The 56,240-nt window shown below is 72.6% G+C and carries 54 protein-coding genes and 2 tRNA genes (2 of these 56 only partly in view); 28 read left to right on the top strand and 28 right to left on the bottom strand.

What is annotated here, in order from left to right:
• Nucleotides 1-109, bottom strand: the beginning of a protein-coding gene (locus tag FB554_RS08170; protein WP_142005501.1) for a DUF3052 domain-containing protein. 335 nt of this gene lie to the left of the window's left edge; the window shows 109 of its 444 coding nt (coding positions 1-109); the start codon lies at nucleotides 107-109; its stop codon lies off the left edge, out of view.
• 189 nt (nucleotides 110-298) lie between these two features.
• Here FB554_RS08170 and aceE point away from each other — a divergent pair, with 189 nt between their 5' ends.
• Nucleotides 299-3,052 carry a pyruvate dehydrogenase (acetyl-transferring), homodimeric type gene (gene aceE / locus FB554_RS08175; protein ID WP_142005502.1) on the top strand — a complete coding sequence of 918 codons (2,754 nt, stop codon included), beginning with the start codon at nucleotides 299-301 and terminating at the stop codon, nucleotides 3,050-3,052.
• A complete protein-coding gene (locus tag FB554_RS08180; protein ID WP_142005503.1) occupies nucleotides 3,052-4,083 on the top strand; it encodes a methyltransferase domain-containing protein in 1,032 nt (343 codons plus the stop codon). Before aceE ends, FB554_RS08180 begins: the two co-directional genes overlap by 1 nt.
• Nucleotides 4,084-4,146: 63 nt before the next feature.
• Here FB554_RS08180 and FB554_RS08185 read toward each other — a convergent pair whose 3' ends face one another.
• Nucleotides 4,147-4,881, bottom strand: coding sequence for a DUF1345 domain-containing protein (locus FB554_RS08185; RefSeq protein ID WP_211344558.1), 735 nt, complete (start codon nucleotides 4,879-4,881; stop codon nucleotides 4,147-4,149).
• Between the two features lie 6 nt (nucleotides 4,882-4,887).
• Complete coding sequence (locus FB554_RS08190; protein ID WP_142005504.1) at nucleotides 4,888-6,006, bottom strand: glycerophosphodiester phosphodiesterase; 1,119 nt, start codon at nucleotides 6,004-6,006, stop codon at nucleotides 4,888-4,890.
• A 138-nt stretch (nucleotides 6,007-6,144) separates the two neighbouring features.
• Between FB554_RS08190 and FB554_RS08195 the strand changes: the two genes are divergently transcribed.
• From FB554_RS08195 to fabF, 5 genes are all read left to right on the top strand, one after another.
• The gene (locus FB554_RS08195) at nucleotides 6,145-7,329 is read left to right on the top strand and encodes a PucR family transcriptional regulator (protein ID WP_142005505.1); all 1,185 of its coding nucleotides are present in this window, start codon (nucleotides 6,145-6,147) and stop codon (nucleotides 7,327-7,329) included.
• Nucleotides 7,330-7,854: 525 nt separating this feature from the next.
• Entirely contained in the window at nucleotides 7,855-8,784 is a 930-nt protein-coding gene (locus FB554_RS08200; protein ID WP_142005506.1) for an ACP S-malonyltransferase, read from the top strand.
• Between the two features lie 14 nt (nucleotides 8,785-8,798).
• On the top strand, nucleotides 8,799-9,875 hold the full coding sequence (locus FB554_RS08205) for a beta-ketoacyl-ACP synthase III (RefSeq protein ID WP_142005507.1): 1,077 nt from the start codon (nucleotides 8,799-8,801) through the stop codon (nucleotides 9,873-9,875).
• A 70-nt stretch (nucleotides 9,876-9,945) separates the two neighbouring features.
• Entirely contained in the window at nucleotides 9,946-10,194 is a 249-nt protein-coding gene (locus tag FB554_RS08210; RefSeq protein WP_142005508.1) for an acyl carrier protein, read from the top strand.
• 97 nt (nucleotides 10,195-10,291) lie between these two features.
• Nucleotides 10,292-11,536, top strand: coding sequence for a beta-ketoacyl-ACP synthase II (gene fabF / locus FB554_RS08215; protein WP_142005509.1), 1,245 nt, complete (start codon nucleotides 10,292-10,294; stop codon nucleotides 11,534-11,536).
• Between the two features lie 201 nt (nucleotides 11,537-11,737).
• Here fabF and FB554_RS08220 read toward each other — a convergent pair whose 3' ends face one another.
• From FB554_RS08220 to FB554_RS08230, 3 genes are all read right to left on the bottom strand, one after another.
• Nucleotides 11,738-12,253, bottom strand: coding sequence for a DUF3145 domain-containing protein (locus tag FB554_RS08220; protein WP_142005510.1), 516 nt, complete (start codon nucleotides 12,251-12,253; stop codon nucleotides 11,738-11,740).
• A gap of 199 nt (nucleotides 12,254-12,452) precedes the next feature.
• The gene (locus FB554_RS08225) at nucleotides 12,453-13,928 is read right to left on the bottom strand and encodes a protein kinase domain-containing protein (RefSeq protein ID WP_142005511.1); all 1,476 of its coding nucleotides are present in this window, start codon (nucleotides 13,926-13,928) and stop codon (nucleotides 12,453-12,455) included.
• A gap of 75 nt (nucleotides 13,929-14,003) precedes the next feature.
• Nucleotides 14,004-14,567 carry a protein-L-isoaspartate O-methyltransferase family protein gene (locus FB554_RS08230; RefSeq protein WP_142005512.1) on the bottom strand — a complete coding sequence of 188 codons (564 nt, stop codon included), beginning with the start codon at nucleotides 14,565-14,567 and terminating at the stop codon, nucleotides 14,004-14,006.
• Nucleotides 14,568-14,624: 57 nt separating this feature from the next.
• Here FB554_RS08230 and FB554_RS08235 point away from each other — a divergent pair, with 57 nt between their 5' ends.
• Both FB554_RS08235 and FB554_RS08240 read left to right on the top strand, forming a co-directional pair.
• Nucleotides 14,625-15,656 (top strand): GNAT family N-acetyltransferase, encoded by a 1,032-nt coding sequence (locus tag FB554_RS08235; RefSeq protein WP_170206815.1) that lies wholly within the window; start codon nucleotides 14,625-14,627, stop codon nucleotides 15,654-15,656.
• Nucleotides 15,657-15,761: 105 nt separating this feature from the next.
• A tRNA-Ile gene (locus tag FB554_RS08240) sits at nucleotides 15,762-15,838 on the top strand.
• A 116-nt stretch (nucleotides 15,839-15,954) separates the two neighbouring features.
• Here the strand turns inward: FB554_RS08240 and FB554_RS08245 are convergent.
• Nucleotides 15,955-16,563, bottom strand: coding sequence for a cation diffusion facilitator family transporter (locus tag FB554_RS08245; protein ID WP_338070559.1), 609 nt, complete (start codon nucleotides 16,561-16,563; stop codon nucleotides 15,955-15,957).
• Nucleotides 16,564-16,872: 309 nt separating this feature from the next.
• On the opposite strand from FB554_RS08245, the gene FB554_RS08250 reads away from it, so the two are divergent.
• The 5 genes from FB554_RS08250 to FB554_RS08270 all read left to right on the top strand — a co-directional run bounded on the left by FB554_RS08250 (nucleotide 16,873) and on the right by FB554_RS08270 (nucleotide 21,337).
• Nucleotides 16,873-18,000: a glycosyltransferase gene (locus FB554_RS08250; protein ID WP_142005515.1), complete on the top strand. Its 1,128-nt coding sequence runs from the start codon at nucleotides 16,873-16,875 to the stop codon at nucleotides 17,998-18,000.
• 26 nt (nucleotides 18,001-18,026) lie between these two features.
• Nucleotides 18,027-18,824, top strand: coding sequence for an amino acid ABC transporter ATP-binding protein (locus tag FB554_RS08255; protein WP_142005516.1), 798 nt, complete (start codon nucleotides 18,027-18,029; stop codon nucleotides 18,822-18,824).
• Between the two features lie 27 nt (nucleotides 18,825-18,851).
• Nucleotides 18,852-19,685 carry a glutamate ABC transporter substrate-binding protein gene (locus FB554_RS08260; RefSeq protein WP_142005517.1) on the top strand — a complete coding sequence of 278 codons (834 nt, stop codon included), beginning with the start codon at nucleotides 18,852-18,854 and terminating at the stop codon, nucleotides 19,683-19,685.
• Between the two features lie 81 nt (nucleotides 19,686-19,766).
• Nucleotides 19,767-20,432 (top strand): amino acid ABC transporter permease, encoded by a 666-nt coding sequence (locus FB554_RS08265; protein WP_142005518.1) that lies wholly within the window; start codon nucleotides 19,767-19,769, stop codon nucleotides 20,430-20,432.
• A complete protein-coding gene (locus FB554_RS08270) occupies nucleotides 20,429-21,337 on the top strand; it encodes an amino acid ABC transporter permease (protein ID WP_142005519.1) in 909 nt (302 codons plus the stop codon). The genes FB554_RS08265 and FB554_RS08270 overlap by 4 nt, the downstream gene beginning before the upstream one ends.
• A gap of 13 nt (nucleotides 21,338-21,350) precedes the next feature.
• On the opposite strand, the gene phaZ is transcribed toward FB554_RS08270, so the two are convergent.
• The 17 genes from phaZ to FB554_RS08355 form a co-directional block, all read right to left on the bottom strand.
• Nucleotides 21,351-22,163 carry a poly(3-hydroxyalkanoate) depolymerase gene (gene phaZ / locus FB554_RS08275; protein WP_236022341.1) on the bottom strand — a complete coding sequence of 271 codons (813 nt, stop codon included), beginning with the start codon at nucleotides 22,161-22,163 and terminating at the stop codon, nucleotides 21,351-21,353.
• The gene (locus FB554_RS08280; RefSeq protein ID WP_142005520.1) at nucleotides 22,160-23,344 is read right to left on the bottom strand and encodes an acyl-CoA dehydrogenase family protein; all 1,185 of its coding nucleotides are present in this window, start codon (nucleotides 23,342-23,344) and stop codon (nucleotides 22,160-22,162) included. Before FB554_RS08280 ends, phaZ begins: the two co-directional genes overlap by 4 nt.
• 10 nt (nucleotides 23,345-23,354) lie before the next feature.
• Entirely contained in the window at nucleotides 23,355-25,073 is a 1,719-nt protein-coding gene (locus FB554_RS08285) for a PHA/PHB synthase family protein (protein WP_142005521.1), read from the bottom strand.
• On the bottom strand, nucleotides 25,070-26,578 hold the full coding sequence (locus FB554_RS08290) for a long-chain-fatty-acid--CoA ligase (protein ID WP_142005522.1): 1,509 nt from the start codon (nucleotides 26,576-26,578) through the stop codon (nucleotides 25,070-25,072). The genes FB554_RS08285 and FB554_RS08290 overlap by 4 nt, the downstream gene beginning before the upstream one ends.
• Before the next feature lie 178 nt (nucleotides 26,579-26,756).
• Nucleotides 26,757-27,653: a hypothetical protein gene (locus FB554_RS17090; protein WP_170206816.1), complete on the bottom strand. Its 897-nt coding sequence runs from the start codon at nucleotides 27,651-27,653 to the stop codon at nucleotides 26,757-26,759.
• A 209-nt stretch (nucleotides 27,654-27,862) separates the two neighbouring features.
• A tRNA-Asn gene (locus FB554_RS08300) sits at nucleotides 27,863-27,935 on the bottom strand.
• Between the two features lie 118 nt (nucleotides 27,936-28,053).
• Complete coding sequence (locus FB554_RS08305) at nucleotides 28,054-28,569, bottom strand: hypothetical protein (protein WP_142005524.1); 516 nt, start codon at nucleotides 28,567-28,569, stop codon at nucleotides 28,054-28,056.
• Nucleotides 28,570-28,572: 3 nt separating this feature from the next.
• A complete protein-coding gene (locus FB554_RS08310) occupies nucleotides 28,573-29,364 on the bottom strand; it encodes a class I SAM-dependent methyltransferase (protein WP_142005525.1) in 792 nt (263 codons plus the stop codon).
• Nucleotides 29,365-29,382: 18 nt separating this feature from the next.
• Nucleotides 29,383-30,966, bottom strand: coding sequence for a GMC family oxidoreductase (locus tag FB554_RS08315; RefSeq protein WP_142005526.1), 1,584 nt, complete (start codon nucleotides 30,964-30,966; stop codon nucleotides 29,383-29,385).
• Nucleotides 30,967-30,978: 12 nt separating this feature from the next.
• Nucleotides 30,979-32,487: an aldehyde dehydrogenase family protein gene (locus tag FB554_RS08320; RefSeq protein WP_142005527.1), complete on the bottom strand. Its 1,509-nt coding sequence runs from the start codon at nucleotides 32,485-32,487 to the stop codon at nucleotides 30,979-30,981.
• A complete protein-coding gene (gene betT, locus FB554_RS08325) occupies nucleotides 32,484-34,547 on the bottom strand; it encodes a choline BCCT transporter BetT (RefSeq protein WP_142005528.1) in 2,064 nt (687 codons plus the stop codon). Before betT ends, FB554_RS08320 begins: the two co-directional genes overlap by 4 nt.
• Before the next feature lie 22 nt (nucleotides 34,548-34,569).
• Entirely contained in the window at nucleotides 34,570-36,468 is a 1,899-nt protein-coding gene (gene dnaG / locus FB554_RS08330) for a DNA primase (protein WP_142005529.1), read from the bottom strand.
• Between the two features lie 47 nt (nucleotides 36,469-36,515).
• Nucleotides 36,516-37,553, bottom strand: coding sequence for an NAD(P)H-dependent flavin oxidoreductase (locus FB554_RS08335; RefSeq protein ID WP_142005530.1), 1,038 nt, complete (start codon nucleotides 37,551-37,553; stop codon nucleotides 36,516-36,518).
• A gap of 1,140 nt (nucleotides 37,554-38,693) precedes the next feature.
• The gene (locus FB554_RS08340; protein WP_142005531.1) at nucleotides 38,694-39,935 is read right to left on the bottom strand and encodes a deoxyguanosinetriphosphate triphosphohydrolase; all 1,242 of its coding nucleotides are present in this window, start codon (nucleotides 39,933-39,935) and stop codon (nucleotides 38,694-38,696) included.
• Complete coding sequence (locus tag FB554_RS08345; RefSeq protein WP_236022342.1) at nucleotides 39,932-40,405, bottom strand: hypothetical protein; 474 nt, start codon at nucleotides 40,403-40,405, stop codon at nucleotides 39,932-39,934. The genes FB554_RS08340 and FB554_RS08345 overlap by 4 nt, the downstream gene beginning before the upstream one ends.
• Before the next feature lie 5 nt (nucleotides 40,406-40,410).
• Nucleotides 40,411-40,827 carry a DUF3806 domain-containing protein gene (locus FB554_RS08350; RefSeq protein ID WP_142005533.1) on the bottom strand — a complete coding sequence of 139 codons (417 nt, stop codon included), beginning with the start codon at nucleotides 40,825-40,827 and terminating at the stop codon, nucleotides 40,411-40,413.
• A 2-nt stretch (nucleotides 40,828-40,829) separates the two neighbouring features.
• Nucleotides 40,830-41,105, bottom strand: coding sequence for a DUF2277 domain-containing protein (locus FB554_RS08355; RefSeq protein WP_142005534.1), 276 nt, complete (start codon nucleotides 41,103-41,105; stop codon nucleotides 40,830-40,832).
• Nucleotides 41,106-41,188: 83 nt separating this feature from the next.
• Between FB554_RS08355 and FB554_RS08360 the strand changes: the two genes are divergently transcribed.
• Entirely contained in the window at nucleotides 41,189-42,037 is an 849-nt protein-coding gene (locus FB554_RS08360) for a sulfurtransferase (protein WP_142005535.1), read from the top strand.
• A gap of 7 nt (nucleotides 42,038-42,044) precedes the next feature.
• Here the strand turns inward: FB554_RS08360 and dusB are convergent, their stop codons facing one another.
• Nucleotides 42,045-43,250: a tRNA dihydrouridine synthase DusB gene (gene dusB / locus FB554_RS08365; protein WP_142005536.1), complete on the bottom strand. Its 1,206-nt coding sequence runs from the start codon at nucleotides 43,248-43,250 to the stop codon at nucleotides 42,045-42,047.
• 130 nt (nucleotides 43,251-43,380) lie between these two features.
• Here dusB and FB554_RS08370 point away from each other — a divergent pair, with 130 nt between their 5' ends.
• The 7 genes from FB554_RS08370 (at nucleotide 43,381) to FB554_RS08400 (ending at nucleotide 48,387) form a co-directional block, all read left to right on the top strand.
• Complete coding sequence (locus FB554_RS08370; RefSeq protein ID WP_142005537.1) at nucleotides 43,381-44,007, top strand: hypothetical protein; 627 nt, start codon at nucleotides 43,381-43,383, stop codon at nucleotides 44,005-44,007.
• Nucleotides 44,004-44,624 carry an RES domain-containing protein gene (locus FB554_RS08375; protein WP_211344560.1) on the top strand — a complete coding sequence of 207 codons (621 nt, stop codon included), beginning with the start codon at nucleotides 44,004-44,006 and terminating at the stop codon, nucleotides 44,622-44,624. The genes FB554_RS08370 and FB554_RS08375 overlap by 4 nt, the downstream gene beginning before the upstream one ends.
• A gap of 239 nt (nucleotides 44,625-44,863) precedes the next feature.
• Nucleotides 44,864-45,181, top strand: a complete 318-nt coding sequence (locus FB554_RS08380; protein ID WP_289230879.1) for a DUF6703 family protein — start codon at nucleotides 44,864-44,866, stop codon at nucleotides 45,179-45,181.
• Between the two features lie 45 nt (nucleotides 45,182-45,226).
• The gene (locus FB554_RS08385) at nucleotides 45,227-46,204 is read left to right on the top strand and encodes a metal ABC transporter solute-binding protein, Zn/Mn family (RefSeq protein WP_142005540.1); all 978 of its coding nucleotides are present in this window, start codon (nucleotides 45,227-45,229) and stop codon (nucleotides 46,202-46,204) included.
• Nucleotides 46,201-47,007, top strand: coding sequence for a metal ABC transporter ATP-binding protein (locus tag FB554_RS08390; RefSeq protein ID WP_170206818.1), 807 nt, complete (start codon nucleotides 46,201-46,203; stop codon nucleotides 47,005-47,007). The genes FB554_RS08385 and FB554_RS08390 overlap by 4 nt, the downstream gene beginning before the upstream one ends.
• Nucleotides 47,000-47,992: a metal ABC transporter permease gene (locus tag FB554_RS08395; RefSeq protein ID WP_142005542.1), complete on the top strand. Its 993-nt coding sequence runs from the start codon at nucleotides 47,000-47,002 to the stop codon at nucleotides 47,990-47,992. Before FB554_RS08390 ends, FB554_RS08395 begins: the two co-directional genes overlap by 8 nt.
• Entirely contained in the window at nucleotides 47,989-48,387 is a 399-nt protein-coding gene (locus FB554_RS08400) for a Fur family transcriptional regulator (RefSeq protein WP_170206819.1), read from the top strand. Before FB554_RS08395 ends, FB554_RS08400 begins: the two co-directional genes overlap by 4 nt.
• 408 nt (nucleotides 48,388-48,795) lie before the next feature.
• Here FB554_RS08400 and FB554_RS08405 read toward each other — a convergent pair whose 3' ends face one another.
• From FB554_RS08405 to recO, 3 genes are read right to left on the bottom strand one after another with little or no spacing between them, the layout of a single operon-like run.
• Nucleotides 48,796-49,338: an AAA family ATPase gene (locus FB554_RS08405; protein ID WP_142005543.1), complete on the bottom strand. Its 543-nt coding sequence runs from the start codon at nucleotides 49,336-49,338 to the stop codon at nucleotides 48,796-48,798.
• 7 nt (nucleotides 49,339-49,345) lie between these two features.
• The gene (locus FB554_RS08410) at nucleotides 49,346-50,128 is read right to left on the bottom strand and encodes an isoprenyl transferase (RefSeq protein WP_142005544.1); all 783 of its coding nucleotides are present in this window, start codon (nucleotides 50,126-50,128) and stop codon (nucleotides 49,346-49,348) included.
• Nucleotides 50,125-50,898: a DNA repair protein RecO gene (recO, locus tag FB554_RS08415; protein ID WP_142005545.1), complete on the bottom strand. Its 774-nt coding sequence runs from the start codon at nucleotides 50,896-50,898 to the stop codon at nucleotides 50,125-50,127. Before recO ends, FB554_RS08410 begins: the two co-directional genes overlap by 4 nt.
• Nucleotides 50,899-51,021: 123 nt before the next feature.
• On the opposite strand from recO, the gene FB554_RS08420 reads away from it, so the two are divergent.
• The 6 genes from FB554_RS08420 to FB554_RS08445 all read left to right on the top strand — a co-directional run.
• Nucleotides 51,022-52,050 carry a putative sugar O-methyltransferase gene (locus tag FB554_RS08420; RefSeq protein WP_142005546.1) on the top strand — a complete coding sequence of 343 codons (1,029 nt, stop codon included), beginning with the start codon at nucleotides 51,022-51,024 and terminating at the stop codon, nucleotides 52,048-52,050.
• Nucleotides 52,051-52,062: 12 nt separating this feature from the next.
• Nucleotides 52,063-53,631, top strand: coding sequence for a phytoene desaturase family protein (locus FB554_RS08425; protein ID WP_142005547.1), 1,569 nt, complete (start codon nucleotides 52,063-52,065; stop codon nucleotides 53,629-53,631).
• Between the two features lie 48 nt (nucleotides 53,632-53,679).
• Nucleotides 53,680-54,324 (top strand): alpha-ketoglutarate-dependent dioxygenase AlkB, encoded by a 645-nt coding sequence (locus tag FB554_RS08430; protein ID WP_142005548.1) that lies wholly within the window; start codon nucleotides 53,680-53,682, stop codon nucleotides 54,322-54,324.
• Nucleotides 54,325-54,408: 84 nt separating this feature from the next.
• The gene (gene uppS / locus FB554_RS08435) at nucleotides 54,409-55,155 is read left to right on the top strand and encodes a polyprenyl diphosphate synthase (protein ID WP_142005549.1); all 747 of its coding nucleotides are present in this window, start codon (nucleotides 54,409-54,411) and stop codon (nucleotides 55,153-55,155) included.
• Entirely contained in the window at nucleotides 55,152-55,712 is a 561-nt protein-coding gene (locus tag FB554_RS08440; protein WP_170206820.1) for a DUF1697 domain-containing protein, read from the top strand. The genes uppS and FB554_RS08440 overlap by 4 nt, the downstream gene beginning before the upstream one ends.
• A gap of 63 nt (nucleotides 55,713-55,775) precedes the next feature.
• Nucleotides 55,776-56,240, top strand: the 5' portion of a protein-coding gene (locus FB554_RS08445) for a maleylpyruvate isomerase family mycothiol-dependent enzyme (protein ID WP_142005550.1). It continues 342 nt past the right edge of the window; the window shows 465 of its 807 coding nt (coding positions 1-465); it begins with the start codon at nucleotides 55,776-55,778; the stop codon falls past the right edge of the window.

Consider the following 56,240-nt stretch of genomic DNA (forward strand, 5'->3'; position numbering starts at 1 on the left):
CCTCGTCCCAGCCGAGCTCCTGCACCACCTGGCCCTCGGCGAACCCCAGCCGTGCGGCCGTGGCTGTGCGGTTGCCGTCGCCGGCGGATCCGTTCCCTTCCTCGGTCATGGGTCAGTAGTCCACTAGGAACTCCGCGCCATTGCAACTAGCGGACAGCGCGCGAGCGCGCGTCGGATGGTCGGACCATCGTGCGGACCGTCGTTCCGAGTACTGGTTAGTAACGGGACCCGATTTCACCAGCACCAGGCCGGGGAGCAGACTGATCTTTCGTAGGAGCGTCAGAGAGGACGTACGACTGTGTCGAACAACCCCACCGGTGCAGGACCGATCCTGAACGGCATCCCGAGCCAGCTGCCCGACATCGATCCGGACGAGACGCAGGAGTGGGTCGACTCGCTCGACGCGGTCATCGAGCACGGCGGTCAGGCACGCGCGCGCTACGTCATGCTCAAGCTGCTCGAGCGCGCGCGCCAGCGGCAGATCGGCGTGCCGTCGCTCACCGCGACCGACTACATCAACACCATCGCGCCCGAGGCCGAGCCGTGGTTCCCCGGCGACGAGGAGATCGAGCGGCGATACCGCGCCTGGATCCGCTGGAACGCCGCGGTCATGGTGCACCGCGCGCAGCGCCCCGACGTGGGCGTCGGCGGCCACATCTCGACGTACGCCTCCGCGGCCACCCTCTACGAGGTCGGCTTCAACCACTTCTTCCGCGGCAAGGACCACCCCGGCGGCGGCGACCAGATCTACTTCCAGGGGCACGCCTCCCCCGGCATGTACGCCCGCGCCTACCTCGAGGGGCGCCTCACCGAGACCCAGCTCGACGGGTTCCGCCAGGAGAAGTCGCACATCGTCGACGGCGAGCTGCAGGGGCTGCCGTCCTACCCGCACCCGCGGTCGATGCCCAGCTTCTGGGAGTTCCCGACGGTGTCGATGGGCCTCGGCCCGATGAACGCGATCTACCAGGCGCAGTTCAACAAGTACCTGCACAACCGCGGCCTGAAGGACACCAGCGACCAGCACGTCTGGGCCTTCCTCGGCGACGGCGAGATGGACGAGCCGGAGTCGCGCGGCCTGCTGCAGCTGGCGGCCAACGAGGAGCTGGACAACCTCACGTTCGTCATCAACTGCAACCTGCAGCGCCTCGACGGCCCGGTGCGCGGCAACGGCAAGATCATCCAGGAGCTGGAGAGCTTCTTCCGCGGCGCGGGCTGGAACGTCATCAAGGTCGTCTGGGGCCGCGGCTGGGACCCGCTGCTGGCCGCCGACCGCGACGGCGCGCTCGTGCACCTGATGAACTCCACCTCCGACGGTGACTACCAGACCTTCCGCGCCAACGACGGGGCGTACGTCCGCGAGCACTTCTTCGGCCGCGACCCGCGCACCGCGAAGATGGTCCAGGACTGGTCCGACGAGGACGTCTGGTGGAAGCTCAAGCGCGGCGGGCACGACTACCGCAAGGTCTACGCGGCGTACAAGGCAGCGACCGAGCACCACGGCCAGCCGACGGTGATCCTGGTCAAGACGATCAAGGGCTACAGCCTCGGCACGCACTTCGCCGGCCGCAACGCGACGCACCAGATGAAGAAGCTGGCGCTGGACGACCTCAAGCAGTTCCGCGACTCGCTGCAGATCCCGATCAGCGACGAGCAGCTCGAGGCCGACCCCTACCTGCCGCCGTACTACCACCCCGGCGACGACGACCCGGCGATCAAGTACATGCTCGACCGGCGCAAGCAGCTGGGCGGCGGGCTCCCCGACCGCCGGGTGTCCTCGGGCCCGCTGAAGCTGCCCGACGACAACGCCTACGCCGTCGCCAAGAAGGGGTCGGGCAAGCAAGAGGTCGCCACCACGATGGCCCTCGTGCGGGTCTTCAAGGAGCTCATGCGCGACAAGGACCTCGGTCCGCACATCGTGCCGGTCATCCCTGACGAGGCCCGCACGTTCGGCATGGACTCCTTCTTCCCGACGGCCAAGATCTACAACCCGCACGGGCAGAACTACACCTCCGTCGACGCCGAGCTGATGCTGGCGTACAAGGAGTCGACGCAGGGGCAGATCCTGCACCTGGGCATCAACGAGGCCGGCTCGATCGGCGCGTTCACCGCGGCGGGCACGTCCTACGCCACGCACGGGGTGCCGATGGTGCCGTTCTACATCTTCTACTCGATGTTCGGCTTCCAGCGCACCGGCGACTCGATCTGGGCCGCGGCAGACCAGATGGCCCGCGGCTTCCTGATCGGCGCCACCGCCGGACGCACCACGCTGACCGGTGAGGGGCTGCAGCACGCCGACGGTCACGGGCTGCTGCTCGCGTCGTCGAATCCCGCTGTGGTTGCTTACGATCCGGCGTACGGCTACGAGATCGCGCACATCATGAAGGACGGCCTGCGCCGGATGTTCGGCGACAAGCCGGAGAACGTGATCTTCTACCTCACCGTCTACAACGAGCCGTACGTCCAGCCCCCGGAGCCGGAGAACGTCGACGTCGAGGGGATCCTGCGCGGGATCTACCGCCTGTCGGTCGGCGAGGGCGACGGGCCGAAGGCGCAGCTGCTCGCGTCGGGCGTCGGGGTGCCGTGGGCGCTGGAGGCCCAGCAGCTGCTCAAGGACGACTGGGGCGTCGTCGCCGACGTGTGGTCGGTGACCTCCTGGAACGAGCTGCGCCGCGACGGCCTGGCCGCCGACGAGCACAACTTCCTGCACCCCGACGAGGAGCCCCAGGTCCCCTACGTCACCGAGGTGCTGCGCGACGCGCAGGGTCCGGTCATCGCGACCTCCGACTCGATGCGCGCCGTGCAGGACCAGATCCGGCAGTGGGTGCCGCAGGACTTCGTCTCGCTCGGCGCCGACGGGTTCGGCTTCTCCGACACCCGCGCCGCGGCCCGCCGCTACTTCCACATCGACGGGCCGTCGATGGTCGTGCGCACCCTGCAGCTGCTCGCCGAGCGCGGCGAGATCGACGACGACATCCCGGCCAAGGCGGCCGAGAAGTACCAGCTGCTCGACGTCACCGCCGGCACGTCCGGCAACGTCGGCGGCGACGCGTGATGCGGGGCCGGCGTGAGGCCGGGGAGGACCTCACGCCGGAGGACCTGATCACGGTCGAGCTCGGGCGTGCCCGCAGAAGCGACCCCGGGTACGACGAGGGCGCGGTCGACGACCTGCTCGACGACGTCGTGGCCGCGATGCGCGAGGGCAGCCTCACCCCCGGGCAGCTCGCCCGGTGGCGGCAACGGCTGGAGCCGGTGACCCGGCGGCTTCGTCCCGGCTACGACCGGGGTCAGGTCGACGCGCTGCTCGACCGGCTGCACACGCAGCTCGCCGCGCCGACCCCGCCCGCCGGCGCGCCGACGGCCCCGGGGCCGAGCGGTGCCGGCATCGGCAACGATCAGGAGGCGGTGGCGCAGCAGTACGCCCGCGAGGACCGCCTCGAGACGCGCCGCAGCGTCTGGCGCGGCACGGCCGACGGCACCGACCCGGTGGCGGTGGCGGTCGAGGCGCTCGCCGCGGCGGCGCCGCGCGACCTGCTCGAGATCGGTTGCGGCACCGGCGAGTTCGCTTCGCGCGTGGCCGCGCGCCTGCCTGGCGCACGGCTCGTCGCGACCGACCAGTCACCCCGCATGGTCGAGCTCGCCGCCCAGCGCGGGCTCGACGCGCGCCCGGTCGACGCGAGCGAGCTGCCGTTCGGCGACGACGCCTTCGACGCGGTCGCCGCGATGTGGATGCTCTACCACGTGCCCGACCTGGACCGGACGCTCGCGCAGGTGCGGCGGGTGCTGCGCCCGGACGGGGTGCTGATCGCCATGACGAACGGCGACGGGCACCTCGCCGACCTGCTGACCGCCGCCGGCGGCGAGCCGATCCGCACCCAGTTCAGCCGCGAGAACGGCGCCACCACGCTGCGGCGCCACTTCGCGCACGTCGAGCAGATCGACTTCGACACCCGCGCGGTCTTCCCCGACCACGGCGCCGCCCAGGCCTACCTCGCAACGTTCGACCCCGCCCTCGCCGAGCAGCTCCCGCCGTTCGCCGGCGAGGCCGAGTTCGCCGGCGCCGCAACGCTGTTCATCGCCACCTGACCCACGCTGGTCGAGTGCCGGCGAGGCGCTGGCCGAGCCGGTGTATCGAGACCCCTCGGCGCCCTACGGAAGCAGCGCGCTGACCACCGCGGCGAGGATCACCGTGTTGAACACGAACGCGATGAGCCCGTGCACGGTGATGGTGCGGCGCATCTGCGTCGAGGTGACGTCGACGTCCGTGGTGCCGAACGTCGTACTCACCGCCACCGAGAAATAGATGTAGTCGCTCCAGTCGGTCGCCTGCGCGCTCGGCTTGTCGCCGGGGAAGTTCAGCCCCTGGCCGTCGGTGAGCGCGTCGTCGGCGTGGTAGGCGACGGCGAACGCGATGAGGATCGCGACCCACGACACGACGATCATGCCGACGCCGATGGCGACCCGCGCCCAGGTGGGCAGCTCGGAGTGCCCGGCGCCCCGCGGCAGCCACAGCACCGCGACGAACAGCGCCGCCGCGCTGATGAAGATCGAGAACCCCGGGCCCGGCGCCGTGCCGAGCAGGTATCGCTGCACCCGGGTGCCCCGCCCGCTGCGCGTCGCCCAGTGGCGGACGGCAGCGGGCGTGGCCCGGGAGAACACGACCACGGAGACCGCGACGTAGACGAGCAGGTAGGCCAGCAGGATCAGGACCACCCGGTCCAGCACGGCCGCGAGGCGGGTGTCACCGGAGTCGATGAGGGCGACCGCGAGCACACCCACGACGAGCGCGACCGCGCCGGCCACCCCCGCCCGCCACGTCTCCTGGAGCCACTTCTCCCCGCCGAGGGTCTCCCGGTCGTCGGTCTTCCGGTCGTCGTCTGCCAACGCGGGTCAGCCGCGCCAGGTGTCGCGCGCGACGACGGCCACGTCGGGGTTGTCGCTGAAGATGCCGTCGATGCCGGCGTCGTAGAGGCGGTGCAGCAGGTCCATGACACGACCGTAGTCGTTCGGGTCGGCGCCGATGCGGTAGTCGGTCGGCAGGAACTGGTTCTCGGCGCGGACGGTGTAGGGGCACACCTCCAGCCCGACGGCGTGGGCGTTCTTCACCAGGGCGGTCTCGGCGCCCAGCGTGCCGTCGCTGTTGCGGGCGATGACCTGCGACCAGTCGGGTCCGAGCCCGTCGATCTGGTCGGCGTACGTCCGCAGCCCGGCCGGCGACAGCAGCTCGGCGTAGGTGCGGTCGTCGGCGTACGGCGTGCCGCTGGCCGAGGTCAGGAACACCAGCGGCGCCTTCACCTTCATCTTCGAACGCATCATCAGCAGGTTCGTCAGCTCGAACGACTGGATGCGGATGGCGGCGTTCTTGTTGTTCAGGCCGTAGCGCTGCACCAGCGGGACCAGGCGCTCCTCGAGCGGCAGCCCGATCTCGCGGAAGTACGTCGGGTGCTTGGTCTCGGGGTAGACACCGATCTCGCGGCCGAGGTCGAGGCTGAGCTGCTTGCGCAGCTTCAGCACCTCCTCGAACGTCGGCACCTGCCAGAGGCCGTCGTAGATGGTGTTCTCCTGGCGCACCTGCGGCAGCCGCTCGACCGCGCGCAGGGTGCGCAGCTCGGCGAGGGTGAAGTCCTCGACGAACCAGCCGGTGGTCGCGACCCCGTCGAGGGTCTTGGTCGTGCGGCGCGCGGCGAAGTCGGGACGCTCGGACACGTCGGTCGTGCCGCTGATCTCCGGCTCGTGCCGGCACACGAGCACCCCGTCCTTGGTGATGACCAGGTCGGGCTCGATGAAGTCGGCACCCATGTGCGCGGCGAGGGTGTAGGAGGCGAGCGTGTGCTCCGGGCGATAGCCGGAGGCACCGCGGTGACCCACGACGTACGGCGTGGGGAGGCTGCGGCGCCCGCGCCCGCGCGACCGCGAGGCGGCGGGGGCGGCGCTGCTGGCGCTGACGGGAAGGACGGTGGCGGCGGCTGCGGTGGCACCCACCAGTGCGGTGAAGGAACGACGATCCATGACGGTCATCACACCGCACCCGCGACCTCGCGCGGTGGACAGCGGGTGGACTTCCCGGGACGAGCGGATGGCCGCTCGGCGGCGCCCGCACTCCCGGGACTGTGCAGGTCCTACAAACGACGGACGTACGCTGGCGGCATGCCCGGCACCCGCCGCCCGCGCGGCACGACCGCGACCCGTCGTCGCCTCGAGCGCAACGCGGGGCAGCTGGCCACCTCGGCCGTGCAACGGATGGACGCGCAGCACGAGTGGTACCGCGAGCTCAGCGCCGAGGACCGCAGCTGGGTCGGGCTGGTCGCCCAGGCGGGCATCGCGTCGTTCATCGCGTGGTACCGCGACCCGACGTCGACCCCGGCCGACATCGTCGACGTGTTCGGCACCGCGCCGCGCGAGCTGACCCGCTCGATCAGCCTGCGCCGCACGCTGGACTTGGTGCGCACGGTGATCGAGGAGATGGAGTCCCAGGTCGAGCGCATCGCCGCGCCCGGCGAGGGCGAGGAGCTGCGCACGGCGGTGCTGCACTACTCCCGCGAGATCGCGTTCGGGGCCGCCCAGGTCTATGCCCAGGCGGCCGAGACGCGCGGCGCCTGGGACGCGCGGCTGGAGTCGCTCGTGGTCGACGCGGTGCTGCGCGGAGAGGCCGACGACTCGCTGCAGTCACGGGTCGCGGCGCTCGGCTGGGACCGGGTGACCGCGGTGTCGGTGGCGGCCGGCGAGGCGCCGCAGGGCGGCAGCGCGGCGGTCGTCGACGCGCTGCGCTCGGCCGCCGCCGACCGGGGCATCGAGTGCCTCGCGGCCGTGCAGGGCCACCGCCTCGTCGCCGTGCTCGGGCAGGTCGAGGACCCGGTGCGCACCGTCACCGACCTCGCCGACCACTGGGGGCAGGGGCCGATCGTCGTCGGCCCCCGCGTCCCGCACGTCTTCGCGGCCGGACGCTCGGCCCGTTCGGCCCTGTCCGGTCTTGATGCGGCCCGCGCCTGGCCCGAGGCGCCACGGCCGTGCAGCGGGGCCGAGCTGCTCGGCGAACGGGCGCTGGCCGGTGACGAGCGCGCCCGTCGCGCCCTCGCCGAGCGCGTCCACCGTCCGCTCGCGAGCAGCGCGCAGCTGCTCGAGACGGCCAGGGCCTACCTCGCCTCCGGCAGCCTCGAGGCCACCGCCCGCACGCTGTACGTCCACCCCAACACCGTCCGCTACCGGCTCGGCCGGATCACCGACGAGACCGGGTACGACCTCACCGACGGCCACGACGCCTTCACCGTGCGCATCGCCCTGGCCGTGGCGCTGCTGGACGCCCCGCGGCAGTGGCGCCGCCGTACGACCTGACGCGGCACGCTCGTGCGCGCCGCCGCCGCACCCCCCGCCGGTCCTCCGCCGAAACGTGCGCTCCACCGCACCCGCCAGCGGTCCTCCGCCACCCCGTGCGCGCCGCCACCGCACGCCTCAGCGGTCCTCTGCCGAAACGTGCGCCCCACCGCACCCGCCAGCGGTCCTCCGCCACCCCGTGCGGCCCCGTCCCTCACGCCCTCGCGGTCCTCCGCCGAACCGTGCGCCCCCGGTCCCTCACGCCCTCGCGGTCCTCCGCCGCCCCGTGCGCCCCACCGCACCCGCCAGCGGTCCTCCGCCACCCCGTGCGCACCGCCACCTCACGCCCTCGCGGTCCTCTGCTGAACCGTGCGCTCCACCGCGCCCCTCAGCGGTCCTCCGCCACACCGTGCACGCCGCGCGGTCGACCTACGCCGGCGTACGCTCTCGCCGGCTTCGCATTTTGGAGGAAACCTCCAAATCTGGCGGGCGAGCGTCGTGGGAGAAGACCGCGCGCGGCGGGGCCCGCTGGGGCAGGCTGGAGGTGTGCTCGCGATCGTCAGCCCTGGACAGGGCTCCCAGTCCCCCGGCTTCCTCGCCCCCTGGCTCGAGCTGCCCGGGGTGGCCGACCGCCTGGCCGCGCTGAGCGACGCGGCGGGACTGGACCTGCAGGCGCACGGCACCACCTCCGACGCCGAGACCATCAAGGACACCGCGGTCGCCCAGCCGCTCATCGTCGCGGCCGGCCTGCTGGCGCTCCCCGAGCTCGACGCGATCGGCTCGTCCGGGGCCCTCGCCGGGCACTCGGTCGGCGAGGTCACCGCCGCCGCCGCGGCGGGCGTGCTCGACGACGCGCAGGCGATGCGGTTCGTGAGCGTGCGCGGGCGCGCCATGGCCGAGGCCGCTGCGGCCACCCCCACGGGGATGGCGGCCGTCCTCGGCGGTGACCCCGACGACGTCGCGGCCACGCTCGAGCGGCACGGCCTCACCCCGGCCAACATGAACGGCGCCGGCCAGGTCGTCGCCGCCGGCACGCTCGACCAGCTGCAGGCCCTGCAGGGCGACCCTCCGGCGAAGGCTCGGGTCATCCCGCTGCAGGTGGCGGGCGCGTTCCACACCGAGCACATGGCGCCGGCCGTGCAGACCCTGCGCGCCGAGGCCGACGCCATCCAGCCCGGCAGCCCCACGGTGACCCTGATCAGCAACGCCGACGGCGCGGTCGTGGCCGACGGGGCCGAGGTGCTGCGCCGCCTGGTCTCCCAGGTCAGCAACCCGGTGCGCTGGGACCTGTGCATGGAGCAACTGCAGCAGCTCGGCGTCACGGGCCTCATCGAGCTGCCGCCGGCGGGCACCCTCGTCGGCCTGGCCAAGCGCGGCCTGCGCGGCGTCGAGACGCTCGCGCTCAAGACTCCCGACGACCTCGAGACCGCGCGGCGGATGGTCGCCGAGCACGGCTCGACCACCGAAGACCACTGAGGAGCGGACCCCGAATGAGCCTCTCTCCCAAGGGAACCGGCACGATCACCTCCCCCGCCGGCGCGCGTCACGCGCGCATCAGCGGCGTCGGCGGATACCGCCCCGAACGGGTGATCACCAACGAGGAGGTCTGCACCTGGATCGACTCCTCCGACCAGTGGATCCGCGAGCGCTCGGGCATCGTGACCCGCCGCTGGGCGCGCGAGGACGAGTCGGTCGTCGACATGGCCGAGGCGGCCGCCGGGCCGGCCCTGCAGATGGCCGGGATCTCCCCCGAGCAGATCGGCGCGGTCATCTGCGCGACGGTCACCCACCCGTTCGCCACGCCGGCCGCCGCCCCGCTGCTCGCGACGCGCCTGGGTGCCAACGGCGTACCCGCCTTCGACATCTCGGCCGCGTGCGCGGGCTACTGCTACGCGATCTCGCTCGCGAGCGACATGGTGCGCGGCGGGTCGGCCGAGCACGTCCTGGTCGTCGGCGTCGAGAAGCTGTCCAGCGTCACCGACACCTCCGACCGCGGCACCGCGTTCATCTTCGGCGACGGCGCCGGCGCCACCGTGGTGAGCCCCTCCGACGAGCCGGGCATCGGCCCGACCGTGTGGGGCTCCGACGGCGAGAAGTGGTCGACGATCCAGCAGCGGCTCGGCTGGGACGAGATCCTGCGCCGCTGGGAGGCCGAGGACGCCGGCCAGACCGTCGACTGGTCCGACGCCCAGGCCCACGACGCCCGCTCGGCGAGCACCCTGGCGATGGCCGGGCAGTCGGTCTTCCGCTGGGCCGTGTGGGGCATGGCGCCGGTCGCGCAGCAGGCCATCGACAAGGCCGGCATCACCGCCGCCGACCTCGACGCGTTCATCCCGCACCAGGCGAACATGCGTATCGTCGACGCGATGGTGAAGCAGCTCGGCCTCCCCGAGGACATCCCGGTCGCGCGCGACATCGCCGAGACCGGCAACACCTCGGCCGCGTCCGTGCCGCTCGCGACCGAGCGGATGCTGCGCGAGGGCGAGGCGCCGCGCGGCGGGCTCGCCCTGCAGATCGGCTTCGGTGCCGGGCTGGTCTACGCAGCCCAGGTCGTACGCCTGCCCTAGCTCTCCCGTCGGCCCGGCGGGTTGAAAACCGGGTCAGCCCAAGGAAGTTCGAATCCAGGAGGTAACCCCCATGGCCATGAGCGACCAGGAGATCCAGGCCGGTCTCGCCGAGATCATCAACGAGGAGACCGGGCTCGACGCCGAGGCCGTCCAGCCGGACAAGTCGTTCACCGAGGACCTCGACATCGACTCGCTGTCGATGATGACGATCGTCGTGAACGCCGAGGAGAAGTTCGACGTGCGCATCCCCGACGACGAGGTCAAGAACCTCAGCACCGTCGGTGACGCCGTCGCCTTCATCAAGAACGCCCAGGGCTGACCGACGTCGGGCGGGCACCCAGGAGCCTCGGGTGCCCGCCCGCGCACGGCCCTCCCCAGCACCGCCTGCCCGCACCACCTCACAGGAGCCCGCACCCATGACCGCTGAGAAGCGCATCGTCGTCACCGGCCTCGGCGCGACCACCCCGATCGGGGGCACCGCCACGGAGACCTGGGACGCGCTGCTCGCCGGCACCTCCGGCGCCCGCACGCTCGAACAGGACTGGGTGCAGCAGTACGACCTGCCCGTGCACTTCGCCGCGAGCATCAAGCAGGACCCGGCCGAGGTGCTCAAGCGCGTCGAGACCCGTCGGATGGACCCGTCGGCGCAGTACGCCATGATCGCCTCGCGCGAGGCGTGGGCCGACGCGGGCGCGCCCGAGGTCGAGCCGGAGCGCCTCGGCGTCGCCATCGGCACCGGCATCGGCGGGGTGCACACCCTGCTCGACCAGTACGACGTGCTCAAGGAGAAGGGCCCGCGCCGGGTCTATCCGCTGACCGTGCCGATGCTGATGCCCAACACCGCCTCCGGCAACGTCTCGCTGGAGCTCGGCGCCCGTGCGGGTGCGCACACCACCGTGTCGGCGTGCTCGTCCGGCGCCGAGGCCATGGGCTACGCCGCCGAGATGATCCGCCAGGGCCGCGCCGACGTCATGGTCACCGGCGGCACCGAGGCCGCGATCCACCCGCTGACCGTCGCGGGCTTCGCCGCGATGCAGGCGCTGTCGACCCGCAACGACGACCCGGCCGGGGCCTCGCGCCCCTACGCCGCCGACCGTGACGGGTTCGTCATGGGCGAGGGCGCGGGCGTGATCGTGCTGGAGAGCTACGAGCACGCCACGGCCCGCGGCGCCACGATCTATGCCGAGCTGGCGAGCATCGGGATGTCCTCGGACGCGTACCACATCACCGCGGGAGAGCCCGAGGGCGCGGGTGCCTCGCGCGCCATGCTCGAGGCGATCGAGCGCGCCGGTCTCCAGCCCGCCGACATCGCGCACATCAACGCCCACGCGACCTCCACCCCGGTCGGCGACATCGCCGAGACCAACGCGATCCGGCGCGCGTTCGGCGGCACCGCCGACGACATCGCGGTGACCGCCACCAAGTCGATGACCGGCCACCTGCTCGGTGCGGCCGGCGCGCTCGAGACGGTGCTGACGATCCAGACGGTGCAGCAGCGGCTCATCCCGGCGACGATCAACCTCGAGCAGCAGGACCCCGAGATCCCGCTCGACGTCGTCACCGGCGAGCACCGCCCGCTCCCCGACGGCGACGTGGCGGCGCTGAACAACTCCTTCGGCTTCGGCGGCCACAACGTCGCCCTGGTGATCAAGAGCGTCTGACCTTCTCGGTCCAGGCTCCTCCTCCAGTCGCCCGGCATCGTCGCCGAGACGCGGGGCTGCTCTTCCGCATTTCGTTCACCGGGGAACGATCTGTACGCCCGCGCCCCGGAATCCCGCGGGTCACCTCCGCATTTCGTTCACTCGGGAACGAAGTGCGGAGTCCTGGGGCGCCTGGCCCGAGCCCGCGGCCCGGACGGGCGGTCAGCTCACGCGGTGCAGCCAGCGCACGGTGGCGCCGTCGCCGGCGCACCGGAACGGCTCGAGCTCCTGGTCCCACGCGGTACCGAGCAGGTCGGCCATCTCGACGCGGAACGCCTCGGGGTCTCCCGCGCTCGCGGCCAGCGCCGACCGCAGGCGGTCCTCGTTGACGACGGCGTCGCCGCTCGCCGAGGTCCACGTGTGGTGGATGCCGAGGTCAGGGGTGTGCGCCCACCGGCTGCCGTCACAGCCCGGGCTCGGTTCCTCGGTCACCTCGTAGCGCAGGTGCTCCCAGCCGCGCAGCGCACTCGCCAGCCGCGCGCCGGTGCCCGGCTCGGCGGTCCACGCCAGCTCCCCGCGCACCATCCCCGGTGCGATGGGTTGCTTGGTCCACTCCAGACGTACGGGCGTCTCGAGGATCGACTCCAGCGCCCACGTCAGGTGTGGGCACAGCGCGGTGGGGGTGGAGTGGATGTAGACCACCCCGCGCGTGACGGCACGCGGCATCGCGACAGACATCCTGACCTCCTTGGCTGCGAGGGACGTCTTCCCCAACGACCTCGCGTGGAGCCGGGATGCTGCTCGTGGCTGCTCATGCCTGTTGTGCCGCCCATTGTGCCCCATCCGTCACAGGCGTACCACCCCACGGTGTGCCCAGAGCCGCCCGCCGGGGAAGCGGCGCGCGAGCGTACGCCCGCGGCAGCTGCCGCCGCAGCGCCTAGCGACGCTTGATCGCGGCCGCGATCACCAGGCCGAGCGTGAGCGTGCCGAACAGCGGCACGAGGTAGAGGCCGATCGACCCGACGGCCGGGTTGGACACCTCGGAGTCGCCGGTGACCGTGCCGACCCCGGCGAGGTAGATCAGCGCCGACCACAGGCAGCCGGGGATGGCCACCAGTGGCCATGCCACGTGCGGGCGGCGCAGCGCGGCAGGCAGCCCCATCGCCGCCACGATCAGCATCGGGACGGCGAGGAGCCAGCCCACGAAGTCGCCCGAGGCGTCGGCACCCTCGGTCAGCTCGTCGACCGAGGACAGCTGGAACAGGTTCCAGCTGTCGCCCTGGTAACTCGCGAACGGCAACAAGCACGCGAGCGCGGTGAGCACCGCCGCGACCACCCAGCCCTGGGCGATGTTCCGCGCGGTCGAGCCCTGCGGGGGCCTCGGCTGCGGGAATCCCGGGTAGCCGTGGAAGCCGGAGGGGGCGTACGGATTCGGTTGCGGCGCAGGCGAGCTCGGCCCGGGCATGCTCCACGGCTGCGGCTGCGGCCGGGGCGTCGGTGCCGGCGTCGTCGGAGCCGGAGCGGCCGGGTGGGGCGTCTGGTGCGCCGAGGGGCCAGGCGGCGGGGTGCCGGCGCCCCGGGGTCCCGAGGTCGCGGGCTGTCCGTCGGCAGCGGCGCGCAGCTCGCGGGCGAAGGCGACCGTGCCGCGGGGGCGGCGGTCGGGGTCCTTGGCCAGGCCGTGCAGCACCGCGGCCGCGACGCGGGGCGGGACCGAGGGCGGCAGCGGCGGTGGGGGTTCGTTGACGTGCAGGAGCGCGAGCGACACGGCGGAGTCGGCGTGGAACGGGCGGCGCCCGGCGAGCAGCTCGTAGGCCACCACCGCCAGCGAGTAGACGTCGCTCTGCGGGTCGGCCTCCAGCCCCACGGCCGCCTCCGGCGACAGGTAGTGCACGGTGCCGAGCACCTCGCCGGTGCGGGTCACCTTGGCCTCGCCGAGCGCCCGCGCGATGCCGAAGTCAGTGAGCTTCACGACGCCCTTGCGGGTCAGCAGCATGTTGGCGGGCTTCACGTCGCGGTGGACCATGCCCTCGTCGTGGGCGGCCTCGAGCCCGGCCGCCGCCTGCTCCACGAGGTCGGCGACCTGCCGCGGCGGCAGCGCTCCCCGGGAGGTGAGGTCGGCGACCGAGCTGCCCTGCACCAGCTCCATGACGATGTACGCCGTCTCGTCGCTCTCCCCGAAGTCGTAGACCTGCGCGATGTTCCCGTGGGTCAGCCGCGCTGCGAGCCGGGCCTCGTTGCGGAACCGCGCGATGAAGCTCGCGTCGTCGGCCAGCGAGGGGCGGATGACCTTGACCGCGACGGCCCGGCCGAGCACGCCGTCCTGGGCGCGCCACACCTCCCCCATGCCGCCACCGGCGATGCGCTCGGTCAGCTCGTAGCGTCCGCCGAGCACGGTCCCCACCGATGTGGCCATGAAGCCCCCACTCCCTCGTCCGTCGAGCCAGGCTCACCGTAGTGGTTCGGCCGAGCCCGCGCCCTGGCGTCGGTGCTAGCGCAGCGGCACGAACAGATAGGGGCCGTGCCCCTCGGCGCCCGCGTCGGTGACCCGCAGCAGCTCACCACCGACCGGGATCACCAGCACCCCGTCGGAAGCGAGCTGGGCCACCAGGCTCGCGGGCAGCTCGCCCGCCATCGCGCTGACCAGGATCCGGTCCCACGGCCCTTCGGCCGGGGCGCCCAGCACGCCGGGCTCGGCCTGGCGGATGCTCGCCTGCGGCTGCTCCGTGGCCGCCAGGTTGCGCGACCCGAACTCGACCAGGTCCGGCTCCAGCTCCAGCCCCAGCACCTGACCCTCGTCACCGACCAGACTCGCGAGAAGCGCTGTGGTCCAACCGGATCCGCTGCCGACGTCGAGGACTTGCTGCCCCGGACGTACGTCCAGCAGGCGGAGCAGGTTGCGCACCGTCGTCGGCTGGGAGCAGGTCTGCCCGCGCATCAGCGGCAGGGCGCGGTCGAGGTCGGCGTTGGCCTGCTGGTCCGGCGTGAGGAACCGGGCTCGCGGGCTGCGCTGCATGGCCGCCTCGATGGCGGCGTCGGGTGTGCGCTGTGCCATCCCCTCAGTATGCGAGGCCGCCCCTCCCGCGTCGGTGCACCGTGCCACGATCGCCGGGTGACTGCCGTACGCACGACGCACCTGCTCCTGCGCCCGCTCTCCGACGCCGACGTATCCGACCCGCGAATCCTGTTGTGGCACACCGCCCCTGAGGGTTACGCACTCATGGCGGAGGAGCCGAGCAGTGACGCCGAGGCGGCAGACCGGTTGAGCGCGTGGCGGCAGCAGTGGGCCGAGGAGGGCCTGGGCTACTGGATCGCCGAGCGCGACGGGCATCCGGTCGGGATCGGCGGGGTGCGGCCCATGGAGCACCAGGGGACGCGATATCTCAACCTGTACTACCGTCTCGCACCCGAGGGGCGCGGCCGAGGCCTGGCGGCCGAGATCGCCCAGGCCGCAGTCGCATTCGCGCTCGAGCACTATCCGCAGCTGCCGGTGGTCGCGAGGATCGCGGCCGGCAACGAGCCGTCGCTGCGCACCGTCCGCCGCTCGGGCATGCTCGACCTCGGTCTGATCCGGATGCCGCACGACCCGCCCGGGATGCCCGACAACCTGCTCTTCCAGAGCCCCGCGGTGCGCCTCGGCCTCGACGACACCTACGAGGAGGTGCTCGACCTGTGGCAGCGGGTCAACGCCGCGGGTGGCGCCGTGGGGTTCGAGGGCGACGCCCCGCGCGCCGACGTCGCCCGCGCGCTCGACCGGCACCTGGGCGCCGAGGGCTGCACGCTCCTGCGGCTGCACGCCCCGACCCTCGACACGTTCGACGACCCGGCCCGCGTCGGACCGCTGCTGGGGTTCGGCTTCGTCCAGCAGGGCATCTCCCCCGTCGTCGCGCACCGCGGCACCCTCTATCGCGTGATGACCGACCCCGACCGGCGCGGACAGCGCCTCGGCACGCTGCTCGTCGCGGCGCTGCACGGCACCGCCCGCCGGCAGGGCGTCGAGATCTGCGAGATCTCCTATCGCGGCGGCACCGGGCTCGACCGGTTCTACGCACCGCTCGGCTACGCCGAGACCGGTCGCGTCGCCGGCGGGCTGCGGTTCAGCTGGGGCGACGTCGACGACGTGACGATGGCGCGGCGGCTGTGATCCGAGGTCGTCGACGCCGTGCAGCGGCTCGGGCAGGGCGGGTAGCCGGTCTGCGACGACCACTCGATGTCCGAGCGGCGCACGCCGACTATCGTGCTCGCGCACGGGGCGGTAGCTCAGCCGGTCAGAGCAGCGGACTCATAATCCGTCGGTCCTGGGTTCAAGCCCCAGTCGCCCCACCAGCCCCGGCACGGCCTGGCGCCCGCACGTGACTGTGCAGGACACGCGGTACGTCCTCGCGCGCCAACCGCGTGTCCTGCACAGTCACGGCGCGCTGGCTGCTGGCACCGGCTGGTGCTCACCCGACCTCCTCGCCGGCCAGCGCCTTGGCGGCCAGCCGCTCCTCGCCCGCGACCTCCCACACCTCACCGGCGGCGTGCACGGCGAGCGCGATGATCACCAACCCGAGCACGAGGTCGGGCCAGCCGGATCCGGTCCAGGCGGTCACCGCCGCCATCGCGATGATCGCGAGGTTGACCAGCACGTCGTTGCGCGCGGACAGGAACGCCGCGCGCCCGAGGCTCGACCCCGCCGTACGCACTCGCACCAGCAACCAGGCGCACAGCCCGTTGACGATCGCGGCCCCGGCCGCGGTCACCCACAGCGCGGTCGTCGCCGGCGCCACGGGGTCGCCCCACTTCGACCACGCCTGCCAGCCGGCGGCCGCGGCCGGCACCAGCAGGATGCCGGCCATCACGCGGCCGACCAGCGCCTGCCGGGCGACCGACCAGCCGAGCGCGATCGCGATCAGCAGGTTGATGGCGGTGTCCTCGAGGAAGTCGGCGCTGTCGGCGAACAGCGAGACCGACCCGATGGCCAGCGCCACGCTCGCCTCGACGAAGAAGTAGCCGAGGTTCAGCGCGGCGACGAGCAGGACGGTCCGCCGCAGCACCACCGATGAGGTCACGGCGACATTCTTTCGGATCGGGGACGCATTCATACGCTCTGGGGAAAGCGGTCAGACGCTCGTTCACCGGCATGTACGGTGTTCTCGTGTCTTGCGGCGGGGCGCCGCGGGGCACGACCCGGCTCTGAGGGGGGCCGGACCGACAGCGCCTCCGCCGGCGACCCTGGCCTCACCACCTGTGGTCGCGGCGGAGGCGCTGTTCTGGCTCTCCCGCCCTCCCTGCCGACCCTCCCCCGCTCCCCTGTTGTTCGCCGCGCCCGACGGGTGTCGTTGGCGCGTCGTTCACCTGCCCCTGGGACATTCGCGCTCGTGCGCATCGTTCGGCTGGCCAACTTCGTCGGGCCGCGCACCGGCGGCATCCGCACCGCGCTGGAGCGCTGGGGACTGGCGTACGCCCGGCTCGGCCACGACCCCGTGCTCATCCATCCCGGTGACGAGTTCGCGCACCGACGGGCGGAGTTCGGCGACGTCATCACCCTCGGCGGCACCGACCTGCCCGGCCGCACCGGATACCAGCTCGTGCTCAACCGGCGCCGCGTGACCAGCCTGCTCGAGCGGCTGCACCCCGACGCCGTCGAGGTGTCCGACCGCTCCAGCCTGCGCTGGGTCGCGAGCTGGGCGCGGCGGGCCGGCGTCCCGAGCGTGATGGTGTCGCACGAGTGCCTGACCGGGGTGCTGCAGGAGTTCGGCGCGCCGCCCGCCGTCGCCACCCGCGTCGCCGACCGACTCAACACCGGCACCGCGCGGTCGTACGACGCCATCGCCTGCCCGAGCAGCTATGCGGCACAAGAGTTCTCGCGCATCGGCGCCGAGGCCCACGTGGTGCCGCTCGGCGTCGACCACGACGTCTTCACCCCTGCGCCCACCGCCGGCAGCCCGGCCCCCGCCGCGGCGCTGCGACTGCTGCACTGCGGCCGCCTCTCCCCCGAGAAGGACCCGACCCTGCCCATCCGCACCCTCGCCGAGCTGCACCGGCGCGGGGTGCCGGCCCGGCTGGACGTGCTCGGCCACGGACCGATGGCGAGCCACCTGCGCGAGCTGGCCCGGCCGTACGACGTCGCGTTCCTGCCCTACACCCGCTCGCGGGCGCAGGTGGCCGGCCGGCTACGCGCCGCCGACGTGGTCATCGCGCCCGGGCCGATCGAGACGTTCGGGCTCGCCGCGCTGGAGGCGCTGGCCTGCGGCACCCCCGTGGTGTGCCCGACCACCGGCGCCCTGCCGGAGGTGGTCGGCGCGGGCGGGCTCGCAGCGCCCTCGCACGCGGCGGACTTCGCCGACGCGGTGCTGCGCCTCGCGGCCGATCCGCTGGCGCCGGCCCGCGCACGACGCCGCGCCCGCGAGCTGACCTGGGACACCTCGGCGCGCGGCATGCTCCAGGTGCACCACGCGGCGGCGGCATCGATTGGGTCACGTACCCGCGATTCCGCGGGTGGCTGATCCGCCGGATCGCTACTGTCCCCCGCATGACAGAGCCGTCCGATGCTGCCTCCGCGCCGCGCGAGCAGTCGATCAACGTCGCCCGCGGTGAGCCCCTGGTCGTCCTGCAGGACGTGCAGAAGCACTTCGGGCCGCTGCACGTGCTCAAGGACATCGACCTGACCGTGCACCACGGTGAGGTCGTGGTCGTGATCGGCCCGTCCGGCTCCGGCAAGTCGACCCTGTGCCGCGCGATCAACCGGCTCGAGACCATCGAGTCCGGCAGCATCACCATCGACGGCAAGCCGCTGCCCGAGGAGGGCCAGGAGCTGGCCCGGCTGCGGGCCGACGTCGGCATGGTCTTCCAGTCGTTCAACCTGTTCGCGCACAAGACGATCCTCGAGAACGTCACCCTCGGCCCGATCAAGGTGCGCAAGCAGGGCAAGGCCGCCGCAGAGAAGCGGGCGATGGAGCTGCTCGAGCGCGTCGGCGTCGCCCACCAGGCGAGCAAGTACCCCGCCCAGCTGTCCGGCGGCCAGCAGCAGCGCGTCGCGATCGCCCGCTCGCTCGCGATGGAGCCCAAGGTGATGCTCTTCGACGAGCCGACCTCGGCGCTCGACCCCGAGATGATCAACGAGGTCCTCGACGTGATGACGGCCCTCGCCAAGGAGGGCATGACGATGATCGTCGTCACCCACGAGATGGGCTTCGCGCGCCGCGCGGCCGACCGCGTGGTGTTCATGTCCGACGGTCAGATCCTCGAGGAGAACGTCCCCGAGGAGTTCTTCACCAACCCGCAGACCGATCGCGCCAAGGATTTCCTCGGCAAGATCCTCACCCACTGAGCAGGACACACCACAGAGGAGATCCACATGCAGCACACCCGACGCATGGCTGGGGTGGCGGTCGCCGCGGCGGCCGCCCTGACGCTCGCCGCGTGCGGCGACAGCGAGACCCCGGCGGCCGGCAGCGGATCCGGTAGCGGCGACGGCGTCACCGTCGGCATCAAGTTCGACCAGCCCGGTCTCGGCCTCAAGAGCGGCAACAGCTACAGCGGCCTCGACGTCGACGTGGCCAACTACGTCGCGAAGGACCTCGGGCTCGGCACGGTGACCTTCCGCGAGGCCCCGTCCAAGCAGCGCGAGCAGCTGATCAAGTCCGGCCAGGTCAACATGGTCATCGCGACCTACTCGATCACCGACGCCCGCAAGAACGAGGTCTCCTTCGCCGGGCCGTACTTCATCGCCCAGCAGGCGCTGCTGGTGCGCAAGGGCTCGGGCATCACCGGCACCGAGGGCCTCTCGGGCAAGAAGCTGTGCTCGGTCTCCGGCTCCACGTCGGCGACCAAGATCAAGGAGAAGGTGCCCGGGGTGAACCTCCAGGAGTTCGACACCTACTCCAAGTGCGCCGAGGCGCTCGGCGCCGGTCGCATCGACGCGATGACCACCGACGACACGATCCTGTCCGGCTACGCCAACCAGAACCAGTACAAGGGCAAGTTCGAGGTCGTCCAGGGCGTCGGCGGCGACGAGATCTACGGCATCGGCATCAAGAAGGGCGACACCGGTCTGTGCAACCGGATCAACGGGGCCCTGAAGAAGATGGTCGACTCCGGCGAGTGGAAGAAGGCCGTCACCAAGAACCTCGGTGACGACTACAAGCTCGACTCCGCGAAGAACCCGCCCCAGGCAGCAGCCTGCTCCTGATCTGAGCACCGCAGCCCCGGTGGCTCGCCGCGCGCGAGCCGCCGGGGCCGCGCTCCGCCTCCCCACCCCGCAAGGACTCGCATGGCCTCGCTGTTCGACCAGTTCGACGTGCTCGGCGCGATGTGGATGACGATCAAGCTCACCGCGATCTCCGCGGTGCTGGCCCTGGTCCTCGGCACGATCGTCGCGATCATGCGCCTGTCGCCCGTCCCGGCGCTGCGCCTGCTCGGCACGTCGTACGTCAACCTCCTGCGCAACACGCCGCTCACCCTGATCGTGTTCTTCTGCCTGCTCGGCATGTGGCAGACGATGGGCATCGAGCTGTCGCCCGAGCTGAGCGTCAACGCGTTCCGCTACGCCATCATCGGGCTGACCGTCTATCACGCGGCGTTCGTGTGCGAGGCGCTGCGCTCCGGCGTCAACACCATCCCGCTGGGCCAGGCCGAGGCGGCCCGCTCGATCGGTCTCACCTTCGGGCAGAGCCTGCGCGAGGTCGTGCTCCCGCAGGCGTTCCGCGGCGCGATCACCCCGCTCGGCAACACCCTGATCGCGCTCGCCAAGAACACCACCGTGGTGGTCACCATCGGCGTCGCCGAGCTGGCCTACTTCATGGCCGACGTCAACGAGCAGGCCTCTGACCAGCTGACCAACGCGTTCATCATCGCGGCGGCCTTCTTCGTCCTGTTCACCATCCCGATGGGCCTCGGCACCGGCTGGCTCTCCAAGCGACTGGCGGTCAAGCGATGAGTCAGAACGCCTCCGTCCTCTTCGACGCGGCCGGCCCCAAGGCCCGCACGCGCTACCGCCTGTTCGGCGTGCTCGGCGCGCTGCTGATCGCCGCGATCCTGGCCGCGGTCGTCTGGAAGTTCAACGAGCAGGGGCAGTTCGAGGCCGCGAAGTGGAAGCCGATCGTCGGCGGCGAGCTGTGGACGGCGTACCTGCTTCCGGGGTTGTGGGGCACGCTCAGGGCGGCCGCCATCAGCATCGTGCTGGCCGGCGCCTTCGGCGGCATCTTCGCGCTGCTGCGCATGTCCTCGATCGGCCCGGTCCGCTGGGTCGCGGGTGCGATCGTGGAGTTCTTCCGCGCCGTCCCCGTGCTGCTGATGATGATCTTCAGCTGGGGCATGTACGTGAAGTACAACCTCGTGCCGAGCGAGTACTTCGCGCTGGCCGGCGTCGTCACCGCCCTGACGCTCTACAACGGGTCGGTGATCTGCGAGGTCATCCGCTCCGGGGTCGACCAGCTGCCCAAGGGACAGCGCGAGGCGGGCCTGTCGGTCGGCCTGACCCAGCAGCAGACGCTGCGCACGATCCTGCTCCCCCAGGCCATCACCGCCATGCTGCCCAGCCTGGTCAGCCAGCTCGTGGTGATCCTCAAGGACACCGCGCTGGGTTACAACATCACCTACCTGGAGCTGCTCTACTCGGGCAACACCGCCGCCAGCAACTACGGCAACCTCGTGCCGCTGCTGCTGGTGATCGCCGCGATCTTCATCGTCATCAACTACTCGCTGACCAAGCTGGCCGAGTGGATCGAGCGACGGCTCGCCCAGCGCGGACGCTCGGTGGCCGACCCCGACGCGATGGCCGGCGGCGGCATCGCCGGCAGCACCGCCGGGCCCAGCCTGCAGCACAACCGCGACCTGGCCTGAGGCCGAACGGCGTTCAGCGACAGAGGAACTCGGCCACCACCGGCGCCAGCTCGTCGGCGCTGGTGACCAGGCCCAGGTGCCCGTCGTCGAAGACGTGCAGCGTCGAGTCGGGCAGCAGCCGGTGCATGATCCGGGCGTTGGCGAGCGGGATCAGCGGGTCGTCGTCACCGGCGAGGATCAACGTCGGCTGGCGGATCAGCGGCAGCGCCGGGAGGCTGCTCCAGCCGGCCCCCGCCAACAGCTGGAAGGCATAGCCGCGCCCGGACCCCACGCGCGACCCGTCGTGCAGCAGGTGCGGCACGGCTCCTGGGCGGCGTCGCATCGACCCGCCGTAGAGCTCGGCCCCCACCTGCGCGGCGTAGGCGGGGTCGCGGTAGCGCCGCGGCGTCAGCATCTTGCCCAGCACCGCGGGCCGCGCCGGCACCATGAGCGACCCGGTCGCGGTGCTGACCAGCACCAGGCGCCGCACCCGGCGCCGGTGCTGGAAGGCCAGCTGCTGCGCGAGCCCGCCGCCCCAGGAGATGCCGAGCACGTCGAACCGCTCGTGCCCGAGCCGCTCCATCAACCGGGTGACGAACCAGGCCAGCCCGGCGAAGGTGTACGGCACCGGCGGGTCGGGAGTGCCGCCCACCCCGGGCACGTCGAACCGGACCACCGTGATGGCCGGGTCGAGCGCGTCGACGAACGGCTGCAGCAGCTCGAGGCTGGCCCCGATCCCGTTGCACAGCAACAGGATCGGGCCCCCCGGGCTGCCGTCTCGCACGGCCACCCGCACCGACTGCCCGAGCACCTCGACCGTGCGCAGCTCGTCGCTCAGGTCGCTCACGCGAACGCCCCGATGCCGGTGATGTCTCGGCCCACGATGAGCGTCTGGATCGTCTCGGTGCCCTCGTAGGTGTGCAGCGCCTCGATGTCGGCCATGTGCCGCATGACGTGGAAGTCGAGCAGGATCCCGTTGCCGCCCAACAGGTCTCGCGCCTCGGCCAGCACCTCGCGCGCACGCCTGGTGTTGTTCATCTTGGCGATCGCGGCGATGGTGTCGGTGAGCCGCTCCTGCTCGATCAGCCGCGCCAGCCGCAGGCAGTACAGCTGCATCGAGCACACCTCGGCGAGCATCCGCACCAGGCGCTCCTGCACGATCTGGAAGCTCGCGAGCGGCCGACCGAACTGGGTGCGCTCCCCGGCGTAGGTGATGGCGATGTCGTACGCCGCCGTCGCGTGCCCCAGCGCTCCCCACGCGACCGCGTTGCGCGTGCCGGCGAGCACCCGTGCGGTGTCCTTGAACGAGCCTGCCCCGGGCAGCCGGTTCGCCTCCGGCACGCGCACGCCGTCGAGCGTGATCTCGGCCTGCCAGACCGCCCGCAGCGAGCCCTTGCCGGTCATCTTCTCCGCGGTCCAGCCGGGGGTCGGCGGCTCCACGAGGAAGCCCTTGACCTGACCGTCGCCGGTGTCGCGCGCCCAGACCACCACCACGTCGGCGATGCTGCCGTTGCCGATCCACTTCTTGCGCCCGTCGAGCACCCACTCCTCGCCCTCGCGCCGCGCCGTGGTCTCCAGCGACACCGAGTCGGAGCCGTGCTCGGGCTCGGTGAGCGCGAACGCGCCCAGCGCCTCGACCCGCGCCATCCGAGGCAGCCACTGCTCCTTCTGCTCCTGCGACCCGAGCATCGCGATCGACTGCATCGCGAGCCCGGCCTGCACCCCGAGGAACGTGCCGAGGCTGCCGTCTCCCCGGTTCAGCTCCATGTGCACCAGGCCGACCGCCATCGGACTCATCGGCGGGCAGCCGTAGCCCACGATCCCGTCGCCGACCAGGCCGAGCTCGCCCATCCGCTCGGCCAGCGCGCGGGGGAACTCCGCCTCCTCCCACGCCTCGTTGATGACCGGCAGCACCTCGTCGTCGACGAAGTGGCGTGCGCGGTTCCAGTAGTCGCGCTCCTCGGCGGTGAGCTCCTCGCCGATGCCGAAGTAGTCGGTCCCTCGCGACCGGCCGATGTCGTCTGGCATGTCACTCACCTCACTTGTCGAAGACGTACGTGCCGGGCGCCTCGCCGAGCGGCGGGTGGAGGGCGGAGCCGGGCTCGGCCGGCGCCGCGACCTTCTTGCCGTTGTGCGCCGCGAGCCAGGTGTCGGCGTCGCGCCACCAGCTCCCCTGCTCCTTGGTGGCCGCGCGCAGCCAGTCCTGGGCGTCGGGCGCGTTGTCGCCGCCGGCGAAGAAGCTCGCCTTCGGGTTGTCCGGCGGGTTCACCAGGGCCGCGATGTGGCCGCTCGTCGACAGCACGAACCGGGTGTCGCCGCCGAGCAGCTGGGTCGTGCGGTAGCAGTTCTCCCACGGAGTGATGTGGTCGGCGATGCCGGCGACGACGTACGCATCGACGGTCACCTGCCCGAGGTCGATGGGCTGGCCGAGCACCATGAGCGACCCCGGCCGGGTGAGCAGGTTGTCCATCGCCATGTCGACGAAGTCCGCGTGCAGCGCGGCGGACATGCGGGTGGTGTCGGCGTTCCAGAACAGGATGTCGAAGGCCGGCGGCGTCTTGCCGAGGAGGTAGTTGTTGACCCAGTAGTTCCAGATGAGGTCGCCCGGCCGCAGCCAGGCGAAAACCTCCGCGAGCGCCGTGCCCTCCAGGTATCCCTTGCGCGCCGACATCTGCTTGGCGCGTTCGGCGAGCGCCGGGTTGGTGAGCGCCGAGACGGTCCCCGCGTCGGCGTTGTCGAGCACGGTGACCGCGAGCAGCAGCCCGGCGAGGCGGTCGGGCTGTCCGGTGCCCGCCAGGTAGGCCGCGGTGATCGAGGCGAGGATGCCGCCGGAGCAGATGCCCCCGAGCATCACCTGGTCGCTGCCGGCGATCTCCTCGACCGCCTCCAGCGCCTCGAGAATGGATCGCACGTAGGTGTCGAACCCCCACGCGGCGTGCCGGGCGTCGGGGTTGCGCCAGGAGATGAGGAACATCTGCTGCCCCTGCTGCACCAGGTGCTCCACCAAGGAACGGCCGGGCGCGAGGTCGAGCGCGTAGTACTTGTTGATCGTCGGTGGCACGACCAGCACCGGGGTCTCGCGGACCTTCGCGGTCTGCGGGGTGTAGTGGATCAGCTCCAGCACCTCGGTGCGCAGCACCACCGTGCCCGGGGTCGCCGCGATGTTGCGGCCCACCTCGAAGCCGGACCGGTCGACCATCTCGGGGATGCGCGGCGCGGAGGCCACGTCGGTGAGCAGCCGGCGGCTGCCGCGCACCAGGCTCATCCCGGCGGTGTCGATCGCGGTCTTCGCGGACGTCGGGTTGACCAGGGGCACGTTGCTCGGCGACGCGGCCTCGACCACGTTGTCGACGAGGAACTGCACGCGGGCGGCGTCGCGCGTGCCCAGGTCGGCGGCGGCCACCAGCTCCTCCAGCGTGCGCCCGGAGGCGAGATACAGCTGCACCACCCGGCGCAGCAGCGGGTTCTCGCTCCAGGCCGGGTCGGTGAACCGGCGGTCGCGCTGGTCCGGAGCCACCTCGGACGACCCGGTCGCGATGCGCCCGGCCTCGGCGGCCCACCCGAGCAGCCGCGAGCTCGTACGTCGGGGGTGCCTGACCATCGACGCCGCCCAGGCGGCGGTCGAGGAGTCCGGCGTGAAGCGGCGCATCGGACCGAGCGCGGCGTCGACCAGGAGCGAGTCGAGCGGGGCCGCGGCGTCGGCGACCGATGCGTCGGCCGTGTCGTCGTCGCGGGCCGTGGTGGTGTCGGGGCTCATCGCAGATCCTCCGTCAGCTCGGCGGGGACCTCGATGTCCCGCTTCTGGATCTTGCCCGTCGGGCCCTTCGGCAGGTCGTCCTCGACCCAGACCAGGCGGGGGTACTTGTAGGCGGCGACGCGCTGCTTGACGAAGTCGCGCAGCTCGTCGGCGGTGGTGCTCGCGCCAGTCTTCAGCACGACGGCCGCCCCGACCTCCTCCCCGAGGCTGGGATGCGGCACGCCCACGACGGCGGCCGCGGCCACGTCGGGGTGCTCGTACAGCACCTCCTCGATCTCTCGGGGATAGACGTTGTAGCCGCCCCGGATCACCAGGTCCTTCTTGCGGTCGACGATGTAGAAGTAGCCGTCCTCGTCACGCTTGCCGAGGTCGCCGGTGCGGAACCACCCGTCGTCGGAGAGCACCTCGGCGGTCTGCTCGGGGCGGTTCCAGTAGCCCTTCATGACGTTGGCGCCGCGCACCGCGATCTCCCCCACCTCCCCCGTCGCGACCTCCTGGCCCTGCGGGTCGAGCACCCGCATCTCGACGCCGCTCACCGGCACGCCGATGGAGCCGACGCGACGCTCCCGGTCGGGCAGGTTGAACGAGGCCACGGGCGAGGTCTCGGACAGGCCGTAGCCCTCGAGCACCGGGGCGTCGAACCGCTCCTCGAAGCGGCGCAGCACCTCCACGGGCATCGACGCGCCGCCGGAGACGCACACCCGCAGGTCCGGCAGTGCCGGCGCGTCGTCCAGACCCAGCAGCGCGGCATACATCGTCGGTACGCCCGCGAAGACCGTGGCGCGGTGGGTCGCCAGCAGCTCGGCGGCGACGCCCGCGTCGAAACGGGGCAGCAGGAGCAGCGTCGCCCCGGCGGCCATCGCGGTGTTGAGGGCGCAGGTCTGACCGAAGACGTGGAACATCGGCAGCCCCCCGAACACCACGTCGTCCGCGGTGAGCTGCAGCAGGTCGTCCTGGGTGACGCGCACGTTGCTGGCCAGGTTGGCGTGGGTCAGCTCGGCGCCCTTCGGCTGCCCGGTGGTGCCGGAGGTGTAGAGCAGCACCGCGGTGTCGTCGTCCTCGCGGTCGGCCACCTCCGGGCGCGGCTCCTGGTCGCGCAGCGAGGACACGAAGCCCGCGGGCTCCCCGACGATCACCACCTCGGCGCCGGACTGCTCGGCCCCCGCCTGCGCCTCCGGCCCGAAGGCCTCGGCCGCGAACAGCATCCGGGCGCCGGAGTCACCGAGGTAGTAGGCGACCTCGCGCGACTTCAGCAGCGGGTTCATCGGCACGACGACGCCGCCCGCGCGCAGCACGCCGTAGTAGGCGATCACGAACTGGGGCGTGTTGGGCAGCATCACGCCGACCGCGTCGCCCGAGGCGATCCCCCGGTCGGTGAGCAGCGTGGCGACGCGGGCGCTGGCCTCGTCGATCTCGCCGTAGGTGAAGACCGTGTCGTCCAGCAGCAGCGCCCGGCGGTCGGGGTCGGAGGCGACGGTGTCGGTGAACAGGCGGGCGAGGTTCATCGGGTGCTCCCAGGTCGGTGCCGGTGGTGTCCTCCACTCTCCGCCTGTGCGAGCCCCCGCGCCTGGGGTTCGCGTCACGAAAGTCCCCCGCCGGCGGCATCGGCACGCCGCTGAGAGTGCACGACACGCCCACCCGCAGCGACGAGAAGGGGCCACTCGTGCACTCTCAGCGGGGCGATCAGTCGAGCAGGAGGCGAGTGAGCCGCCGGCGCAGGTCGTCGGCGCCCGGGCCGAGGTCGTACGACGTCATCACCACGAGCGTGCATCCCACGTCGGTGATCATCGCCTGCCGTCGGTAGTCCTCGCGCCACTGTCGCCCGTGATGCTCCCCGTGGTACTCACCGGCCACCCCGCGCGAGCGCCACAGGAAGTCCAGGCAGGCGATCCAGCCGATAGGTCCGAACAGGTCGGCGTTGAGCTCCGGCTCCGGCAGCCCCCAGTCGTGGAACCGCAACCTGGCCAGACTCTCCCGCGGCGACGCGCTCCCGGGACGCACCAGCTCGACCGCCTCGTGCATCCTCGCCGCACCGCGCCTCGCCGCGAGCCGGTCCCACGCGGTGCGCAGGTCGTGCGCCGTGTAGCTCCCGGCATCGCCGTCGGGCGCGCGGTTGAGCACGGCGTCACCCGCCGCGACCAGGTCGTCACGCGTGAGCAGCGCCGCCAGGTCGCACCAGGTGTCGAGCAGCGTGGTCACCGCCAGACCTCGCAGGGCGTCCGGCTCTCGATCGGCGCGATGACCCGTGACGGCGGCGCCGCGGGGTTGGGGCGCCCCGCTCGGGACGGTCACGTGGATCGGTGCGTCGTCGCGCGCGAGGCGCTGCGGCAGCGGCAGGCGCCACAGTCGGGCGGCAGTCGTGTGGCTGAACACGGCGTCGGCCCGCAGTCCGCGGCTCAGCGCAAGCAGCCGCTCCTCCCACGATTCGTGCCCGGGCAGCAGCCGGACGCCTCGGAACGGGATGACCAGCGCCGGGCGGCGCAGCTGCTTGCGCGTGACTCCGACCGCCCCGGGCCTCGGCCGTGCTGAACGCAGGACCCAGCTCGTCGGTGAGCTCGAGGCGGCGCGGCATGCCAGCACCCTGCCAAATCCGCGACGGCCGACCGGCGCGCTGTCCACAGGCCCCGCTGAGAGTGCGCGACACGCCCATCCGCAGCGACGAGAAGGGGCCACTCGTGCACTCTCAGCGCGGGCCGAGCGCCCCGCGCCGGCGCCGAGCACCAGACGCGCGCCCGCGGCAGGAGAAAGGCCCCTGACCGAGGCGTGGTGCCTGGTCAGGGGCCTTGTTGCTCCCCCGGTTGGACTCGAACCAACAACCCTCCGGTTAACAGCCGAATGCTCTGCCAGTTGAGCTACAGGGGATCGGCGCCAGCTCCCTGGCGCGACCGAAACCATAGCAAACGGGTCGCCTCGCACTCCAATCGGCCGGAGTCGTCATTCGACTCGCCTTTCGGCTCACCGGTCGCCCCCGCCGCCCCGCTCACAACCCCGCCTGCTCCTGCAGGAACTCGCGCAGCTGGGCCACCCGCGCCCGCACCTCCGGGTCGTCGGCGGGGGTGCCCCGGCCGAGCACCTCCTGGACGAAGACCTCCTGCGCGGCCAGGTCCTTGCGCAGCACCACCCGGCCGGCGCGGCGCGGGCCGGGCAGCGCCAGCGGCTCGACGGCGACGACCGTGGCCTGCACCCGCTCGCGGAACGTCTCGGGCATCCGGTTCTCGCCCTCCTTGAACGTCCACTGCGCCGCGCGCGCACCGTCGACCCACGAGGCGGTCAGGGTCCAGGTGTCGGCGTCCCAGTGGCCGGCGTCGACCAGGTGCCACGGCCGGTCGGTCGTCACCGTGCCGTCCCCGCGGACGGCGACGATCCGGAAGGTGGTGGCGACGACGTACGCCTCGGTCGTGTCGTCGCGCGCCCAGGCGATGGCCTGCTCGCGGCGGCCGAGCCCGAGCGCGTCGCGCACGTCCTTGGGCAGGGTGTCCTTGCGGCGTCCGAGCACCGCTCAGCCCTCGACCTGGCCGCGGAAGCAGTCGGTGACGTGCGGCAGGGTCAGCAGCCCGCCGTCGGCCCGGCGCTCGCCCAGCACCCGCACGTCGGCGAGGATCTGCTCGCGCTCGGGGTGGATCGCGATGTGCGACCACGACGCCACCTGGGTCACCAGGTCGTCGGGGCTCAGCACCATGTCGTACGTCGTCTGCCGGTGCTCGAACCCGCCGAACCCGGGCACGCCGGTCAGGATCAGGCTGCCGCTGCTCTCCCCTGTCGACGCGGCCTCGGGTCGCCGGCACGCGGCGTACAGCTCCCGCGTCCAGTCCTGGCTCGTGTCGAGCTGGTGCCAGGCGAGCCCGAACCAGCCGCCCGGCCGCAGCACCCGCGCGACCTGCAGGCCGCCGCGCTCGGCGTCGACCCAGTGCCAGGCCTGCAGGCACACGGCGCCGTCGACCGAGTCGTCGTCGAGCGGCAGGTTCTCGGCGTCGCCCAGCACCGGACGTACGTCACGCTCGCCCAGTCCGTCGCGCAGCACCGCGAGCATCCCCTCGGACGGCTCGACCGCGGTGACCCGGTGGCCGAGGTCGGCGAGCGTGCGGGTGCCCTTGCCGGTGCCCGCCCCGAGGTCGAGCACGTCGAGCGCGCGGGTCGGGTCGCCGAGCAGCCAGGTCAGCGTCGCGGCCGGCCACTCCGGGCGCACCCGGTCGTAGTCGGCGGCCCCGGCGCCGAACGACGTGCGCCGCGCCTCGTGGGTCTCCTGCGAGATCAGCGGCCCGGTGACCGGTTCCTCGGCGGTGCTGCTCATGCGCCCGACCCTATGCGCTCACTCCCGCCCGGTCGCCGCGGCTTCGCGCACCAGGTCGGCGCACTTCTCGCCGACCATCATCACCGTGATGTTGGGGTTGACCGTCGTGTGCTCGGGGAAGACCGACGCGTCGGCGACGCGCAGCCCCTCGACCCCCTTGACCCGCAGCTGCGGGTCGAGCGGCGACGCCGCGTCGCCGGCCGGGCCCATCCGCACGGTCCCGGCCGGGTGGTAAACGGTGTTGTGCGTCCGGCGTACGTAGTCGGCCAGCTGCTCGTCGGTCGTCGCCTCGACACCGGGGTAGAGCTCGCGGCCGGTCCACTCCGCGAGGGCCGGCTGACCGGCGATCTCGCGCGCCCGGCGCAGCCCCGCCACCATGACGCGCATGTCGTGGCCGTCCGCGTCGGTGAAGTAGCGCGGGTCGACCTTGGGCTTGTCGCGGAAGTCCCGCGAGCGCAGCCGCACCGTGCCGCGCGAGCGCGCGTGCGTGACGTTGGGCGTCAGGCAGAAGGCGTTCTCGCTGGTGGGGTATCCCTGCCGCACCGTGTGCATGTCGAACGGCACGGAGCCGTAGTGCATCATCAGGTCCGGCCGGTCCAGCCCGTCCTCGGTCATGTCGAAGACGCCGATCTCCCACCACTGGGTGGAGGTCTCGGTCATCGGCTGCTTGGCCTCCCACTGGATCACGCCCTCGGGGTGGTCCTGCAGGTTCTCCCCCACGCCCGCGCTGTCGACGCGCACGTCGACGCCCACCTCGCGCAGGTGCTCGGCCGGCCCGATGCCGGACAGCATCAGCAGCTTGGGGCTGTCGATCGCACCGCAGGACACGATGACCTCACGGGTCGCGCTGATCGTGCGCGCGTGGCCGAAAGCGTTGTCCACCACCGAGACTCCGGTGCAGCGCGGGGTCTGGCCGCTGTCGTCGAAGACCAGCTCGCGCGCCCACGCGCCGGTGACCAGCGTGAGGTTGGGACGGTCGAGGATCGGGTGCAGATAGCTCACCGATGACGACGAGCGGGTGCCGTCGGCGCGGCGGTTGATCTGGAAGAAGCCGGCGCCGCGGCGCACCGTCTCGCCGGTGTTGAACCGCACGGTCGGGATGCCGGCCTGCTCGGCGGCCTCGAGCAGCGCGACGCCGCACGGGTCGTTCGGCGGGATGGTCATCAGGTGCACCGGGCCGTCGTGGCCGTGGTGCTCGCCGTCGTCGCCGTTGCTCTCGAGGCGCTGCACCAGCGGCAGCGTCTGCTCCGCGCCCCAGCCGGTGCAGCCGTGGTCGCGCTCCCAGGAGTCGAGGTCCTCGCGCGGCGGCCAGAAGGCGATGCACGAGTTGTGCGACGAGCAGCCGCCGAGCACCTTGGCCCGGGCGTGGCGCATGAAGCTGTTGCCGTTCTCCTGCGGCTCGATCGGGTAGTCCCAGTCGAACCCCGACTCCAGCAGCTCCATCCAGCGGTCGAGCCGCAGCACGACCTCCTGGTCGACGTCGGACGGTCCGGCCTCGAGCAGCGCGACACGCACCTGCGGGTCCTCGGACAGTCGCGCGGCGACGACGGCACCGGCCGAGCCACCGCCGACGATCACATAGTCAAAAGTGTTGTCGGACAACGGATCTCCTCCTCAGCGCTGCGCGAACCAGCCGGTCACGCCGGGTCGCAGGTTGGTGTAGACGTGCTTGGCCTCCTGATACTCCGCGAGGCCGGTGGGACCGAGCTCCCGGCCGAAGCCGGAGCGGCCGTAGCCACCCCACTCCGCCTGCGGGAGGTAGGGGCCGAAGTCGTTGACCCACACGGTGCCGTGCCGCAGCCGCGCGGCCACCCGCTGGGCCCGGCCGCCGTCCGCGCTCCAGACGGCGCCGGCGAGGCCGTACGTCGTGTCGTTGGCGATCTCGACGGCCTCGTCCTCGGTGGTGAAGGTCTCGACGGTCACCGTGGGCCCGAACGCCTCGTCGTGCGCGCAGTCCATGTCGCGGGTCACCCCGTCGAGGACGGTCGGGAGGTAGAAGAAGCCGTCGTCGAGGTCGCCGCCGCCGAGGTCGCCCGTCGCGAACGCGCCGCCGGTGCGCAGCGTGGCGCCCTGCTCGACCGCGTGCTTGACGTAGGCGTCGACCTTGTCGCGGTGCTCGGCAGAGATGAGCGGCCCGGTCTCGGTCGCGGAGTCGAACGGCAGCCCGGGCACGATCGCCTCGGCCCGGCGCACCAGCTCGTCGACGAACCGCTCCTTGACCGACTCCTCCACCACGAGGCGCGCGCCGGCCGAGCAGACCTGGCCGGAGTGCAGGAACGCGGCGTTGAGCGCGTTGTCGACCGCTGCCGCGAGCCCCTCGTCGGTGTCGCAGGCGTCCGCGAAGATGACGTTGGGGTTCTTGCCGCCCAGCTCCAGGGCGACCTTCTTGACCGTCCCCATCGCCGTGGCCCCGATGCGCCGGCCGGTCTCGAGCCCGCCGGTGAACGACACCAGGTCGACGTCGGGGTGCTCGGCCAGCGGGGCGCCGGCGCGGGCCCCGGCGCCCAGCACGAGGTTGGCGACGCCGTCGGGCAGCCCGACCTCCTGCAGCACCTGCATCAGCAGGATCGCGGTGTGCGGGGTCAGCTCGGCCGGCTTCAGCACGAACGTGTTGCCCGCGGCCAGCGCCGGCGCGACCTTCCACGCCGCCTGCAGCAGCGGGTAGTTCCACGGCGTGATGAGCCCGCACACGCCGACCGGTTCGTAGACGATCCGCGAGGACACGTCGGGGCTGCCGGCGTCGACCACGCGCCCGGCGTCCTGACCGGCGAGGCGGCCGAAGTAGTCGAAACAGGCGGCGATGTCGTCCATGTCGATCTCGGACTCGTAGGGCCGCTTGCCGGTGTCGAGGGTCTCGGCCCGGACGAACTCGTCCTTGCGCGCGCGCAGGCGGTCGGCGACGGCGAGCAGCAGCGCGCCCCGCTCGCTCGCGGGCGTGCTGGACCACTCCCCGGCGTCGAAGGCGCGACGCGCAGCGGCGATCGCGCGCTCGGTGTCCTCGGACGTCGCCTCCGACACCACCCCGACCACGGATCCGTCTGCGGGGCAACGGATCTCGCGGGTCGCACCGTCCGACGACGGCACCCATGCACCGTCGACGAACAGCGTCTCGACGCTGGTCATGACTCCTCCTCCAGGTTGGGTTCACCGGCCGGGTGGGCCGCGTGGACGAACGACAGGTGGTGCTCGTAGTGATCGAGCACGTCACCGATGAGCTGCTCGGCGGTGTAGCCGTTGACGTGGTAGCCCTGGCTGCCCTCGGCGAGGTAGACCTCGCTGCGGTAGTGGTGCTCCCCGCTCTCCCCGGCCCGCGACGCGGCGAACGAGGGCGTGCGGGCCGGCACCGCGCAGATGCGGTAGACGAAGTCGGGCACACCGAGCAGGCTCACCCGTAGCCGCGGCGAACCGGGCTGCCCCGCCTCGCCGGGCAGCAGGTCGACCTCGGCGTCGGTGCCGGCGGAGCGCAGCTCGGCGGCGACCGACTCCAGGGCCGGCCGGGCCCGGGTGGTCAGGAACCGTTCGGTCGCCTCCAGCCCGGGGAAGGTCGCGGTGCGTGCGAGGCGCTGCTTCCAGCTGACCGGGCGGGTCTCGCCGCGGCCCGACGCGAGGACCGTGTGCAGCGACGCCCGGGTCGTCGCGAGCTTCATCGACTCCTCGCGCAGCGAGCGGTAGAGCCCGACCATGAGCAGGGCCAGCACGAACGAGAACGGCAGACCCATGATGATCGTGGCGTTCTGCAGGGTGACGATCGAGCCGCCCTCGCCGCCGGCGAACAGCATGCCGAGCGTCAGCACGCCGATGGCGACCGACCAGAAGATGCGCACCGGGCGGCCGCAGTCCTGCATCGGGTGCGACAGGCGCGAGGTGAAGTTGCCCATCACCAGGGCACCGGAGTCGGCGCTGGTGACGTAGTAGAGCAGCCCGGTCAGGGTCGCGACGCCGACGACGAACGTCGCCCACGGGTAGGTCTGCAGCAGCGAGTAGAACCCGGCCTCGGGGGTGTCGTACGTCCGCTGGGCGAAGCCCTCGTCGCGGCGGGCCGCCGCGAGCGCGCTGTTCCCGAAGATCGACACCCACAGCAGGATGAACACGAACGGGATGGTCAGCACGCCGAGCACGAACTCGCGCACCGTGCGGCCGCGCGAGATGCGCGCGAGGAACAGGCCGACGAACGGCGCCCAGGCGATCCACCAGGCCCAGAAGAACAGGGTCCAGGCGTTGAGCCACTCCGCCGGGGCGCTCCAGGCCATGGTGTCCATCGTCTTGCCGAGGAAGCCGGAGAGGTAGTCGCCGGTGTTCATCACCAGGCCGTTGAGCAGGAAGCCGGAGCTGCCACCCACGAGCACCCACAGCAGGAGCAGCAGGGAGAGCACGACGTTCAGCTCGGACAGCCGGCGGATGCCGCGGTCGACGCCGGTGACCGCGGAAATGGTGCCGAGCACGACCGACAGCAGGATCAGACCGATCTGGGCGGCCTTGCCCTGCGGGATCCCGAACAGCACGTCGAGGCCGTAGTTGAGCTGCACGATGCCGATGCCGAGCGAGGTCGCGATGCCGAAGATCGTGCCGAGCACCGCTGCCACGTCGACCACGTCGCCGAGCCGCCCCTCGGCCCGCCTGCCGAGCACCGGCACCAGCGCCGAGCGGATGGCCAGCGGCAGCCGCCGACGGAAGGCGAAGTAGCCGAGCGAGAGCCCCATGAGGGCGTACATCGACCAGCCGGTGATGCCGTAGTGGAACAGGGTCCACTCCACGGCCTCGCGCGCCGCGCCGTCGGTGCGGCCGCCGCCCTCCGGGGGCGAGAGGTACTGCGCCACGGGCTCGGCGACGGAGAAGAACATCAGGTCGATGCCGATGCCCGCGGCGAACAGCATCGAGGTCCAGGTGAACAGGCTGTACTCCGGCCGTGACTCCTCGGGCCCGAGCCGGTAGGCGCCGAACTTCGACAGCGCGACGTAGAGCACGAACCCGACGATCACCGTCGCGAGCAGGAAGTACCACCAGCCGAACCACGAGGAGATCCAGGTGACCGCGCCGCCGATCAGGTCCTCGGCCGTGCCGGGCGCGGCGAGGGTGAAGATCGCGAAGACGGCGACCAGCGACGCTGACGTCCCGAAGACGACCTTGCGGACCCGAGGCGGGTCGAGAGCAGACTCTGGGGTGGTCTCTGCAGGAACTGGCACGTAGATGCAGGCTAGCCCGTGCCTAGCCCCGCGCGGCCCGCACCCCGTGGATCTCTCGCTGCAGGCGCTGCAGCTCGACCGACAGCGCCCGCACCCGCTCGAGGTCGTCACCCGCGCGCTGCAGGGCGCTCATGGCGTCGTTGATGCGCCGGGTGAGACCGGCCTCCTGCACCCGCAGCACGAGCGACTCGACGTAGCGCTGGGCCGGTCGCCCGGCGTCGTCGCGCTCGGCCGGGATGGTCGCCAGGGACAGCTCGCGCACCAGGCGCTCGAGCGGCTCGGGCGTCGCCTCGACGACCTCGCCGAGCCAGGTGGCGAGCGACCGCTCGCCGGGGCGGCCGACGTCGACCAGGGCCGCCATCACCGCGGCGTGGGCCGGCGCGGAGAACGCCTGCGGGTCGAGCAGGCCCCACTGCTCCTCGCCGATCTGCGCCGGGTGCTGGACGAGCACCATGAGCAGCTGGTGCTCGGCGTTGACGACCGCGTCGCGCAGGTCCAGCGGCGGGTACGCCGGCGCGGACCGAGCGAGATCGTCGCCCTCGTCCTGGGGCGGGGTCGGCCGGCTCGCCTCGGGCGGCTGCGGCACCCTCCCGGCGCGAGCGACCTCGGTGGACAGCTGCCCCACGTCGACGCCCAGCCAGCCCGCCACGGTCCGGGTGTACTCCGGGCGCAGCGAGCGGTCGCGGATGCTCTGGATGATCGGGGCGGCGGCGCGCATGGCCTGCACCCGGCCCTCGGCGTGGTCGAGGTCGAAGCGGGAGATGGTGGTGCGCACCGCGAACTCGAACATCGGCACCGCCGAGTCGACGAGGTCGCGCACGGCGGCGTCGCCGGAGCTGTGCCGCAGGTCGCACGGGTCCTGCCCGCCGGGGGCGACCGCGACGAACGACTGCGAGGCCCACCGCTGGTCGTCGCCGAACGCCTTCATCGCCGCCTTCTGACCCGCGGCGTCGCCGTCGAAGGTGAAGATCACCCTGGCGGGGGCCTGCCCGGCCTCGTCGCGCAGGATGCGCCGCAGCGTCTTGATGTGCTCGGCACCGAACGCGGTGCCGCACGTCGCGACGGCGTGCGTCACGCCCGCGAGGTGGGCGGCCATGACGTCGGTGTAGCCCTCGACGATCACGGCCCGGCGGTCCCCGGCGATGGACTTCTTGGCCAGGTCGAGGCCGTAGAGCACCTGGGTCTTCTTGTAGATCGGCGTCTCGGAGGTGTTGAGGTACTTCGCCTGGATGCGGTCGTCGTCGAACAGGATGCGCGCGCCGAACCCGATGGGGTCGCCGGTGATGTCGCGGATCGGCCAGATCAGTCGTCCGCGGAACCGGTCGTAGAGCCCGCCGCGCTGCCCGCGGCCGGCCAGCCCGCCGAGGACGATCTCCTCCTCGCTGAACCCCTTGTCGCGCAGGTGCCGGGCCAGGGTGTCCATGCCGCGCGGGGCGAACCCGACGCCGAAGTGGTCGGCCGCGGCGCCGTCGAACCCGCGCGAGCGCAGGAAGTCACGGGCGGTGCGTGCCTCGCCGGGTGCGCGCAGCTGCCCGGCGTAGAACTCGGCGGCGACGCGGTGGGCCTCGACGAGCCGCGAGCGCCGCCCGATCGACTCCTCGCGGGGGCGCTGGCCGTCCTCGTAGCGCAGCTCGATGCCGGCCTTGGCCGCGAGCCGCTCGACGGCTTCGGTGAAGGACAGGTGGTCGACCTTCATCACGAACTCGAGCACGTCGCCGCCCTCGCCGCAGCCGAAGCAGTGGTAGGCGCCCACGGCGGGCCGCACGGTGAACGACGGTGTCTTCTCGTCGTGGAAGGGACACAGCCCCTTGAAGGAGCCCGGGCCGGCCGGGCGCAGCGTGACGTGCTCGCGGACGACGTCGTCGATGGCGGTGCGCTCCTTGACGAGCGTGATGTCGTCGGCCCTGATCCGTCCGGCCATGGGGTCGCGTCCTCCTCTCGCTGCGACGAGTCTAGGTCCCGCCCCCGTCAGCGCCGGCGGTCGTCCACGGGGGCGAGCGCGGCGACGACCTCGGCCGCCGCGGCCGGTCGCAGCCCCTGCCAGCGGGTCCCCGCCCATAGGCTCACGAGCTGGTGGTCCTCGACCTTGGCGGCCGCGGCCCGGATCGGTTTGGTGAGCTGGTCGACGACAGGGAAGACCGGCACCGACTGGGCGTCGTGGTCGCGCACGAACTGGTTGCGCAGCCCCCGCGCCGGGCGGCCGGAGAAGGCCCGGGTGACGACCGAACGGTCCAGGGCCGGGTCCTGCAGGCCCGCCCGGTGGGCGGCGCTGGTGCCGGCCTTGTCGGCGAGCAGGAAGGCCGTCCCCGCCTGCACCGCGACCGCACCGAGCGAGAGGGCGCGGGCGGCCTCGCGCCCGTCGGCGATACCGCCGGCGGCGACGAGCGGCAGCGCCGAGACGCTGCGCACCTCGCGCAGCAGGTCGACGTAGGACAGGTCGTTGGGGATGGCGTCGACCCGGTGGGTGCTGCGGTGGCCTCCGGCCTGGCTGCCCTGAACGCACAGCGCGTCGGCGCCCTCGCGGGCGGCGGCGAGCGCCTCGTCGGCGTCGGTGACCGTCACCACGACGTCGCTGCCAGCGGACTGCAACCGGCGTACGACCTCGGCACCCGGGCAGCCGAACGTGAACGAGACGGTGTCGACCGGGTCGTCCACCAGCAGGTCGATCTTGTCGGCGAAGTGGTCGGTGTCGTCCCAGCGCGGCTGCGGCAGCTCGACCCCGAGCGCGTCGGCCACGGCGAGCAGCTCGCCGCGGTAGGCCTCGACGTCGGCGCCCTGCCGCTGCTCGTCGAGCCGGGCCGGCACGAACACGTTGACCCCGAAGGGGCTGTCGGTGAGCGCGCGGGTGGCGGCGATCTTCTCGCGCAGCGCGTCGGGCGTGAGATAGCCGGCAGCGAGGTAGCCGAACCCGCCGGCCGCGCTCACCGCCGCCACCAGCTCGGGCGTCGACGGCCCGCCGGCCATCGGCGCGGCGATCACGGGGACGCGCAGCGCGGACAGGTCCATGCCTCGCAGCCTAGGTGCTGCCGATCGCGCGGCGGCGCCGTCGCCCGACTATGATTGTGCCGCGCGCTCGGCGTCCGCGGAGCTCACTGATGCGGGAGCGCCTGGAGAGAAGCTACTGACACGGCGAAAATCGCCATTGCTCAGCGAGCGGTACTGCCCCCAGAAGCAGATCGCGTATAGCCCAGATGCCTGCCTCGGGGAATAGTTGTGCTCAATCAGGTACAACAAGTACTTCGCCCCTTTGACGAACGGCGCAGTGGAGACCGCCCCGGCTATCAACTGCCCGCTGGGCTCCGTCGCTCGATCAGGCTGCACCACACGGATCACGGCGTTCATCGACACAGACCCTTTGACGACCTTGGTGACCCGGATGCGCGCGACGGGCATCGTTGCCGGGTCAGATCTGCCCAACGGGTCCTTCGCGTAGGAAGTCGACCGAATCTCTAGGACCAAGCCTTCAACGACCAGTCGACTTTCCCTTGAGACCTCAGCCAGGCTCGTTGGTCGCACCGGCGCACCGTCGGGGACCCTTCCGGGATTAACTATTTCAACCGATACGCCAGGCGTGGTCGCAGACGGCTTGGCCGCAGCTGGGCCGGCGTCAGACCCGGTGCAGGAGGTCAGGGCGGTTGCGATAACAGCCCCAACCGCAACAACCCGCGCGATAGAGAGTGTGCTCATCACGGCCTCCACTACTTCCAGCCATAGATGCGCGCCACAGCCACGATATCATCGCGCTGTGGTGCTATGGCACGGCACACAAGGTAGTTGTTCTCGTCTGGGTACATAATCGATGCCAGTACATGTCATAGGTCGCCGATAACCAGAATGCCCCAACCCCAAGATGGTCGCGGAGGCTCAAGTAGGCGGGTCAGCCTTCCCCGGGCCACGGGACGCTTCTCCACCCCTGGGCGGCACGCCCGTGGGCACGCCCCCCTTCCCAAGGAAGATCTCCAGGTGCTTCTGATCCCCATGAACCAGGCCCGCGTACCCCCGTTCATCGCCGTGGGCCGGACGGGGGGGAGCTGGTCGGTACCCGCCGGCAGTGGCGGAACGGTCACGACGGTCTGGGCGCCCGCCGGTAGTGGTGACGCGCCTTGCATGCCCGTGGTGGCTGAGTCCCAGCGTGCGGGCCGCAGCCTAGGTCCAGCGCTGGGCCAGGGCGATAGCTCGGGCGTCGGTGAGCGAGGCCAGCTGGTCGATGACCACTCGGGCGCGGTCGGCGTCGCCGTCGCCCGCCTCGAAGTCCTTGTGGTGCAACGGATCCAGCCGGTCGGGGTGCGCGCGATAGACCTCGTGCAGCGCGGCGAGCAGCTCGCGCTGCTCCTGCAGGGCGATCTTGCGCTCCTCGGACATCAGGATGTAGTGCGCGCTCACCGCCTTGAGCATGAGCACCTCGGCCAGCACCTCGTCGGGCACCACGACGTCGGCGGCGAACCGGGTGAGCCGGCCGGTGCCGTACCGCTCGCGGGTGGCCAGCTCGACGCTGTGCACGAAGTGCCCGATGAGCCGGCTGGTGGTGTCCTTCAGCGCCGCGAACCCGGCCCGGGTGGAGTCGTGACCGGTCGGCATCGCCCCCGCGGTGAGCGCCCGGTCGAGCGCCGCGGCGAGGGCGGCGTCGTCGAAGTCGGTGCCGTACCAGCTGCGCGCGGCGGCGGCCACGGCCGCGACGGTCTGCGGGTCGCGCAGCGCGCGCGGGTCGATGATGCCGGACGCGACGGCGTCCTCGACATCGTGCACGGAGTAGGCCACGTCGTCGGACCAGTCCATGACCTGGGCCTCGAGGCAGCGCCGGTTCGGCTCGCCCGCGGGCGCCGGCAGCCGGATCCAGTCGAACGCCTCGAGGTCGTCCGCGTAGGTCCCGAACTTCGTTGTGGGATAAGGGGATTCGTCACGCCGCCAGGGATACTTGATCGACGCGTCGAGCGTGGCGCGGGTCAGGTTGAGACCCGCCGACCGGCCGTCGGGGTGCTCGCGCTTGGCCTCCAGACGGGTCAGCAGGCGCAGCGTCTGCGCGTTGCCCTCGAACCCGCCGATGTCGGCGGCGAGCACGTCGAGCGCGGCCTCGCCGTTGTGCCCGAACGGCGGGTGACCGAGGTCGTGCGCGAGGCACGCGGTGTCGACCACGTCGGCGTCGCAGCCGAGCGCCGCCCCGAACTCGCGCCCGATCTGCGCGACCTCCAGCGAGTGGGTCAGCCGGTTGCGCACGAAGTCGTCCATCGTGGGCCGGTGCATCTGGGTCTTCTGCGAGAGCCGGCGCAGCGCCGCCGAGTGCAGCAGGCGCGCCCGGTCGCGAGCGAAGTCGTCACGGTCCGCGCGCTTGAGCGCGGGGTCCTCGCGCACCCACCGCTCACGGGCGGCCGCGTCGTACCCGGCGGTCATGCGCCGACCGGTCGCCGGAGGCGAGCCCGCAGCGGCACCACCGGCGCGTCGAGGTAGCCCCCTGCCGCGAGCCCGGCGTCACGCTCGAAGACGTTGCGCGCGCCCTTGGTGCCGGTGCGCAGCACCGACCAGGCCATGGCGAGGACGTACAGCGGGACGAAGGGCAGACCGCCGCACACGGCGTACTGCCAGGCGTGCCGTTCCTCGTGCGCGAGCAGGCCGGGATAGACCTGCACCCGGGCCGGCCACTCGTCGGCGGTGAGCAGCACGTCGCCCACGGTGAACGCGCCGGCGCGGGGGAAGTCGAAGCGGTAGCGGTCGGCGAGCCAGAGCCCGCGCGGGCCGCGGCGCACCCGGCAGCGACCGAGCGCCGCCACCCCGAGCCCGAGCACGGTGGAGCCGTTGACCAGGTTGGCGAGGCGGCGCACCCGCTGGCCGCGGCTGAGGCGCTCGCTCGGCACGAGCGCCACCGGGGTCACTGCGCCTCGCCCTGCATCCCGGCCAGCAGGTTGGCGACCCACTCGTCCATCCAGCCCACCTCGGCGACCTCCCAGGCCGAGGCCACCGGGTCGACCGGGAAGAGGATGGCGTCCTCCTCCGGCGTCGCGACGGCCAGGTCGGTGCCCTCCTGGTCGGTCACCACCCGCCACTGCAGGCGGGTGCGCCGCACCAGGTGCTCACCCATCGCCATGCCGACCATCGTGCAGAACGGCGTGGGGTCCTCGCGGTCCTCCGGGTCGGTGTCGACCATGCGCTCGACGTAGGCGTCGTAGGCGCCGCCGATCGAGCTCACGTCCTCGACGTCGATGCCCTGCTGGGCGGCCTGCTCGAGCCAGCCGTCGAGGGCGCGTCGCTCCTGCGCGCCCACGGGCGCGATCTGGATGTCCTGCACGGTCAGCCCGCCGTGGCGTAGCGCTTGGCGGCGCGCGCCCGGGCCTTGGCCGCCTCGACCTCGCGGTCCTTCGGCGGCGCCGAGGTCACCAGGGCCTCGAGCAGCCCGCGGCTGGCCCGGGCGACGGCCTCGACCGCCGCGTCGAACGCCTCGGCGTTGGCCTGGGAGGGCTTGGTCGACCCGCTGATCTTGCGGACGTACTGCAGGGCCGCCGCGTGGACCTCGTCGTCGGTCGCCGGCGGGGCGAAGTTGTGAAGCTGTCGGATGTTGCGGCACATGGCCGAAGCGTTGCACATCCGCCTGTCCGGGGTGCCGCGCTCACCCCTCCCGGGCCGGTCGCCGGCGCCCTACGCTCGGGGTCATGACGCGCCCGGACGGCCCCCTCGTGAGCGCCGAGCACCTGCTGCGTGACCTCGACAGCGACCCGACGCTGGTGGTGCTCGACGTGAGCTGGCGGCTGGGCGAGGACTCCCTGCGCGGGGAGTACGACCGCGAGCACGTCCCCGGCGCCGCGTGGGTCGAGTTCGAGGAGGCGCTGTCCGGCGAGCCAGGCGAGGGCGGCCGGCACCCGATGCCCGACACCGAGACCTTCGCCGAGGCGATGCGGGTGGCCGGCGTCGACAACGACGAGCGCGTCGTCGTCTACGACCGCGACTCGGGGCTGTCCGCCGCGCGCCTGTGGTGGCTGCTGACGTACGCCGGGCACGAGGCGGTGCAGGTGCTCGACGGCGGCCTGCGCCGGTGGCGCGCCCTGGGTTACCCCGTGGACGACGAGCCGGTGACCCCCCAGCGCGGTGACTTCGTGGCCACCCCGCCGCACCGTGAGGTGCTCGACGCCGAGGGCGCCGCGGAGTACGCCGACCAGCACCTGCTCCTGGACGCGCGGCCGGGCGACCGGTTCCGCGGGCAGAACGAGACGATCGACCCGGTCGCCGGGCACATCCCCGGCGCGGTCAGCGCCCCGGCCCTGGCCAACCTCGACGACGACGGGCGCTTCCTCACCGCCGACGACCTGGCGATGCACCTGACCCGGCTCGGGGTGCGGCCCGGCACCAAGGTCGGGGTCTACTGCGGGTCGGGCGTGCAGGCGATGCACGCGGCGCTGGCGCTCGAGGCCTCGCAGATCGGAGTGCAGCCCGCGGTCTACGTCGGGTCGTGGTCGGAGTGGATCACCGACCCGGACCGGCCGGTCGAGAACCCTTCTGGCTGAACGGAACTCAGCCTCCGGAGACCGACAGCTCGGCGTCGCGCACCGCGTCGGCCGAGGCCCCGTCGAGGCAGCGCGAGCCCAGCCAGCCCTCGGGGAGCACGACCCGCCGCTCGGACCCGGCGCGGCCGCGCGGACCGTCGGCGCCCTCGCTCGGCCACTCCTGGTCCAGGTCGAGGGTGGCCACCAGGTCGTCCAGCGTCGCGAGCGAGGTGACGGTGGCGAGGCTGGAGCGCACGTGCGAGCCGACCCGGAATCCCTTGAGGTACCACGCGACGTGCTTGCGGATGTCACGGCAGGCCTTGTCCTGCGAGCCGTGGAACTCCGCGAGGTACTCGGTGTGCCGACGCATCGTGGCGCACACCTCGCGCAGCGTCGGGCGCACCCGCTCGGCGGACCCGGCGAAGGCCGCGGCCAGGTCGGTGAACAGCCACGGCCGACCGAGGCAGCCGCGCCCCACGACGACGCCGTCGCACCCGGTCTCGCGCACCATGCGTACGGCGTCCTCGGCCGACCAGATGTCGCCGTTGCCGAGCACCGGCACCGAGGTGACTGCCTGCTTCAGGTCGGCGATGGCCGACCAGTCGGCCTGGCCCGAGTAGGCCTGGGCGACGGTGCGTCCGTGCAGCGCGACCGCGGCCGCCCCCTCGCCCTCGGCGATCCGGCCTGCCTCGAGGAAAGTCAGGTGGTCCTCGTCGATGCCCTTGCGCATCTTCACGGTGACCGGGATGTCGTACGGGCTCGCCTCGCGCACGGCCGCCGCGACGATCCCGCGGAACAGGTCGGTCTTCCACGGCAGCGCTCCCCCGCCGCCCTTGCGGGTGACCTTCGGCACGGGGCAGCCGAAGTTGAGATCGATGTGGTCACAACGGTTCTCGCTCGCCAGCAGGTGCACGGCACGGCCGACCGTGGTCGGGTCGACGCCGTAGAGCTGGATCGAGCGCGGGTCCTCGTCGGGGTCCTGCTCGATGAGCTGCATGGTGACCGGCGTGCGCTCGACGAGGGCGCGCGAGGTGATCATCTCGCTGACGTAGAGCGAGGTCGCGCCCGAGGCGCCACCGGCCGCGGAGCCTTCGGCGCCGTACTGCCGGCACAGCCGCCGGAACGCCCGGTTGGTGATCCCGGCCATCGGGGCGAGCACCACGGGAGAGGAGATGACGTGCCGCCCGATCTGCAGCGGCGGCAGCACGGGAGCGGGGGCGAGCACCTCGGTCATAGCCCGGACATTCTCGCCCAGCCGGCCCCTGCGGACCGAATCGAGCGGAGGACAGCCCGGCCCAGACGCATCCGTTCGCATCCGTTCGCAGCGCGATGCGCTCCGGTGCACACGGGCGTACGATAGGGGCATGAGCACCGTGGACCGCGCGGCCGACCCGGCCGCCCTGCTGCGCCGGCTCGTCACCAACGCCTCGGTCGAGGAGCTGGAGTACCTGCATGCCATGACCGCGCCGGACGTCTCCCGCGCGCGGCCGCTCGGCGACCCGGCCGCGGCGCCGCTGCCTGCGGACGAGGCCGCCGCCCTCGTCGAGCACAGCGGCCTGCCGCAGGAGCGCTCCCAGCAGCTCGCCACGACGCTCGCCAGCCCCGCGCAGGTGCGCGCCACGGCGGCCGCCGCCCGCCTGGCCACGCTCGCGACGTTGCTGCGCCAGACCCTCGACGCGGGCGCCGCCGCGCGACTGGTGGGCCGCCACCGCAGCACGATCACGCGCGCGATCCAGCAGCAACGCCTGCACGCGGTCCACACCGGGCACGGACTGCGCATTCCGTCGTGGCAGTTCGTCGACGGCGGCTTTCTTCCCGGGCTCGACCAGGTCGTGCGGGCCATCCCCTCGGAGGTGCACCCCTCGACCGTCGAGGCGCTGATGCGCACGAGCCTGGACGAGCTGGACGGGCTGACCCCGATCGCCTGGCTGGCCTCCGGGGGCGCACCCGACCCGGTTGCTGACCAGGTCGCTGCGCTCAGCGCCTGGTGAGCGCGAAGTACCCCGCGGCACCGACCCGGCCGCTGCAGCACTCGCCCGGCGATCTGGTCGAGCACACCGGGCCGGTCTTTCGCATCGCCCGCACCAGCGGGGACCACGTGCTCCCCTGGAACGCGCTGCGCGGTTTCGGGTGGCTGCCGTCGATGCGCTGGGACCCGCACCCGGACAGGATGCGCGAGCAGCCCCAGCACGCGGTGATGTACGCCGCGACCACCGTCGGCACAGCCGCGGCGGAGGTCTGGCAGGACCTGCGGGTCATCGACACGATCAGCGGAGCGCCGGTGCTGATCGGTTGGACGCCGGCGCGCCCGCTCCGGCTGCTCGACCTGAGCGGCGACTGGCTCGTCCGGCAGGGGGCTGCGCGCTCGCTGGCGCACGGACCCAAGGAGGTCTGCCGAGCCTGGGCGCGCACGATCCACGACACCTGGCCGGACCTGCACGGACTGCGCGTCGACTCGACGATGACGGGCACCAACCTCGTCCTGTTCGAGCCCGCCGCACGCTGCGGCCCGTCGGCGCCCGACCTGGTCCGCCCGCTGGCCGACCCGACCGTGATCGCGCTGCTCGCGGCGATCGCCACCGAGATCGGCTACGACCTGCTGGTCTGAGGGACGAACGGTCCGGGACGAGGTCACGGCGCACCTGGGGCGTCCCGTCGCACCCGGGGGAAGGAGACTCCGAGCGCGCCGCCTCAGCTGCGCCGTGACCGATGTCGCAAGGGATCGGAGGGGAGGGTGTCCTCGCGACAAGGCCACGGTAGGTCGGCGGGGGTGGGCGAGAGAACCACGGCACTTCCCGGTTTCCGTCAAGAGTTGGTCAAGTCCCGGGCGGTGGCTACCCTCGCCCCGTGCCGCCCGCAGACTCCCGCCCTTCCGTGCGTACGAACGCCTTCCGCAGCAAGGTCGAGCACGCGAGCAACGGCGTGCTGCAGAAGCTGGCGAAGCTCCCGCCCGCCGCGCTGCTCGTCGCGGCGCTGGCCATCGCGCTCGTCGGGGCGCTGGTGCGCGGCGTCGTCGGCGCGATCTGCTTCGGACTGCTGACGCTGTTCCTCGCCTGGCTGCTCTATCTCACCTGGCCCCGGCTCGCACCGCTCGACCGGCTGATGCGGCTGGCGGTGCTGCTGCTCACCGCCGTCGTCATGGTGGTGCTGGCCGTCCCGCGCTGACGCCGCGCGACTCGCAGTTGACAATCATTCTCACTTCTCCTGAGAATGATTCTCGTGAAGCTCCCTGCTGCCCTCCCCGCCCTCGCCCTCGCGGCGACCGCCGCGCTCGCCGGTTGCGGCACCTCGGGCGCCGGTGGGCCTGGCTCCGGCGGTGGCGACCGTCCCACGGTGGTGACGGCGGCGTACCCCCTGGACCTGCTCGTCCGCTCCGTCGGCGGTGAGCACGTCACCACGCTCAACCTGGCCAAGCCCGGTGTCGAGCCGCACGACCTGGAGCTGACCGCCAAGAACGTCGCGGCGATCGACGACGCGTCGCTGGTGGTCTACAGCAAGGGGTTCTCCACCGCCGTCGACACCGCGGCGAAGGAGCAGGCCGGCGACCGCGCGTTCGACGTGTCGGGGCCCGCGCGGCTGACCCCCACCCCGTCGGTGGAGCCGGTCGGCGAGGGCGACGCCGAGCAGCACCACGCCGACGACGGCCACGACCACGGGTCCGAGCCGGGCGCCGTCGACCAGCACTTCTGGCTCGACCCGCAGCGCTACGCCGCCGTCGCCACCGCCGTCGCCACGCGCCTCGGCCAGGTCGACCCGGCCAACCGAGCCGACTACGAGCGCAACGCCCGCGCCTTCAGCGGCCGGCTCACCACGCTCGACCGCGAGCTCGTCACCGGCCTGCGCTCGTGCCCGCGCACAGAGCTGGTCACGAGCCACGCCGCGTTCGGCTACCTCGCCCAGCGCACCGGCCTGTCGCAGGTGCCGATCGCGGTCTCCCCCGGCCAGGAGCCCGACCCGGCCGCGCTGGGCCGGATCTCCAGCTATGCCAAGGCGCACGGCGTCACCACGATCTACACCGAGCCGCTGGTGAGCTCCGACTTCGCCGACGCGATCGCGCGCAGCACCGGCGCGCGTACGGCCACGCTGGACCCGGTCGAGAGCATCACCGACCGTTCGGCCGGCGGCGACTACTTCGCGGTCATGCGCTCCAACCTCTCGACGCTGCGCACCGGACAGGGATGCTCATGACCGACACCACCCGCCCCGTGATCGAGCTGCGGCACGTCTCGTTCGGTTATGCCGACCGCGCCGTCGTGCGCTCGATCGACCTCGACGTGCGGCCCGGCGAGGTCGTCGCGCTGCTCGGGCCGAACGGCTCCGGCAAGTCCACGCTGGTGCGCGGCCTGCTCGGCCTCACCGACCAGCTGGGCGGCGAGGCGACCGTCCTCGGGCAGCCGCTGCGCGACCTGTCCGAGCGCTACCGCATCGGGTACGTCCCCCAGCGGCACACCCTCTCGGGCTCGGTGCGCGCCACGGTCGAGGAGGTGGTCGCCGTCGGGCGGCTGCCGCACCAGGGCTGGTTCGTCCGGCGTACTCCCGAAGACCGGCGCGCGATCACCGAGGCGCTGGAGCTGGTCGGCCTGGCCGAGCGGGCCGGCGACGACGTGTCGACCCTGTCCGGCGGCCAGCAGCGCCGGGTGCTGATCGCCCGCGCGCTCGCCGCCGAGCCCGACCTGCTGATCATGGACGAGCCGACGGCCGGCGTCGACGAGGCGAGCCAGCGGGTGCTCGCCGAGGTGCTGCGCCGGCTGACGGCGAGCGGCCGCACGCTGCTGATCGTCACCCACGAGGTGGCCGCGCTGCGCGACGTCGTCACCCGCATCGTCGAGCTGACCTCCGGTCGGGTCAGCTTCGACGGCACGCCCGAGCGCTACGCCGAGCACCGGCGCGAGCAGATCGTCGGCAGCCACCCGTGCCCGCCGACCGACCCCCCGCACGGGAGCCACCTGCCGAGCGCAGGCCCGCTGAGCACCGGAGCCGACCATGCTTGAGCTGCTGCAGTACGACTTCATGCAGCGGGCGCTGATCGCCGCACTGCTCGTGGGCGTGGCCGCGCCGATGGTCGGCATCTTCCTGGTGCAGCGCCGGCTGGCGCTGATCGGCGACGGCATGGGCCACGTCGCGCTCGCCGGCGTCGCCGTGGGTGTGGTCACCGGCCAGCAACCGGTCTTCACCGCGCTCGCGCTGGCAGTGGCCGCGGCCGTGCTCATCGAGCTGGTCCGGGCGCGCGGGCGCACCAGCGGCGACGTCGCGCTGGCGGTGATGTTCTACGGCGGGATCGCCGTGGGCATCGTGCTGCTGAGCCGCGCCGGCAGCGAGACCCCGGCCAACCTCGACTCGTTCCTCTTCGGCGCCATCACCACGACGAGCCCGACGGACGTGCGCGTCTTCGCGGTGCTCGCCGCGGTCATCCTGCTGGTCACCTGGATCATGCGACCGCGGCTGTTCGCCGTCGCCGGCGACGAGGAGTACGCCCGCGCCACCGGCATGAACGTGCTCGCCGTCAACCTGACGCTGGCGATCCTGACCGCGGTCACCGTCGTGGTGTCGATGCGCGTCGTCGGGCTATTGCTGATCAGTGCGCTGATGATCGTGCCGAACGCCGCCTCGCAGCTGCTCACCCGCAGCTTCGCGAGCGCGCTGCGGCTGGCCGTGCTCATCGGGGTCCTGTGCAGCGTGGGCGGGGTCGTGGTCTCCTACCACGCCGAGACCCCGTCGGGCGGCACCATCGTGGTGCTGACCGTGCTGGTGTTCGTGCTGGCGTCGTTCGCGACCTGGGCCGTGGCTCGGGTGCGGGCGGCGCGCCACGCGGAGTCGTCGCACCACGCGCACGAGCACCGGCCCGGCTGCGGCCACCGTGCGGTGCCGCACGGCGACCACGTGGACTACCTGCACGACGGCGAGCGGCACGCGGCGCACGCCGACCACTGGGACCGGCACGACGAGCCGGCCCCCACCGCGAGGAGGGAATCGTGAGCGAGAGCACCGGACGGCGACCCACCCGGCAGCGGGCAGCGGTCACCGAGACGTTGTCGGAGATCGACGACTTCACCTCGGCGCAGAGCCTGCACGAGCGGCTGCGCACCAAGGGCGCCTCCGTCGGTCTCGCCACCGTCTACCGCACGCTGCAGACGATGGCCTCCGACGGCGAGGTCGACGTGCTGCGCACCGACGAGGGCGAGGCGGTCTATCGCCGCTGCAGCACCGGGCACCACCACCATCTGGTATGCCGCGACTGCGGACGCACAGTCGAGGTCGAGGGCCCCGCGGTCGAGCGCTGGGCCGCCCGGGTCGGCCAGGACCACGGCTTCACCGACGTGGAGCACACCGTCGAGCTGTTCGGTCGCTGCGCGGACTGCTCGAGGGGCTGAGTGGGCTGAGGCGTGCGCGCACCGGCGCGTATCCCCCGACATCGGCGCGTACGACGGTCGGCGCGCCCCACGTGACGTCAACAACCCCCGATATCGGCCCTTGTGACCGCTCCCCCGCCCCGCCGCACGTCACAACCCCCGGAATCGGCGCGTACGACCGGCGCCATCGGGTCGATACCGACCCCATCTGCCCGCCCAAACCCCCCCCCCCCGGACGTGACGTTTCGGGTCGATACCGACCCCATCCGCCCGCCCAACCCCCCCCCGGACGTGACGTTTCGGGTCGATACCGACCCCATCCGCCCGCCCAAACCCCCTCGGACGTGACGTTTCGGGTCGATACCGACCCCATCCGCCCGGCCGCCCACCTCGCGCGTGATGCGTCGTACGTCCGCGCCGGGCAGACTGTCAAAGGAACTTCCCCTGCGACGAGCTCGTACGCTCGCGCACCGGGCCGACCGCCTGGAGGACCCGGTCCACCACGCCGCCCACGTCGTACTCGCCGCCGAGGACAACCTCGCCGGGCACCCCGAGGACATCCGACTCCAGGAACCACTCACGCAGCTTGGTGGAGTCGACCTCTGACGCCAAGGGGCGCCCTGCGTGCCGACGCAGGGTCTCCTCCAGCGGGACGTCGAGGTAGAAGACGTGGGTCGGGCCGTCGTGCCGGCCCATGAGCCTGCGCAGCATGTTTCCGTAGTGGCCGGAGTACAAGATCCCCTCGAGGATCACGTGATAGCCGATCTGCAGACAGTGCTGTGCCGTCTGCTCGATGAGGCCGATGTTGTCGCCGTCGGGGACGTCGTGCTCCCGAAGCACGACCCGTCTCAAGTGGTCCTGCCCGACGTTCGCGGCCCCGCGCCCCATCCGTCGCTGCAGCTCGACCGCCACCGTCGACTTGCCGGATGCCGAGTTGCCCCTGATCACGATCAGGTGCTGGTCCACGGACATGCCCGGTCTACGGGGTCGCGGTGCGGTCGACGGCGCCGCCGTAGCGGCGGTCGCGGGCGGCGTACGTCTCGATCGCCTGCCACAGGTGGGTGCGGTCGAAGTCGGGCCAGAGGGTGTCGAGGAAGACCATCTCGGCGTAGGCGGACTGCCACAGCAGGAAGTTGCTGGTGCGCTGCTCGCCCGAGCTGCGCACGAACAGGTCGACGTCGGGGGTGTCGGGCCAGTCGAGGTTGCGGGCGATCGTGGCCTCGGTGATCTTGTCCGGCTTGAGCCGGCCGGCGGCGACCTGCTCGGCGATGCGGCGGGTGGCGGCGGCGATCTCGGCGCGGCCGCCGTAGTTGACGCACATCTGCAGCGTCATGACGGTGTTGTGCTTGGTGCGCTCCTGCGCGCTCTCCAGCTCCTTGACGACCGAGCGCCACAGCCGCGGCCGCTGCCCGGTCCAGCGGCAGCGCACGCCCCAGGAGTCGAGCAGGTCGACGCGGCGGCGGATCACGTCGCGGTTGAAGCCCATCAGGAAGCGGACCTCGTCGGGCGAGCGCTTCCAGTTCTCGGTGGAGAACATGTACGCCGACAGCGTCCCCACGCCCGCCTCGATCGCGCCCGCGACGACGTCGATCAGCTGCGCCTCGCCGGCCTCGTGGCCCTTCGTGCGCGGCAGCCCGCGCGCGTTGGCCCACCGCCCGTTGCCGTCCATCACCAGCGCGACGTGCCGGGGCACGATCTCGGGCGGCAGCTGGGGCGCTCGGGCGCCGCTTCGGTGGGGCGGCGGCGGGACGGGCGTGCTCATCGGGCTCCTGCACGGTCGGCGGGCGGTGCCGGCAGAGCGGGGGTGCCCCGGTCGACCAGGCGCAGCGAGCGTACGCCCCGCTCCAGGTGCCAGTGCAGGTATGCCGTCACGAGTCCGCTGGCCTCGTTGCGCGTGCGCGGGTCGGCGGCCACGGCCGTCGCCCAGTCGCCGGCGACCAGCGCGCCGAGCAGCACGAACGTCTCGGGGCGCGGCGCCGCCGAGCCCGGCGGCCGGCACGACGGGCAGACCGCGCCGCCCGCCGCGAGGTTGACCGCCCGGTGCGGGCCGGGCGCGCCGCAACCTGCGCAGTCGCGGAACGACGGGGCCCACCCGGCGGTCGCCATCGCGCGCAGCAGGTAGGAGTCGAGCACCAGCCCCGAGTCGTGGCGCCCGGCGGCCAGCGCCGCCAGACCGCCCGCCAGCAGCGTGAACTGCCGCTGCACCGGCTCGCGCTCCTCGGTGAGCCGGTCGGCCGTCTCGAGCATCGCCGCGGCGGCGGTCCACGCGGAGTAGTCGGCCGCGACCTGCTCGCCGTACGGCGCGAGCATCGCCGCCTGGGTGATCGTGTCGAGCGAACGCCCTTGGTAGCACTGCAGATCCACGACCATGCCCGGCTCGAGGCGCGCCCCGAACTTGGACTTCGTACGTCGCACGCCCTTGGCCACGGCGCGCACCTTGCCGGTGCCGCGGCACAGCATCGTGACGATCCGGTCTGCCTCACCCAGCTTGTGGGTGCGCAGCACGATCGCGGCGTCACGGTAGAGGGCCATCGGTCCATTCTCTCCCGAGGGCGCACCGCCTCCGACCACCCCGCCCGGCGGGTCGCCCGTCACGTGCGACCCGCCGGGCGGGCGTGTGAGGATGTCTGCGCCACCCCCGACCCTGGAGGATCGATGACCGACTGGGCCCAGCTGACCACCCGCTCGCTCGACGAGCTGCGCGGGGTCGACGAGACCTACCGCCCCACCAACTTCTGGGGCCCGGGTGTCGACAAGCTGCTGGACGACATGCGCACCCTCGGCCTCGACAGGTTCAAGTCCTGGCCGGCCGCCTCGATCTGGTTCTACCCGCTGTACGGCAACGGCTGGACCAACGCGACCCTCGGTGCCCTCCTGCCGAAGGCGCGCGAGGTCAAGGGCACGGCCGACGAGTCCTTCCTGCGCTCGGCGCTGACCGGGTGGCACGAGGCCCGTCGCGACTACGACGTCGCGGCCGTCGGCTGGGACCAGGAACGGTGGCCGTTCGACCTGCGCACCCACGGCGAGAGCCGCGTCGGCACGCCGTGGCAGGCGTTCGGGCTCGACGTGGGCACCCACGCCACGTTCGGCCGGGCCTACGCCAACTACCTGCTGTGCCTGTCGGCGCTGTCCCACCACGTCGCCGGCCCGCCGCGCAGCTTCCTGGAGATCGGCGGCGGCTTCGGCGTGCTCGGCGAGATCGTCATGCAGCGCGACCCCAACGCCCGCTACGTCGACCTCGACATCCCGCCGCTGCTCACGGTCGCGTCCTACTACCTCACCGAGCTGTTCGGCTCGCGGGTCACGCTCTACGAGGGCGAGACCGCCGCGCCGGGGCCGATCACGGTGCCGGGCAGCGGGGTGCTCCCGAACTACCGGATCCAGGACCTCGACAGCGAGTTCGAGGTGTTCGTGAACTCCTTCTCCTTCCAGGAGATGGAGCCGCCGGTCGTCGACCACTACATCGACCAGGTCTGCTCCAAGGGCATCCGCTACGCCGTCTCGCTCAACTCGCGCAACGGCAAGCCCAAGGCGCAGAAGGCCGGCGACTGGGGCGCGCTCGACCCGGTCACGTCGGCCCAGATCATCGAGATGTTCGACCGTCGCGGGCTCGAGCTCGTCGGGCAGTACGACGCGCCGTACGTCCGCAGCGCCGGCCAGCTCAACGTGTTCCGCCGGCGCTGAGCGAGGGTCGTCGTGCCTGCCGGGACCGAGCGACGTGACGTCGTCGTCGTGGGCGGCGGGCACAACGCGCTGACGGCTGCCGCATACCTGGCCCAGGCCGGGTTGTCGGTGCTGCTGCTCGAGCGCGACGACCACCTCGGTGGCGCCACCGTCTCGGCCGAGGCGTTCCCGGGCACGGGGGCGCGGCTGTCGCGCTACAGCTATCTCGTGAGCCTGCTCCCGCAGCACATCATCGACGACCTCGGTCTGTCGATCACGTTGCGTCGCAGGCGTTTTGCGTCCTACACCCCACGGCCCGGCAGCGACGTGGGCCTGCTCGTCGACAACCACGACGCTGGCGCGACACGGCGTTCGTTCGAGGCGATCGGGGCTGGCGGCGACCACGCCGGGTTCACCGACCTGTACGACCGCACCACCCGCCTCGCGCAGGCGGTCTGGCCGTCGGTCACCGGCCCGCTCCCCCGGCGCAGCGAGCTGCGGCGCGCGCTGGGCGACGACGCGACCTGGGACGCCTTCGTCGAACGCCCGCTGGGCGAGGTGATCGAGCGCAGCGTGCGCGACGATCTGGTGCGCGGCGTCGTGCTCACCGACGGCCTGATCAGCACCTTCGCCCGCGCCCACCAGGCAGACCTGCAGCAGAACGTCTGCTTCCTCTACCACGTGATCGGTGGGGGCACGGGCGCCTGGGACGTGCCGGTCGGCGGCATGGGTCAGGTGTCGGGCGCGCTGGAGCAGGCCGCCCGCGCGGCCGGCGCGACCCTGGTCACCGGCGCCGAGGTGACCGGCGTCGACGGCGACGGCGTGGTGACCTATGTCGAGGGTGGGGAGCAGCGGCAGGTGCGGGGGGCGTACGTGCTGTGGGGCGGCGCTCCCGGTCACCTCGCGCGGGTGCGCGGCACCGAGCCGCCGCCCGCCGAGGGCGCACAGATCAAGGTCAACCTGCTGCTGTCGCGCCTGCCGCGGCTGCGCGAGACGGGCGTCGCCCCCGAGGCCGCGTTCGGCGGCACCTTCCACGTGCACGAGTCGTACGCCCAGCTGGACTTGGCGTACGCCCGCGCCACGTCGGGCGAGCTTCCCGAGCCGGTGCCCGCCGAGATCTACTGCCACTCCCTCACCGACCCGAGCATCCTGTCGCCGGGGCTGCGCGAGCAGGGCGCGCACACGCTGACGGTCTTCACCCTGCAGACGCCGCACCGGCTGATCGATCACGCCCGGCCCGACCAGCAGCGGGCGCGGTGGGAGCGCGCGGTGCTCGACTCGATCTCCTCGGTGCTCGCCGAGCCGCTCGACGACGTGGTGCTGCGCGACCCGAGCGGCCGTCCGTGCGTGGAGACCCGCACCACCCTGGACCTGGAGCGCTCCCCCGGCATGCCGGGCGGCAGCATCTTCCACGGTCCGCTCGACTGGCCGTTCGCCGAGGACGACGAGCCGCTCGACACGCCTGCCGCACGGTGGGGCGTCGCGACGGATGACCCGCGAATCCTGTTGTGCGGTGCGGGATCTCGACGAGGTGGCGGCGTGAGCGGTCTCGGCGGGCTGCACGCGGCGCAGGCGGTGCTCGAGACGACACGCCGCGGCTGACCGCCCGCGGCCGTTGCGCGCGTCGAACGCCTGTTCTAACCTGGCGCCATGTCCGAGCTCGCGCTGCAGGGGTCTCTGCTCGACCAGGTCGAGGAGGTCGGGCTGCGCCCGCTCGGCGGGTCCGTGCGGCGCACGCCGCTCACCCGCGGCGCGTGGGTCGACCTTCGGCCGGGCTGGCTCACCGGCGCCGACGAGCTGTTCGCGCGGCTCATGCCCGGCGGCGCCGGCGGGGTCGACTGGCACGGCGAGCGCCGGCAGATGTACGACCGCGAGGTCGACACCCCACGCCTGCTCCGGTTCTACTCCGAGACCGAGGCCTGGCCCGACCCGGTGCTGACCGAGGCCCGCGACCAGCTCTCCCGGCACTACGCGGCGGAGCTCGGCGAGCCGTTCCGCACCGCGGGCATGTGCCTCTATCGCGGCGGCCGCGACTCGGTCGCCTGGCACGGCGACCGCATCGGCCGCGGCAACACCCACGACACGATGGTCGCGATCGTCTCGGTCGGCGCGCCGCGCACCCTCGCCCTGCGCCCGCGCGGCGGCGGCGAGTCGCTGCGGTTCGTCCTCGGCCACGGCGACCTGATCGTCATGGGCGGCTCCTGCCAGCGCACGTGGGAGCACGCCGTGCCCAAGACCGCCAAGCCCGTCGGGCCGCGCATCAGCATCCAGTTCCGCCCGCGCGGCGTGCGGTAGCCGCCTGGCGCCTTCCGCCCATTCCGTTCCGGCCTCCGCGCGCCTCCCCGGCGCCCGGCCGCACCGGTCGTACCGTTCTTGGCCATGAGTGTCGCGACCATGCTGCAGCGCCGGATGGGGCGTCGGCGCCTGCACGCGCTGCCGGTCCGCCCTCGGCACGTCGGCGTGGTCGTCGACGGCAACCGCCGCTGGTCCAAGGCCGCCGGATACACCGACTCCTCCGTCGGCCACAAGGTCGGCGCCGAACGGGTCGGCGACCTGCTCGGCTGGGCCGAGACCGCCGGCATCGAGCACGTGACGGTCTATCTGCTCTCGGCCGACAACCTGCGCGAACGCCCGGCGCACGAGCTGGCCGGCCTGCACACGGTCCTGCGGCAGGTGCTTCCCCGGGCGATCGAGCGCGCGGGCAGCTGGCGGATCCACCTGTCCGGCGACCCGCGGCTGCTGCCCGAGGAGGTGGCGCACGACCTGCGCGCGGCGCGGGAGCGTACGTCCTCGCGGCCGCGCCACGTCACGCTCGCCGTGGGCTACGACGGGCGGCAGGACATCGTCGACGGGGTGCGGGCCGCGCTGCTGCGCGCCCCCGGCTCGGCCGACATCGCCGCGCTGGACGCCGACCAGATCACGGCCGCGCTGCCCGGCGGCCCGGTCAAGGACATCGACCTGGTCATCCGCTCCAGCGGCGAGCAGCGCCTGTCGGGCTTCTGCCCGTGGCAGACCCAGGGCGCCGAGATCTACCTCAGCCCCAAGCTGTGGCCGGCGTTCGCCCGCCGCGACTTCGCCGCCGCGCTGGCGCACTTCGCGGCGGCGCGCGGGCGTCAGGCCGGGTGAGCGGCCTCGCCGCGCTCCTGCTGCGCGGCGTCAACGTGGGCGGGGTGACGGTGCGGTCGGCCCCGCTGCGCGCGTGCCTGGAGTCGATCGAGGGCGTCGAGCAGGCCGCGACCGTGCTCGCCTCCGGCAACGCCGTGGTGCGCACCGGTCTCGACCCGGAGCCGCTGCGGGTCGCTGCCGAGGCCGCGGTGGAGCGCGACCTCGGAGCCCACGTCCCGCTCGTCGTCCAGACGTTGGCGCAGGTGGACGACCTGGTGGCCACGCTGCCGTACGCCCTCGACGACGAACGCACCCACGCCTACGTCACGCTCGCGCAGACCGAGGGCGGGCTCGACCCGTGGGTGCGGCTGGCCGTCGAGCTCGACCAGGAGCACACGCGCCTGAGCCCCACCGCACTCGCCTGGACCTGCCCGGTCGGCCGGTCGCTCGACACCCCGTTCGCCAGGGCGCAGGGCCGTGGACGGCTGCCCGGCTCGACCGGAGAGACGGCGCCGATCACGACGCGCAACGCCCGCACCCTCGCCCGGCTCCAGGCCACGGCCGACAAGCTCGGCTGACCGCAGCTCAGCTGCCCGAAACCCGCGCGACACGCGGCATGCCGCGGCCCTACGTTCGGCCGCATGAGCACACTCGACTTCCTCGGTCACCTGCAGACCGAGTCCGCCATGTTCTTGGACGCCGCGCAGGCGGCGGACCCGGCCGCCCGCGTGCCGAGCTGCCCCGACTGGGACGCCGACGACCTGCTGTGGCACCTGGGCGAGGTCCAGTGGTTCTGGGCCACGATCGTCGCCGACGACCTGCGCACCGGTCAGCAGATCGAGGACCTGGTCGAGCCCGAGCGTCCGGCCGACCGTGCGGGCCTGCTCGCGTTCTACCGCGAGCAGAGCCCCCGGTTGCACAGCGTCGCCGCCGAGGCCGACCCGGCAGAACCCCGCTGGATGTGGGTCTCCGACGAGGCGTTGCACGACGTGGCGTACGTCCGGCGCCGGCAGGCCCACGAGGCGCTCGTCCACCGGGTCGACGCGGAGCTGACCGCCGGCTGGCTGATCAGTCCGATCGACGTCGGGCTCGCCGCCGACGGGGTC

Origin of the sequence: Barrientosiimonas humi (assembly GCF_006716095.1) — a bacterium.
Classification (GTDB): domain Bacteria; phylum Actinomycetota; class Actinomycetes; order Actinomycetales; family Dermatophilaceae; genus Barrientosiimonas; species Barrientosiimonas humi.

Bases quoted from the DNA above. Each gene is read 5' to 3' on its own strand.
- FB554_RS08180 (WP_142005503.1), top strand. From the start codon at position 3,052: ATGCGGGGCCGGCGTGAGGCCGGGGAGGACCTCACGCCGGAGGACCTG.
- FB554_RS08190 (WP_142005504.1), bottom strand. From the start codon at position 6,006: ATGGATCGTCGTTCCTTCACCGCACTGGTGGGTGCCACCGCAGCCGCC.
- FB554_RS08195 (WP_142005505.1), top strand. From the start codon at position 6,145: ATGCCCGGCACCCGCCGCCCGCGCGGCACGACCGCGACCCGTCGTCGC.
- FB554_RS08205 (WP_142005507.1), top strand. From the start codon at position 8,799: ATGAGCCTCTCTCCCAAGGGAACCGGCACGATCACCTCCCCCGCCGGC.
- FB554_RS08210 (WP_142005508.1), top strand. From the start codon at position 9,946: ATGGCCATGAGCGACCAGGAGATCCAGGCCGGTCTCGCCGAGATCATC.
- fabF (WP_142005509.1), top strand. From the start codon at position 10,292: ATGACCGCTGAGAAGCGCATCGTCGTCACCGGCCTCGGCGCGACCACC.
- FB554_RS08220 (WP_142005510.1), bottom strand. From the start codon at position 12,253: ATGTCTGTCGCGATGCCGCGTGCCGTCACGCGCGGGGTGGTCTACATC.
- FB554_RS08225 (WP_142005511.1), bottom strand. From the start codon at position 13,928: ATGGCCACATCGGTGGGGACCGTGCTCGGCGGACGCTACGAGCTGACC.
- FB554_RS08230 (WP_142005512.1), bottom strand. From the start codon at position 14,567: ATGGCACAGCGCACACCCGACGCCGCCATCGAGGCGGCCATGCAGCGC.
- FB554_RS08255 (WP_142005516.1), top strand. From the start codon at position 18,027: ATGACAGAGCCGTCCGATGCTGCCTCCGCGCCGCGCGAGCAGTCGATC.
- FB554_RS08260 (WP_142005517.1), top strand. From the start codon at position 18,852: ATGCAGCACACCCGACGCATGGCTGGGGTGGCGGTCGCCGCGGCGGCC.
- FB554_RS08265 (WP_142005518.1), top strand. From the start codon at position 19,767: ATGGCCTCGCTGTTCGACCAGTTCGACGTGCTCGGCGCGATGTGGATG.
- FB554_RS08270 (WP_142005519.1), top strand. From the start codon at position 20,429: ATGAGTCAGAACGCCTCCGTCCTCTTCGACGCGGCCGGCCCCAAGGCC.
- FB554_RS08280 (WP_142005520.1), bottom strand. From the start codon at position 23,344: ATGCCAGACGACATCGGCCGGTCGCGAGGGACCGACTACTTCGGCATC.
- FB554_RS08285 (WP_142005521.1), bottom strand. From the start codon at position 25,073: ATGAGCCCCGACACCACCACGGCCCGCGACGACGACACGGCCGACGCA.
- FB554_RS08290 (WP_142005522.1), bottom strand. From the start codon at position 26,578: ATGAACCTCGCCCGCCTGTTCACCGACACCGTCGCCTCCGACCCCGAC.
- FB554_RS08310 (WP_142005525.1), bottom strand. From the start codon at position 29,364: ATGAGCAGCACCGCCGAGGAACCGGTCACCGGGCCGCTGATCTCGCAG.
- FB554_RS08320 (WP_142005527.1), bottom strand. From the start codon at position 32,487: ATGACCAGCGTCGAGACGCTGTTCGTCGACGGTGCATGGGTGCCGTCG.
- dnaG (WP_142005529.1), bottom strand. From the start codon at position 36,468: ATGGCCGGACGGATCAGGGCCGACGACATCACGCTCGTCAAGGAGCGC.
- FB554_RS08335 (WP_142005530.1), bottom strand. From the start codon at position 37,553: ATGGACCTGTCCGCGCTGCGCGTCCCCGTGATCGCCGCGCCGATGGCC.
- FB554_RS08340 (WP_142005531.1), bottom strand. From the start codon at position 39,935: ATGACCGCCGGGTACGACGCGGCCGCCCGTGAGCGGTGGGTGCGCGAG.
- FB554_RS08355 (WP_142005534.1), bottom strand. From the start codon at position 41,105: ATGTGCCGCAACATCCGACAGCTTCACAACTTCGCCCCGCCGGCGACC.
- FB554_RS08360 (WP_142005535.1), top strand. From the start codon at position 41,189: ATGACGCGCCCGGACGGCCCCCTCGTGAGCGCCGAGCACCTGCTGCGT.
- dusB (WP_142005536.1), bottom strand. From the start codon at position 43,250: ATGACCGAGGTGCTCGCCCCCGCTCCCGTGCTGCCGCCGCTGCAGATC.
- FB554_RS08370 (WP_142005537.1), top strand. From the start codon at position 43,381: ATGAGCACCGTGGACCGCGCGGCCGACCCGGCCGCCCTGCTGCGCCGG.
- FB554_RS08385 (WP_142005540.1), top strand. From the start codon at position 45,227: ATGATTCTCGTGAAGCTCCCTGCTGCCCTCCCCGCCCTCGCCCTCGCG.
- FB554_RS08390 (WP_170206818.1), top strand. From the start codon at position 46,201: ATGACCGACACCACCCGCCCCGTGATCGAGCTGCGGCACGTCTCGTTC.
- FB554_RS08395 (WP_142005542.1), top strand. From the start codon at position 47,000: ATGCTTGAGCTGCTGCAGTACGACTTCATGCAGCGGGCGCTGATCGCC.
- FB554_RS08405 (WP_142005543.1), bottom strand. From the start codon at position 49,338: ATGTCCGTGGACCAGCACCTGATCGTGATCAGGGGCAACTCGGCATCC.
- FB554_RS08410 (WP_142005544.1), bottom strand. From the start codon at position 50,128: ATGAGCACGCCCGTCCCGCCGCCGCCCCACCGAAGCGGCGCCCGAGCG.
- recO (WP_142005545.1), bottom strand. From the start codon at position 50,898: ATGGCCCTCTACCGTGACGCCGCGATCGTGCTGCGCACCCACAAGCTG.
- FB554_RS08420 (WP_142005546.1), top strand. From the start codon at position 51,022: ATGACCGACTGGGCCCAGCTGACCACCCGCTCGCTCGACGAGCTGCGC.
- FB554_RS08430 (WP_142005548.1), top strand. From the start codon at position 53,680: ATGTCCGAGCTCGCGCTGCAGGGGTCTCTGCTCGACCAGGTCGAGGAG.
- uppS (WP_142005549.1), top strand. From the start codon at position 54,409: ATGAGTGTCGCGACCATGCTGCAGCGCCGGATGGGGCGTCGGCGCCTG.